This is a genomic window from Halosimplex marinum, from assembly GCF_051414075.1.
Classification (GTDB): Archaea; Halobacteriota; Halobacteria; order Halobacteriales; family Haloarculaceae; genus Halosimplex; species Halosimplex marinum.
In genome coordinates, this window is record NZ_JBLKNY010000001.1 from 1 (window position 1) to 53,902 (window position 53,902).

At 67.7% G+C, this 53,902-nt stretch carries 50 protein-coding genes and 2 rRNA genes; 25 read left to right on the forward strand and 27 right to left on the reverse strand.

The features are described 5' to 3' along the window. Together ACMGFI_RS00005 and ACMGFI_RS00010 are read right to left on the reverse strand one after the other, a co-directional pair. Window positions 1-131, reverse strand: a 23S ribosomal RNA gene (locus tag ACMGFI_RS00005); the annotation flags it as partial. Window positions 132-478: 347 nt separating this feature from the next. Further along, a 16S ribosomal RNA gene (locus ACMGFI_RS00010) occupies window positions 479-1,950 on the reverse strand. A gap of 935 nt (window positions 1,951-2,885) precedes the next feature. Between ACMGFI_RS00010 and ACMGFI_RS00015 the strand changes: the two genes are divergently transcribed. Beyond that, window positions 2,886-3,674 carry a M14 family metallopeptidase gene (locus tag ACMGFI_RS00015; RefSeq protein ID WP_436906505.1) on the forward strand — a complete coding sequence of 263 codons (789 nt, stop codon included), beginning with the start codon at window positions 2,886-2,888 and terminating at the stop codon, window positions 3,672-3,674. A 23-nt stretch (window positions 3,675-3,697) separates the two neighbouring features. On the opposite strand, the gene ACMGFI_RS00020 is transcribed toward ACMGFI_RS00015, so the two are convergent. Together ACMGFI_RS00020 and ACMGFI_RS00025 are read right to left on the reverse strand one after the other, a co-directional pair. Next, entirely contained in the window at window positions 3,698-4,147 is a 450-nt protein-coding gene (locus ACMGFI_RS00020) for a UPF0179 family protein (RefSeq protein ID WP_436906506.1), read from the reverse strand. Window positions 4,148-4,262: 115 nt separating this feature from the next. Further along, a complete protein-coding gene (locus tag ACMGFI_RS00025; RefSeq protein ID WP_436906507.1) occupies window positions 4,263-4,646 on the reverse strand; it encodes a DUF5820 family protein in 384 nt (127 codons plus the stop codon). A gap of 572 nt (window positions 4,647-5,218) precedes the next feature. Here ACMGFI_RS00025 and ACMGFI_RS00030 point away from each other — a divergent pair. From ACMGFI_RS00030 to ACMGFI_RS00045, 4 genes are read left to right on the forward strand one after another with little or no spacing between them, the layout of a single operon-like run. After that, the gene (locus ACMGFI_RS00030) at window positions 5,219-7,285 is read left to right on the forward strand and encodes a PrkA family serine protein kinase (protein WP_436906508.1); all 2,067 of its coding nucleotides are present in this window, start codon (window positions 5,219-5,221) and stop codon (window positions 7,283-7,285) included. A 1-nt stretch (window position 7,286) separates the two neighbouring features. Continuing rightward, on the forward strand, window positions 7,287-9,569 hold the full coding sequence (locus ACMGFI_RS00035; protein WP_436906509.1) for a PrkA family serine protein kinase: 2,283 nt from the start codon (window positions 7,287-7,289) through the stop codon (window positions 9,567-9,569). A 16-nt stretch (window positions 9,570-9,585) separates the two neighbouring features. Beyond that, complete coding sequence (locus ACMGFI_RS00040; RefSeq protein ID WP_436906510.1) at window positions 9,586-10,896, forward strand: YeaH/YhbH family protein; 1,311 nt, start codon at window positions 9,586-9,588, stop codon at window positions 10,894-10,896. Window positions 10,897-10,904: 8 nt separating this feature from the next. After that, a complete protein-coding gene (locus tag ACMGFI_RS00045; protein ID WP_436906554.1) occupies window positions 10,905-14,078 on the forward strand; it encodes a SpoVR family protein in 3,174 nt (1,057 codons plus the stop codon). A 76-nt stretch (window positions 14,079-14,154) separates the two neighbouring features. On the opposite strand, the gene ACMGFI_RS00050 is transcribed toward ACMGFI_RS00045, so the two are convergent. Next, a complete protein-coding gene (locus tag ACMGFI_RS00050) occupies window positions 14,155-14,625 on the reverse strand; it encodes a PIN domain-containing protein (RefSeq protein WP_436906511.1) in 471 nt (156 codons plus the stop codon). Beyond that, window positions 14,622-14,873 (reverse strand): hypothetical protein, encoded by a 252-nt coding sequence (locus tag ACMGFI_RS00055; RefSeq protein WP_436906512.1) that lies wholly within the window; start codon window positions 14,871-14,873, stop codon window positions 14,622-14,624. Before ACMGFI_RS00055 ends, ACMGFI_RS00050 begins: the two co-directional genes overlap by 4 nt. 349 nt (window positions 14,874-15,222) lie before the next feature. Here ACMGFI_RS00055 and ACMGFI_RS00060 point away from each other — a divergent pair, with 349 nt between their 5' ends. The 4 genes from ACMGFI_RS00060 to ACMGFI_RS00075 all read left to right on the forward strand — a co-directional run bounded on the left by ACMGFI_RS00060 (window position 15,223) and on the right by ACMGFI_RS00075 (window position 19,169). After that, window positions 15,223-15,873 (forward strand): hypothetical protein, encoded by a 651-nt coding sequence (locus ACMGFI_RS00060; RefSeq protein ID WP_436906513.1) that lies wholly within the window; start codon window positions 15,223-15,225, stop codon window positions 15,871-15,873. Beyond that, window positions 15,818-16,486, forward strand: a complete 669-nt coding sequence (locus ACMGFI_RS00065; RefSeq protein WP_436906514.1) for a signal peptidase I — start codon at window positions 15,818-15,820, stop codon at window positions 16,484-16,486. Before ACMGFI_RS00060 ends, ACMGFI_RS00065 begins: the two co-directional genes overlap by 56 nt. Before the next feature lie 14 nt (window positions 16,487-16,500). Next, a complete protein-coding gene (locus ACMGFI_RS00070; protein ID WP_436906515.1) occupies window positions 16,501-18,564 on the forward strand; it encodes a beta strand repeat-containing protein in 2,064 nt (687 codons plus the stop codon). A gap of 239 nt (window positions 18,565-18,803) precedes the next feature. Beyond that, window positions 18,804-19,169 (forward strand): DUF5658 family protein, encoded by a 366-nt coding sequence (locus ACMGFI_RS00075; RefSeq protein ID WP_436906516.1) that lies wholly within the window; start codon window positions 18,804-18,806, stop codon window positions 19,167-19,169. On the opposite strand, the gene ACMGFI_RS00080 is transcribed toward ACMGFI_RS00075, so the two are convergent. The 3 genes from ACMGFI_RS00080 to ACMGFI_RS00090 all read right to left on the reverse strand — a co-directional run bounded on the left by ACMGFI_RS00080 (window position 19,163) and on the right by ACMGFI_RS00090 (window position 23,366). Further along, window positions 19,163-19,885 carry a hypothetical protein gene (locus tag ACMGFI_RS00080; protein ID WP_436906517.1) on the reverse strand — a complete coding sequence of 241 codons (723 nt, stop codon included), beginning with the start codon at window positions 19,883-19,885 and terminating at the stop codon, window positions 19,163-19,165. The two genes, ACMGFI_RS00075 and ACMGFI_RS00080, sit on opposite strands and share 7 nt — an antisense overlap. Before the next feature lie 226 nt (window positions 19,886-20,111). Next, entirely contained in the window at window positions 20,112-21,269 is a 1,158-nt protein-coding gene (solA, locus tag ACMGFI_RS00085; RefSeq protein WP_436906518.1) for an N-methyl-L-tryptophan oxidase, read from the reverse strand. A gap of 105 nt (window positions 21,270-21,374) precedes the next feature. Further along, entirely contained in the window at window positions 21,375-23,366 is a 1,992-nt protein-coding gene (locus ACMGFI_RS00090) for an AMP-dependent synthetase/ligase (RefSeq protein WP_436906519.1), read from the reverse strand. A gap of 191 nt (window positions 23,367-23,557) precedes the next feature. Between ACMGFI_RS00090 and ACMGFI_RS00095 the strand changes: the two genes are divergently transcribed. From ACMGFI_RS00095 to ACMGFI_RS00115, 5 genes are all read left to right on the forward strand, one after another. Then, the gene (locus tag ACMGFI_RS00095; RefSeq protein WP_436906520.1) at window positions 23,558-24,469 is read left to right on the forward strand and encodes an NOP5/NOP56 family protein; all 912 of its coding nucleotides are present in this window, start codon (window positions 23,558-23,560) and stop codon (window positions 24,467-24,469) included. After that, window positions 24,466-25,095 carry a fibrillarin-like rRNA/tRNA 2'-O-methyltransferase gene (locus tag ACMGFI_RS00100; protein WP_436906521.1) on the forward strand — a complete coding sequence of 210 codons (630 nt, stop codon included), beginning with the start codon at window positions 24,466-24,468 and terminating at the stop codon, window positions 25,093-25,095. The genes ACMGFI_RS00095 and ACMGFI_RS00100 overlap by 4 nt, the downstream gene beginning before the upstream one ends. A gap of 254 nt (window positions 25,096-25,349) precedes the next feature. Further along, window positions 25,350-26,432 (forward strand): glutamate--cysteine ligase, encoded by a 1,083-nt coding sequence (locus tag ACMGFI_RS00105; protein WP_436906522.1) that lies wholly within the window; start codon window positions 25,350-25,352, stop codon window positions 26,430-26,432. A 182-nt stretch (window positions 26,433-26,614) separates the two neighbouring features. Beyond that, window positions 26,615-27,283, forward strand: a complete 669-nt coding sequence (locus tag ACMGFI_RS00110) for a winged helix-turn-helix transcriptional regulator (RefSeq protein WP_436906523.1) — start codon at window positions 26,615-26,617, stop codon at window positions 27,281-27,283. An 83-nt stretch (window positions 27,284-27,366) separates the two neighbouring features. Next, window positions 27,367-27,951 (forward strand): phosphopantetheine adenylyltransferase, encoded by a 585-nt coding sequence (locus ACMGFI_RS00115; RefSeq protein ID WP_436906524.1) that lies wholly within the window; start codon window positions 27,367-27,369, stop codon window positions 27,949-27,951. 68 nt (window positions 27,952-28,019) lie between these two features. Here the strand turns inward: ACMGFI_RS00115 and ACMGFI_RS00120 are convergent, their stop codons facing one another. Continuing rightward, complete coding sequence (locus ACMGFI_RS00120) at window positions 28,020-28,328, reverse strand: transcription initiation factor IIB family protein (RefSeq protein ID WP_436906525.1); 309 nt, start codon at window positions 28,326-28,328, stop codon at window positions 28,020-28,022. A 351-nt stretch (window positions 28,329-28,679) separates the two neighbouring features. Here ACMGFI_RS00120 and ACMGFI_RS00125 point away from each other — a divergent pair, with 351 nt between their 5' ends. The 3 genes from ACMGFI_RS00125 (at window position 28,680) to ACMGFI_RS00135 (ending at window position 32,269) form a co-directional block, all read left to right on the forward strand. Next, window positions 28,680-29,345, forward strand: coding sequence for a hypothetical protein (locus ACMGFI_RS00125; protein WP_436906526.1), 666 nt, complete (start codon window positions 28,680-28,682; stop codon window positions 29,343-29,345). A gap of 367 nt (window positions 29,346-29,712) precedes the next feature. Then, window positions 29,713-31,908: a ribosome rescue protein RqcH gene (gene rqcH / locus ACMGFI_RS00130; RefSeq protein WP_436906527.1), complete on the forward strand. Its 2,196-nt coding sequence runs from the start codon at window positions 29,713-29,715 to the stop codon at window positions 31,906-31,908. Window positions 31,909-31,969: 61 nt separating this feature from the next. Next, window positions 31,970-32,269: a DUF7577 domain-containing protein gene (locus ACMGFI_RS00135; protein ID WP_436906528.1), complete on the forward strand. Its 300-nt coding sequence runs from the start codon at window positions 31,970-31,972 to the stop codon at window positions 32,267-32,269. A gap of 16 nt (window positions 32,270-32,285) precedes the next feature. On the opposite strand, the gene ACMGFI_RS00140 is transcribed toward ACMGFI_RS00135, so the two are convergent. The 6 genes from ACMGFI_RS00140 to ACMGFI_RS00165 form a co-directional block, all read right to left on the reverse strand. Further along, a complete protein-coding gene (locus ACMGFI_RS00140; protein WP_436906529.1) occupies window positions 32,286-32,699 on the reverse strand; it encodes a DUF5778 family protein in 414 nt (137 codons plus the stop codon). A gap of 186 nt (window positions 32,700-32,885) precedes the next feature. After that, window positions 32,886-33,080, reverse strand: coding sequence for a cold-shock protein (locus tag ACMGFI_RS00145; protein WP_123537499.1), 195 nt, complete (start codon window positions 33,078-33,080; stop codon window positions 32,886-32,888). 2 nt (window positions 33,081-33,082) lie between these two features. Next, on the reverse strand, window positions 33,083-33,277 hold the full coding sequence (locus ACMGFI_RS00150) for a cold-shock protein (protein WP_135362705.1): 195 nt from the start codon (window positions 33,275-33,277) through the stop codon (window positions 33,083-33,085). A 92-nt stretch (window positions 33,278-33,369) separates the two neighbouring features. Further along, window positions 33,370-36,549 (reverse strand): FAD-binding and (Fe-S)-binding domain-containing protein, encoded by a 3,180-nt coding sequence (locus tag ACMGFI_RS00155; protein WP_436906530.1) that lies wholly within the window; start codon window positions 36,547-36,549, stop codon window positions 33,370-33,372. Window positions 36,550-37,071: 522 nt separating this feature from the next. After that, window positions 37,072-37,731: an RAD55 family ATPase gene (locus tag ACMGFI_RS00160; RefSeq protein ID WP_436906555.1), complete on the reverse strand. Its 660-nt coding sequence runs from the start codon at window positions 37,729-37,731 to the stop codon at window positions 37,072-37,074. Window positions 37,732-37,744: 13 nt separating this feature from the next. Further along, window positions 37,745-38,326: a HalX domain-containing protein gene (locus tag ACMGFI_RS00165; RefSeq protein WP_436906531.1), complete on the reverse strand. Its 582-nt coding sequence runs from the start codon at window positions 38,324-38,326 to the stop codon at window positions 37,745-37,747. 185 nt (window positions 38,327-38,511) lie between these two features. Here ACMGFI_RS00165 and ACMGFI_RS00170 point away from each other — a divergent pair, with 185 nt between their 5' ends. Beyond that, entirely contained in the window at window positions 38,512-39,087 is a 576-nt protein-coding gene (locus tag ACMGFI_RS00170) for an MBL fold metallo-hydrolase (protein ID WP_436906532.1), read from the forward strand. Between the two features lie 541 nt (window positions 39,088-39,628). Here the strand turns inward: ACMGFI_RS00170 and ACMGFI_RS00175 are convergent. Further along, window positions 39,629-40,318 (reverse strand): MBL fold metallo-hydrolase, encoded by a 690-nt coding sequence (locus ACMGFI_RS00175; RefSeq protein WP_436906533.1) that lies wholly within the window; start codon window positions 40,316-40,318, stop codon window positions 39,629-39,631. A 142-nt stretch (window positions 40,319-40,460) separates the two neighbouring features. Between ACMGFI_RS00175 and ACMGFI_RS00180 the strand changes: the two genes are divergently transcribed. Next, window positions 40,461-41,399, forward strand: coding sequence for a hypothetical protein (locus ACMGFI_RS00180; RefSeq protein ID WP_436906534.1), 939 nt, complete (start codon window positions 40,461-40,463; stop codon window positions 41,397-41,399). Between the two features lie 69 nt (window positions 41,400-41,468). Here the strand turns inward: ACMGFI_RS00180 and ACMGFI_RS00185 are convergent, their stop codons facing one another. Next, complete coding sequence (locus ACMGFI_RS00185) at window positions 41,469-43,151, reverse strand: tRNA uridine(34) 5-carboxymethylaminomethyl modification radical SAM/GNAT enzyme Elp3 (protein ID WP_436906535.1); 1,683 nt, start codon at window positions 43,149-43,151, stop codon at window positions 41,469-41,471. 127 nt (window positions 43,152-43,278) lie between these two features. On the opposite strand from ACMGFI_RS00185, the gene ACMGFI_RS00190 reads away from it, so the two are divergent. The 4 genes from ACMGFI_RS00190 (at window position 43,279) to ACMGFI_RS00205 (ending at window position 44,672) form a co-directional block, all read left to right on the forward strand. After that, window positions 43,279-43,413, forward strand: coding sequence for a hypothetical protein (locus ACMGFI_RS00190; RefSeq protein WP_436906536.1), 135 nt, complete (start codon window positions 43,279-43,281; stop codon window positions 43,411-43,413). Window positions 43,414-43,515: 102 nt separating this feature from the next. Further along, window positions 43,516-43,887: a winged helix-turn-helix domain-containing protein gene (locus ACMGFI_RS00195; RefSeq protein WP_436906537.1), complete on the forward strand. Its 372-nt coding sequence runs from the start codon at window positions 43,516-43,518 to the stop codon at window positions 43,885-43,887. Next, the gene (locus ACMGFI_RS00200) at window positions 43,888-44,217 is read left to right on the forward strand and encodes a type II toxin-antitoxin system PemK/MazF family toxin (RefSeq protein WP_436906538.1); all 330 of its coding nucleotides are present in this window, start codon (window positions 43,888-43,890) and stop codon (window positions 44,215-44,217) included. Between the two features lie 77 nt (window positions 44,218-44,294). Then, on the forward strand, window positions 44,295-44,672 hold the full coding sequence (locus ACMGFI_RS00205) for a cupin domain-containing protein (protein WP_436906539.1): 378 nt from the start codon (window positions 44,295-44,297) through the stop codon (window positions 44,670-44,672). Window positions 44,673-44,730: 58 nt separating this feature from the next. Here ACMGFI_RS00205 and ACMGFI_RS00210 read toward each other — a convergent pair whose 3' ends face one another. The 5 genes from ACMGFI_RS00210 to ACMGFI_RS00230 form a co-directional block, all read right to left on the reverse strand. After that, window positions 44,731-45,300, reverse strand: coding sequence for a hypothetical protein (locus ACMGFI_RS00210; protein ID WP_436906540.1), 570 nt, complete (start codon window positions 45,298-45,300; stop codon window positions 44,731-44,733). A 68-nt stretch (window positions 45,301-45,368) separates the two neighbouring features. Further along, window positions 45,369-45,923 (reverse strand): cupin domain-containing protein, encoded by a 555-nt coding sequence (locus ACMGFI_RS00215; protein ID WP_436906542.1) that lies wholly within the window; start codon window positions 45,921-45,923, stop codon window positions 45,369-45,371. Between the two features lie 39 nt (window positions 45,924-45,962). Then, on the reverse strand, window positions 45,963-48,188 hold the full coding sequence (locus ACMGFI_RS00220; protein ID WP_436906544.1) for a DHH family phosphoesterase: 2,226 nt from the start codon (window positions 48,186-48,188) through the stop codon (window positions 45,963-45,965). A gap of 132 nt (window positions 48,189-48,320) precedes the next feature. Beyond that, window positions 48,321-48,584, reverse strand: coding sequence for a hypothetical protein (locus tag ACMGFI_RS00225; protein ID WP_436906545.1), 264 nt, complete (start codon window positions 48,582-48,584; stop codon window positions 48,321-48,323). Between the two features lie 82 nt (window positions 48,585-48,666). Beyond that, complete coding sequence (locus ACMGFI_RS00230; RefSeq protein WP_436906547.1) at window positions 48,667-49,287, reverse strand: YIP1 family protein; 621 nt, start codon at window positions 49,285-49,287, stop codon at window positions 48,667-48,669. 528 nt (window positions 49,288-49,815) lie between these two features. On the opposite strand from ACMGFI_RS00230, the gene panB reads away from it, so the two are divergent. Both panB and ACMGFI_RS00240 read left to right on the forward strand, forming a co-directional pair. Beyond that, the gene (gene panB, locus ACMGFI_RS00235) at window positions 49,816-50,646 is read left to right on the forward strand and encodes a 3-methyl-2-oxobutanoate hydroxymethyltransferase (protein ID WP_436906548.1); all 831 of its coding nucleotides are present in this window, start codon (window positions 49,816-49,818) and stop codon (window positions 50,644-50,646) included. Between the two features lie 75 nt (window positions 50,647-50,721). Beyond that, the gene (locus ACMGFI_RS00240) at window positions 50,722-51,114 is read left to right on the forward strand and encodes a TFIIB-type zinc ribbon-containing protein (RefSeq protein ID WP_436906549.1); all 393 of its coding nucleotides are present in this window, start codon (window positions 50,722-50,724) and stop codon (window positions 51,112-51,114) included. A gap of 43 nt (window positions 51,115-51,157) precedes the next feature. On the opposite strand, the gene ACMGFI_RS00245 is transcribed toward ACMGFI_RS00240, so the two are convergent. The 4 genes from ACMGFI_RS00245 to ACMGFI_RS00260 form a co-directional block, all read right to left on the reverse strand. Then, entirely contained in the window at window positions 51,158-52,243 is a 1,086-nt protein-coding gene (locus ACMGFI_RS00245) for a S66 peptidase family protein (RefSeq protein WP_436906550.1), read from the reverse strand. A gap of 62 nt (window positions 52,244-52,305) precedes the next feature. Beyond that, window positions 52,306-52,608 carry a hypothetical protein gene (locus tag ACMGFI_RS00250; RefSeq protein ID WP_436906551.1) on the reverse strand — a complete coding sequence of 101 codons (303 nt, stop codon included), beginning with the start codon at window positions 52,606-52,608 and terminating at the stop codon, window positions 52,306-52,308. Window positions 52,609-52,629: 21 nt separating this feature from the next. After that, window positions 52,630-52,971 carry a 2Fe-2S iron-sulfur cluster-binding protein gene (locus ACMGFI_RS00255; protein WP_436906552.1) on the reverse strand — a complete coding sequence of 114 codons (342 nt, stop codon included), beginning with the start codon at window positions 52,969-52,971 and terminating at the stop codon, window positions 52,630-52,632. 132 nt (window positions 52,972-53,103) lie between these two features. Beyond that, window positions 53,104-53,658, reverse strand: a complete 555-nt coding sequence (locus ACMGFI_RS00260) for a DoxX family protein (RefSeq protein WP_436906553.1) — start codon at window positions 53,656-53,658, stop codon at window positions 53,104-53,106. Window positions 53,659-53,902 lie beyond the last annotated feature (244 nt).

The window sequence follows — 53,902 nt, forward strand, 5'->3', positions numbered from 1 at the left end:
GTGGGGATTCCCATTCGGAGATCCTGCGTTCTTCGCTTCCATGCAGCTCCCGCAGGCTTATCGCAGCTTGGCACGTCCTTCGTCGGCACTCGAGCCGAGCTATTCACCAGGTGGCATAGTAGCCACTTGTCGGATACACGTATCCCGATGATACGGATCCAGTTGACGTCTGGATTGCACGTACACACGGTCGTCATCGCTCGCCCCCGTCGGTTGCGGGGACGACATCGAACCCTTCCCAACCGCGCTTTCGCGGGATGGTGCATCAGTTCGACGGGCACGAGGCCCGTGTATGGACCGACTCGGAGTCGAACCGAGCCACCGTAGTGGTGGGCTGCCAGTGAGCGTCGGTCTCCCTCGTGAGAGGGAAGCGTGAGCCCTGACAGTTCGGTGCCCGACCGGCGCGGTCGGGTGTCACCGGGTGCCTGCCGACATGGCAGGCGAGGTGGGCCGGGGCAACGCCCCGGTCCCGGTCAGTAGGAGGTGATCCAGCCGCAGATTCCTCTACGGCTACCTTGTTACGACTTAATCCCCCTTGCGGAGCCCAGATTCGACCTGGGTATCCAGGCCTCATCCGGACCCCACTCGGGTGATTTGACGGGCGGTGTGTGCAAGGAGCAGGGACGTATTCACCGCGCGCTTCTGACACGCGATTACTACCGAATCCAGCTTCATGAGGGCGAGTTTCAGCCCTCAATCCGAACTACGACCCGGTTTAGGGGATTACCGCCACCTCTCGGTGTGGGAACCCACTGTCCAGGCCATTGTAGCCCGCGTGTTGCCCAGCACATTCGGGGCATGCTGACCTACCGTTGCCCGTTCCTTCCTCCACGTTAGCCGTGGCAGTCTCCGTAATGTACCCGGCCACCACATGGGTGCCGCTGGCAATTACGGACGCGGGTCTCGCTCGTTGCCTGACTTAACAGGATGCCTCACGGTACGAGCTGACGGCGGCCATGCACCTCCTCTCAACGGCGTCGGGTAAGGTCATCAACCTGACCATCATTACCGTTGTCGGTGCTGGTGAGATGTCCGGCGTTGAGTCCAATTAAACCGCAGGCTCCTCCGGTTGTAGTGCTCCCCCGCCAATTCCTTTAAGTTTCATCCTTGCGGACGTACTTCCCAGGCGGCCCGCTTACGTCTTCACTGAGGCGCGGCACAGGCTCGTAGCCTGCGCCGAACCGAGCGGGCATCGTTAACAGCTAGGACTACCCGGGTATCTAATCCGGTTCGAGACCCTAGCTTTCGTCCCTCACTGTCGGATCCGTGCTCTCGAGGTGCTTTCGCCATCGGTGGTCCGTTCAGGATTACGGGATTTCACTCCTACCCCGAACGTACCCCTCGAGTCTTCCGGTCCCAAGCCGAGCAGTTTCCGCCGGAAGCCCAGAGGTTGAGCCACTGGATTTCCCGACGGACTTGCACGGCCAGCTACGGACGCTTTAGGCCCAATAAGATCGGCCATCACTCGTGCTGCCGGTATTACCGCGGCGGCTGGCACCGGTCTTGCCCAGCACTTGTTCGTAGACCGCCTTAGGGTCTACAAAAGCGAGGGCTCTATGCCCTCGCACTCGGAGTTCCCCTATCGCACTGTCGTGCAGTGTAAAGGTTTCGCGCCTGCTGCGCCCCGTAGGGCCCGGAATCTTGTCTCAGATTCCGTCTCCAGGCTCTTGCTCTCACAACCTGTACCGATTATCGGCACGGTGGGCCGTTACCCCACCGTCTACCTAATCGGCCGCAGCCACATCCTACAGCGCCGCAACGTTTCGAACTCCCGGCACTCCAGCGCGGAAGTCCTATTCGGGATTAGCCTCAGTTTCCCGAGGTTATTCCGATCTGTAGGGCAGTTTGGCCACGTGTTACTGAGCTATTTGCCACGGGTCTGAACCCGTGCGACTAGCATGGCTAAGTCGAACTCCGATAGCAATGGCCTCCGGCAGGATCAACCGGAATGTTCCCGGCGAAGCCGGGATCTGGCGGAGACACGCTATCAACGTGTAGCACACGAGTCAACGTGTGCGTGTATGTCTGGTCCGTCAGTCGGTGACACCGTCGTCGCACCGCGTCGGGTATCACCGAACTGTCAGGGCTCACATCAGATCCCATCTGTACGGCGGACCGCAGGGGTGGAATCCTCATGGGTCGGGAAGCCGGTGCGGCCGTCGGCCGCGTCCCGCCTTCCCTCGTGCGGATATCATCGTAGTGGGTTACCCCACTTAATGGTTCCGAAAGACGCGCCCACCTTCGTCCGAAATCACACGACGGCACCGGAGCGGCCGTCGCGGCCGCGCCGGATTTAAGTGTGATCCCGGGCGTCGGGGGCTGTCTCCCGCACCGCACGTGTCGGGCACGGCGGACCACGGGTGACCCCGCTTCCACCGCGCGTCGAACGTATTCCAACGGATGGGTGTCCACTGTAAAACCCTTACGAAGCGAGGGCCCCCATGTGAGGGAAAAACACGCGTTAGAAGTGCTCTCCGACGGGATCGAATGGACGGATTTATGTAGGAGTTCCGGCCGGACCAGCGCCGCCAGTGACAGGTTCGCGCCGGAGGCGCAGTTCCGGCTGTACTGTTGACAGGAATCGCCTCCAGAGCGCCCCTGCGCCGGCCGGAGCGCGCGCGGCCGCGGTGATCGTCCGACGCGAACCCCCGCACCGAGCGAACCTCCGCGAGTCGCGCGCGCTTCGGGCGCGCGATCTCGACCGCGCGCCGTCCTCGACTGTGTCGCGTGCGCGAGGCGGGCCGGTCCCGCGTGCGCGAGGTGCATGGAGCGGCCGTCCGGCGAGTGTGAGCGGTTCGTCGGGTGTCGCCCCGGGTCGAACCGCCGGTAGGGCGCCCGGCACGAAACACACCACCTAAACGGGCGAGGCCGTAATATCGGGGCGAATGCGAGTCGAGACGCTTGGCGACGGTCGGCCGGAGATCGCGGTCGTCGGCGGGATCCACGGGGACGAACCCGCCGGCGTCAGGGCGGTCGAGCGCCTCATGGCGGACCGCCCCGAGGTGTCGCGGCCGGTGAAACTCGTGGTCGCCAACGAGGAGGCTATCGAACGGGGCGAACGCTACGTCGAGGCGGACCTGAACCGGTCGTTCCCCGGCCGCGCCGACGGGCGGAGCCACGAGATCCGGCTGGCCCACGAACTCGGCGAGGAGCTCCGCGGCTGCGTGACGCTGGCGCTGCACAGCACGCAGTCCTACGGCGGGATGTTCGCGCTCGTCGACGAGGTCCGCGAGCTCGCCCGGGAGGTCTGTCCCCGCCTGTCGATCGACGCGGTCGTCGAGACCGGCCACGCGGAGGGGCGGATCTTCGAGGTGGCCCCCGAGACGGTCGAGGTCGAGTGCGGCTACCAGGGCTCCGACCGGGCGACCGAGAACGCACACCGGGTCGTCCGCGAGTTCCTGGCCGCCACCGGCGCGCTCCCCGACGAGGGAACCCCCCACCAGGCTGACCTGCCCGTCTTCCGGCTGGGCGACCCCGTCCCGAAGGCCGCCGCCGAGGAGTACGAGGTGTTCGTCGAGAACTTCGAGGAGGTCGTGGCGGGCGAGACGATCGCGACGGCCGACGGCGAGGCCGTGATCGCCGAGGAGGACTTCCACCCCGTCCTGCTGTCGGCGTACGGCTACGAGGACGTGTTCGGCTACACCGCCGAGCGCGTCGGCACGCTGTCGGACTGATCGCGCGCGCTACGGCGACGTAGTTACTCCTCGTGGGCCTCGAACTCGACGGTCGTCAGCTCCCGGTCCAGCGCGCAGAAGTCGTGGGGCGGGTCGCCGACGACCGTCTCGATCCGTCGCTGTTCGTCGAGCTCCACGCCCTCGGGCTCGCACAGTTCGTGGCTCGGGCAGTCGGTGTGCGGACACGGACCCTCCAGCGACACCTTGCTCCCGGCGTAGGCGCTGGCGCTGGCGACGTTCGCGCGCACGCTCGCGGGGACGACGTCGACGGCGACGACTCCCGAGTCGTGGACGCCGCAGTCGAGCGTGCTCCCGTCCTCGCGGACGGAGTCCACGCGGTACCGGCGGCCCTCGGTGAGGGTGAGACACTGGTCGCGGTACGGGCATCCGTCGCAGGCGCTCGCCTCGCCCCGGTAGACGAACTCCTGTCCGGGTTCGGCCAGGCGGGACCCGACGAGCGTGAGCGTCGACATACCCGACGGTTGACGGCGACGCGGATTAAGTTCCCCGGCCGCGACCCGCCGAACGAACTCCGCCGTGGCGGCGCTGCGAGGGCGAGCGCGCCAGCCCCCGCGACCGCCGCGTGCGTCACGCCTCGCGGCCGGTCAGCTCGTCGAGCTTCCCGAAGTACTCCTCCCGAGGTACCTGGTAGAGGTCGCGGTAGTCGACATCGCCGTCGGCGAACCGCCCGGCCAGCTCGACGGCGCCGTCTTCGGCGGCCTCGCGGGTGTCGTACTCGTCGGGCGAGCGGTTCACCTCGGGTTCGAGATAGAGCGTGACGACCCAGGGGTCGCTCGGGCGGGTCCGGGTCCCGGGGTGGCGACTGCGCCGACCCTTCGTGAGGTAGATGGTGGGCAGACACGGCGCGGGGAACTCCGCGCCGTCGAACACGTCCGGCCGGTAGGCCAGCACGGCCTTCTCCGGCTCGTCCGACCAGACCGCCCAGTCGTCGGTCAGCCCTTCGAATGCCATGTTCCCCGATGAGCCCCGCGGCCAAAGAGTCCCGCGGTCGGAACCGAACGGCTCCCTCCACGGCCTCCGTCCCGGCGGACTCCCCGGCCCTCCCGAGTCGGCCTGGCGCGGCCTCGGATACCCACCGCCAGCGGGGCTCGAACCGCCGCGTCTCGGCGACATCTACGTACTCGTCCGACCTACCGTGGTCATGAGACACACGAATCGTTCGCCCTCGTGCTATTTTCGTTCGGGTCGATCCGGAATTAACGGAGGGGAGCGCCGGTCTCGCGGAAAGGCTTATGCGTCGGCGGGACTCATATATTATTAGTATCGGTGGTTGCTCCACGGTACGCTGCCGCAGACGCCGCAGGGTCGCCCGCGCGATTCGCGGCTGGTAGGTGTTCACACGTGACAACGGACTCGCCCCGGCGGTTTCGACGGCACCCGATCGTCGAGCGACGCCGCCCTGGGGGGCGGGCGGGCAGTCCCGGGAGCGATGCGCCGGACCACGAGCGGCCTTCGCCGGTCGCGAACCGTCAGCACGAGCGCGCTGGCGCAAGTACAGTTCGACGCGAACTGTCCGTGATAGCATGACACAGGAAACCCTCGAAGAGCTGAGTCGAGAGTACAGAGACACGATCCCCGCGGACCTCCGGGAGCACCGGTCGTTCGACGCGTACTTAGACCAGCTCTACGACGAGCCCACGATCGCCCGCAACGCCCACCAGCGCGTTGCCGACATGTTCGACTACTACGGCACCGAGTACGACGAGGACGCCGGCGTCGTCGAGTACAAGCTCGCCTCGGAGGACCCCTTGAACGACGGCGAGAACACCTTCTACGGGCGGATCGTCCACGAGTCGATCCACGAGTTCGTCAACAAGGTAAAGTCCGGCGCGCGCGGGCTCGGCCCGCAGAAACGCATCAAGCTCCTGCTCGGTCCGGTCGGCTCCGGCAAGTCCGACTTCGACCGCCAGGTCCGTCGCTACTACGAGGACTACACCCGCTCCGAGGCCGGGCGGATGTACACCTTCCGGTGGACCAACCTCTGCGACGTGATCCCCGACCAGGACCCCGCCGACGACACCGTCCGCTCCCCGATGAACCAGGACCCGCTCGTCCTGCTCCCCCAGGAGCAGCGCGACCGGGTCATCGAGGACATCAACGAGGAACTGGACGCCCCCTACACCATCCGCAACGAGCAGGCCCTCGATCCGGCCAGCGAGTTCTACATGGACCGACTGCTGGCCCACTACGACGACGACCTCCAGCAGGTGCTGGAGAACCACATCGAGATCATCCGCCTGGTCGCCGACGAGAACATGCGCCAGGCCATCGAGACGTTCGAGCCCAAGGACAAGAAGAACCAGGACGAGACCGAACTGACGGGCGACGTCAACTACTCGAAGATCGCCGTCTACGGCGAGTCGGACCCCCGTGCGTTCGACTACTCGGGGGCGTTCTGTAACGCCAACCGGGGGATCTTCTCCGGCGAAGAGTTGCTCAAACTCCAGCGGGAGTTCCTCTACGACTTCCTGCACGCCACGCAGGAGCAGACGATCAAGCCGAAGAACAACCCCCGGATCGACATCGACCAGGTGATCGTCGGGCGGACGAACATGCCCGAGTACAAGGACAAGAAGGGCGACGAGAAGATGGAGGCGTTCAACGACCGCACCAAGCGGATCGACTTCCCGTACGTCCTCCAGTACGAGGAGGAGGCGCGCATCTACGAGAAGATGCTCGACAACGCCGACCTGCCCGACATCATCGTCGAGCCCCACACCCTGGAGATGGCCGGCCTGTTCGGCGTGCTCACCCGCATCGAGGAGCCCGACACGGGCAACGTCACGCTCGTCCAGAAGGCCAAGGCCTACAACGGGGAGATCGACGAGGCCGAGGACATCGACGTGAAGAAGCTCCGCGACGAGGCCGCCGAGAAGGCCGAGATCGGGGAAGGGATGGAGGGGGTCTCCCCGCGGTTCATCGGCGACGAGATCGCCGAGGCGATCATGGACTCGATGCACCGCTCACGGGACTTCCTCTCGCCGCTGACGACGTTCAACCACCTCGAAGCCAACATCGAGAACCACGGCTCCATCCCCGAGGACCGCTTCGATACCTACCACCGCTACCTCGAACTCGTCCGCGAGGAGTACAAGGAGCGGGCCATCGAGGACGTTCGCCACGCCTTAGCCTACGACGTCGACGAGATCCAGCGCCAGGGCGAGAAGTACATGGACCACGTGATGGCCTACATCGACGACGACACCGTCGAGGACGAAATTACGGGCCGCGAGCAGGAACCCGACGAGCAGTTCCTCCGGGGCGTCGAGGAGAAGCTCGACCTGCCCGAGGACCGCAAGGACGACTTCCGCCAGGAAGTGTCCAACTGGGTCAGCCGTCGCGCGCGCGAAGGGGACACGTTCAACCCGCAGGACAACGACCGCCTGCGCCGCGCCCTCGAACGCAAACTCTGGGAGGACAAGAAGCACAACATCAACTTCAGCGCGCTGGTCTCCAGCGGCGAGATGGACGACGACGAGCGCAACGAGTGGATCGACGCGCTCATCGAGCAGGGCTACTCCGAGGAGGGCGCGCGGGAGGTGCTAGAGTTCGCCGGTGCGGAGGTCGCCAAGAGCGAGATGGAAGAGTGACATGAGCGGACACGACTTCATCGGCGAGGCCGACCGCTCGCTCGACCGCACCTACGAGGAGCCCCGGAGCCTCGCCGAGTACGTCGACCTCGTGCTCGAACGGCCGGGGCTGGCCGCCCACGCCTCGAAGTACCTGCTCAGCGCCATCGAGGCCGCCGGCACTCGCACCGTCATTGAGGAGGGCGACCAGAAGGAGCGCTACCGCTTCTTCGACGACCCGCACAACGACGGCGAACACGCCATCCTCGGCAACACCGAGGTGCTCAACGCCTTCGTCGACGACCTCCGATCCATCGCGGCGGGCCGCGGCAAAGACGAGAAGATCGTCTGGCTCGACGGTCCGACGGCGACGGGCAAGTCCGAGCTGAAGCGCTGTCTCATCAACGGACTGCGCGAGTACTCGAAGACCGACGAGGGCCGACGCTACACCGTCGAGTGGAACGTGGCGGGCGCGAGCGGCGACAGCGCGGGGCTGACCTACGCGGACGAACCGGTCGCCGACGAGGACGACTGGTACGAGAGCCCCGTCCAGTCACACCCGCTCTCGGTGTTCCCCGAGGACGTGCGCGAGGACCTGGTCGCCCGCCTCAACGACGAACTCGACGACCACATCCCGGTCCGCGCCGAGGGGGAACTCGACCCGTTCTGCCGGGAGGCCTACGACTACCTGGAGGAGCACTACCGCCGCCAGGGCGTCGAGGAGCTGTTCTCGGCCATCACCGACCCACAGCACCTCCGCGTGAAGAACTACGTCGTCGACGTGGGACAGGGGATCGGCGTCCTCCACTCCGAGGACGAGGGCCCGCCCAAGGAACGCCTCGTCGGCTCGTGGATGCGCGGGATGCTCCAGGAACTCGACTCACGAGGCCGGAAGAACCCCCAGGCGTTCTCCTACGACGGCGTGCTCTCGCAGGGCAACGGCCTGCTGACGGTCGTCGAGGACGCCGCCCAGCACGCCGACCTGCTCCAGAAGCTACTCAACGTCCCCGACGAGAAGTCGGTGAAGCTGGACAAGGGCATCGGGATGGACATCGACACCCAGATGATCATCATCTCGAACCCCGACCTCGAAGCGCAACTCAACCAGCACGCCGACCGCGAGGGCCAGGACCCGCTGAAGGCGCTGAAGCGGCGGCTCGACAAACACGAGTTCACCTACCTCACCAACCTCTCGCTGGAGACCGAACTGCTCCGGCGGGAGCTGACCGACGAGACCGAGGTGTGGGACGCCGATTCGTGGAGCGAGCTGGAGGAGTGGATCCAGGAGCCGCTGACCGTCCGCGTCCGCGACGAGAACGACGAGGTCAACGCGAAGGAACTCGCCCCGCACGCCCTGGAGGCCGCGGCGCTGTACGCCGTCGTCACCAGACTCGACGTGAGCGACGTGCCCAACGGTCACGACCTGGTCGACAAGGCGCTCCTGTTCGACCGCGGCTACCTTCAGGAGGGCGACGAGCGGGTCGAGGCCGACGAGTTCGACTTCGCCGACGGGGGCACCGACGGCGACCACGGCATCCCCGTCACGTACACGCGCGACGAGATCGCCGACCTGTTCCACCGCGAGCAGGACCGCCACCACGCCGACCTGCCGGTCGAGCACGTCGTCATGCCCCGCGACATCCTCAACGCGATGGCCGAGGACCTCTCGTCGGCGCCGGTCTTCTCGAACGCCGAGGCGGCCGACTTCGAGGAGCGCGTGGTTCCCGTGAAGAACCACGTCTTCGGCGAGCAGGAGGCGGACGTGCTCGACGCGATGATGCGGGACAAGCGCGTCGACGAGGCCACCGTCGAGGAGTACATCGAGCACGTCTACGCGTGGTCGACCGACGAGCGCATCGAGAACGAGCGCGGCGAGTTCGTCGACCCGGACCCGCTGAAGATGAAGGTCTTCGAGGTCGAACACCTCGGCCGCTTCGACGAGGACAACTACGCGGGCGACCGCCCCGACGACGCCGTCGAGGCGTTCCGCGAGGAGAAGATCATCACCGCCTTGAACCGCCACGCGTGGCAGCGCCGGGACGAGGAGTTCCACGTCGAGGACGTCTCGCCCAAGGAGATCCCGGTCATCCAGACCGTGCTGGGCAGCCACTCGTGGGACGACGTGAAACGCGCCTACGAGGACTTCGACCCCCGGCAGTGGGACGAGCCCCCGAGCGGTACCGAGACGGCCGACCTGAAGGCGAAGACCGTGGAGAACATGCAGGACATGTTCGACTACAGCGAGGCCTCCGCGGAGCTGACCAGCCGCCACGTCATGAGCCAGGTGAGTTACAAATGGGACTGAGAACCGGAGGTGAACGATGGGGCTGAGAGAGGACCTCGAACGCTACCGCGAGGTCGGCGAGGAGCGCCGGCAGGATCTGTCGGAGTTCATCCAGTACGGCGACCTCGGGCAGAGCCGCCCCGACTCCGTTCGGGTACCCATCAAGATCGTCGACCTGCCGGAGTTCGCCTACGACCAGCGCGACCAGGGCGGGGTCGGGCAGGGCGACGCCGAGGAGGGCGACCCGGTCGACGCCGAGCCCCAGCCGGGCGACGACGGCGACGAGGACGGCGACCCCGGCGAGGAGGGCGGCGAGCACGAGTACTACGAGATGGACCCCGAGGAGTTCGCCCAGGAGCTCGACGAGCAGCTCGGCCTCGACCTCGACCCGAAGGGCAAGAAGGTCGTCGAGGAGACGGAGGGCGACTTCACGGACATCACCCGCTCGGGGCCCACGTCGACGCTGGACTTCGAGCGGCTGTTCAAGCAGGGGCTGAAGCGCAAGCTCGCGATGGACTTCGACCGCGACTACGTGCGGGAAGCCCTGAAGATCGACGGCTGGGGGCCGGCGCGGGTCTTCGAGTGGGCCCGCGGCGAGAACATGCCCGTCTCCCGCGCCTGGATCGACGAGGCCTACGCCGAGATCCCCGACGACGAGCGGACGACGTGGGGGAGCCTGGCGGAGATGGAGACCGAGACCGAGCGGGTCGACACGGCCCAGCGCATCCGCCGGGAGGGCATCGAGGAGGTGCCCTTCCGCCGGGAGGACGAGCGCTACCGCTACCCCGAGATCGTCGAGGAACGGGAGAAGAACGTCGTCGTCGTCAACATCCGCGACGTGTCGGGGTCGATGCGCCAGAAGAAGCGGGAACTGGTCGAGCGGACCTTCACCCCGCTGGACTGGTACCTCCAGGGCAAGTACGACAACGCCGAGTTCGTCTACATCGCCCACGACGCCGACGCCTGGGAGGTCGAGCGCGACGAGTTCTTCGGCATCCGCAGCGGCGGCGGGACGCGCATCTCCAGCGCCTACGAACTCGCCGCCGAACTGCTGGAGGAGTACCCCTGGAGCGAGTGGAACAGGTACGTGTTCGCCGCGGGCGACTCCGAGAACTCCTCGAATGACACCGAGGAGCGGGTCGTCCCGCTGATGGAGCAGATCCCGGCGAACCTCCACGCGTACGTGGAGACCCAGCCGAGCGGGAACGCGATCAACGCGACCCACGCCGAGGAGGTCGAGCGGAACTTCCGCGACGCCGACGACGTGGCCGTCGCCTACGTCTCCGGCCCGGACGACGTGGTCGACGCCATCTACGACATCCTCAGCACCGAGGAGGACTCACAATGAGCAGACCGATGGACGACCGGATCGAGGCCCAGCGGGTCGCCGCCGACCTCGAGGAGCCGGTCGACGAGGCGAGCAACCTCGCCCGCAAGTTCGGGCTCGACCCCTACGAGGTGAACTACTGGATCGTCGACTACGACGAGATGAACGAGCTCATCGCCTACGGCGGGTTCCAGCAGCGGTACCCCCACTGGCGGTGGGGCATGAAGTACGACCGCCAGCAGAAACAGGGGCAGTTCCTCGGCGGTAAGGCCTTCGAGATCGTCAACAACGACGACCCCAGCCACGCCTTCCTCCAGGAGTCGAACACCCTGGCCGACCAGAAGGCCGTGATCACCCACGTCGAGGCCCACGCGGACTTCTTCGCGAACAACGAGTGGTTCGGGATGTTCGCAGACGACCCCAACGCCGCGGCGATGCTGGCGCGCCACGCCGACGCCATCGAGGAGTTCATGACCGACCCCGAGATCGACCGCGGGGAGGTCGAGAAGTGGATCGACCACGTGCTCACGCTGGAGGACAACATCGACCAGCACGTCCCCTACGAGCCCATCGACACGCGGATCGACCTCATCGACGAGCACGACACCGCCGACGTGTCCGAACAGCTGGAGGAGCTGGACCTCTCGGACGAGGTCAAGGGACAGGTCTTCAGCGAGGAGTGGCTGGAGGCCCAGGCCGACGACGAGGACGGCCCCACGTTCCCCGCCGAACCCGAGAAGGACGTGCTCGGGTTCCTCCGCAAGCACGGGATGCAGTACGACGGCGACGCCGCGAAGGCCACCGAGATGGCCGACTGGCAGAAGGAGGTCCTGGAGATGCTCCGCCGGGAGGCCTACTACTTCGCCCCCCAGAAGATGACGAAGGTGATGAACGAGGGGTGGGCTTGTGTCGCCCCGGACACGGACGTGTTCACGGCGGAGGGTCTCGTTCCGATGCGCGAAGTGGTCGAGAACCACACCACGGTCTCCGACGGTGAAACGGAACGTTCAGTGTACGACTCGAACATCATCGAGGATCACGACATCGTGACCGTCGAGACCCGTCGCGGCTTCGAACTTACCGGGTCGAACAACCATCGCGTCCGACGGCCCGATGGGTCCTGGATCCGGATGGACGAGCTGTCTCTCGGCGACGAGATCGAGATCTCTGGCGGGAACGGCGTATGGCCCGACGAATATGTGCCCGTCGGCTGGGAGAACCCGACTCACGTTACTCTGGAGGATGTGGCTGAAGAAGTGGGTGTCTCCGTATGGACGGTGCTGCGGTACCGAGAGACGGGACGAGCGGAAGAGGCCGACGCGATAGCGGACGCGCTCGACCGCTACGAGGGTCACGACAGGTCTACCGCCCAACTCGACCCGATCCGTGTTCCGGACCGCGTTACCGAACAGTTCGGACGGTTCCTCGGACTTCTGGTCGGAGACGGCCATATCGCTACCGACTCCCGGCATGTCGGGTTCACAACGGCTGAGGAGGCGCACGCAGAGGAGTTCGCTGGCCTCGCGAGTGAACTGTTCGGTGTCGACCCGACGGTCGAAAAACAAGGCTCGCGGTGGCGCGTTTACGGGTACTCGGAGGCACTCAAGTCGCTTCTCGTTGACGAGTTCGACCTTCCCGTCGGGAAGGCAGCCGCCGAGAAGGTCGTCCCGGAACCCGTCCGCCGCTCGCCCCGGTCGGTCGTTGCCGAGTTCGTCCGCGGCCTGATGGACGCCGACGGATACGCGGGTGACCAGGGTGTTATCCTCAGTACGAAGAGCGAATCGATGAGCCGGACCGTACAACTTCTGCTGGCGAACTTCGGAATTCTGAGCCGCCGCCGGGAGCAGACCGACGGTTGCTATCACGTGCATCTGACCGGCCGGTCAGCGGAGATGTTCGCCGAGGAGATCGGATTCGGATACGCGGAGAAGTCCGAGTCGCTTCAGGCATATCTTGACGACCTCTCGTGGTTCGAAGACGAATCCTGGACCGACGAGGTCGTCTCGATCTCCGAAGACGAGGGCACTGTGTACGACATCTCCGTGGAGGAAACGCACCGCTACGCCGGTGCCGGGTTCGTCAACCACAACTCCTACTGGGAGTCTGCGATGATGACCGGCGAGAACTTCGCGGGGGACGACGAGTTCGTCCTCTACGCCGACCACATGGCGAAGGTGCTTGGCTCGTCGGGGCTCAATCCCTACAAGCTCGGCCTGGAGATCTGGCAGTACGTCGAGAACACCACGAACCGCCGCGAGGTCGTCGAGCACCTGCTCCGGGTCGACGGGATCACCTGGCGCAACTTCCACGACACCGTCGACTTCGAGCGGGTTCTGGACCTGATCGAACCCGACCCCGAGGTCGCCTCGGTGGTCGAACACTTCGACGATCTGGAGCCGGAGGACCCCCGCGTCGATGGGGAGGCGCTGGAGGCGGCGCGTGACGGCGAGGTCGACGTCGAGACCTACCCGTGGAAGGTGCTGACCTACGAGGGGCTGGCCGAACGGCACTACTCGCTGACCAAGCCCCAGAACCGCGGGTTCGTCTCACGGGTCAGCCAGGAGGAACTGGAGCGGGTGTCCCGGTACATGTTCGACGACTCGCGGTACGGCTCCGTCGAGGAGGCGCTCGCGAACGTCGACTACGCCCGCGGCTGGGACCGGATGCGGGAGATCCGCGAGAGCCACAACGACGTGACCTTCCTCGACGAGTTCCTCACCCAGGAGTTCGTCGACGAGAACGACTACTTCACCTACGAGTACACCCAGTCGACCGGCGACTACCGGGTCACGTCGACCGACTACACCGACGTGAAGAAGAAGCTGATGTTGCAGTTCACCAACTTCGGCAAGCCCACTGTCGTCGTCGAGGACGGCAACTACAACAACCGCAACGAGCTCCTGCTGGCCCACCAGTACAACGGCGTCATGCTGGACATCGGCCAGGCCAAGGACACGCTGAAGCGCGTGTTCGAGCTGTGGGGCCGGCCCGTCAACCTCAAGACCATCGTCAAGGAGTTCGACGAGCACGACGTGGAGGTCGCCAAGCGCCGCGACCGCGAACCCGAACCCGAGGAGGTGGGACGGCTGATCCGCTACGACGGCGACGAGGTCACCGTCGAGGAACTGCCGTGGGACGCCGTCGACCACCTCGCGGCCGACGACATCGACTACGACACCAAGCCCGACGAGTGGCTGGCCTGAGTGTCTGCCCCCTGGGGTCACCCGGTCGATTCTCTCGGGCCACCCAGTTGATTCGGACGATCCTTTCCTGTCGCTCTCATGCGTCGTCGAGCATCTGAATCCCGCGTTCGACGACGGCATCCGTGACGAAGAGGCTCGTTTCGCGCTGGAGCGCCCGCATCAGCGCTGCCGCCTCGTCCCTGTCGACCAGTCCGCGCGAGTAGCCGACCGCGATCACACCGAATGAGCCGTGTACGTCGATACCACTCTCCGAAGCCGCCGCCCTGGCTGCAAGGTCGTCCGTCAACAGGACGGCGTCTCGGTCGCTCGCCACTGCTAATGCTGCCCGCTCTCCAGGGTCGAGATCCTCGCCTGCCGGACCCTCGTCAGGTGCCGCGACCAGTTCGAATGATCGGTCGGCCAATCCCTCTGGGAGTCCACCGCGGTTTAGTTCCTCGTAGACCGTCTCGGGTACGAACAGCCGGTCGAACGCGTCGACGAGTTCCAGTGAGTCGATACCGGCGAGATGGATGAGCGGCCCCGCATCCGAGACAGCCGCGATAGTCACGCATCGAGGCCCCAGGAGATGTCGTCTTCGACGACCTCGCGCTCCCGCTCGGCGCGTTCGACCGTCGACCGGCCGACGAGTTCGACCGCCTCCTCGCGGTCGATATCGCCGTCGAGATACCGGGCAAGTATCAGATCCTCCCAGAGGTCTTCGATCCCGCGTTCGAGCGCGCGCTCGAATACCTCCGATTCGGGGAGATCGCGGGCGTTCGCTATCTCGCGGACGCGCTCGGAGAGTTCGGCGGCCATACGTGCGAATCGGTCGTGATCGTCTATAAACCTACGCTCGGAGCGACGAATCGCCCATCGTTTCGTCGGTCCGGGAGAAGACCCCACGTTCGGAACCCGTCGACCATCTCGCGGCCGACGACATCGACTACGACACCAAGCCCGACGAGTGGCTAGCCCGATCGTCGGGTCGCTGTCCCCCGTTCTCGGAATCTGAAACGGAGTATCAACACCGATAGCGAGCCGTTTTCACGCCGAGAGAAAGCCACTAAGCTTTTATTTCCATAGGTTTAGTAGTGGATTACAGACCGGAAGTGCCAGGGGTGGGTCGGACGCCGGTACGCGTCTGGGTCCCTGGCGGGTGATTCAGATGACAGACGAAGACAACAGCAAGACGATCGAACTCAATCGGCGGCGCGTTCTGGGTGGTATAGTGACAATCGGCGGTGCCGCGGCGGCCGCGGGTGCGGGGACGACCGCGCTCTTCTTCGACGAGGCGGAAACGAACGGTAATTCGATCGAAGCGGGCACCCTCAAGCTGGGGGACATCTCCGGTGAGACGTTCAACATCACCGGCCTGATTCCGGAAGGCAGTGGGGACTCCACTACAATCGGGTCGACGCAGTACACCGGAGATGTCAGCAGTCCCGTGTTGGACTGGGGACTCGTCGTGGGCGGCCAAAACGCCCCGGGCGGAAGTGGTCCGGACCTCACGAGCGAACTGACCCTCGACACCGCTGTCCTGAGCGCGGGACCGTCGGAGGATCCGAGCGAGGTCGTGGATTACACGGGCGGTGAGAATACCCATCTGAGTGACCTGGCGGGCAGCACGTACACCGACGAGTACACCCTGTCGCCGGACGACTACGTCGAGTTCGAGCTGGGTGTTTCCCTGGGAGACGTCGGCAACGAGTACCAGGGCGCGAGCATCGACTTCGGCTTCGCGTTCCTCGCGAGACAGTCCGGTGCAACTCCGCTCTCGACGACCGACATCTCGGCTGGTTCCTCGGGCGGGAACTAAGAGAGAAGCTTCGAGGAACGGTCGGCCGACCGGTCTCGGGCGGATTGGCGATCAGATAAACAGAGGCGAGTCGCTAACCAGGATGAACTATTCGATCCCCGACCGTACGGCAGTATTCAAATTCCTGCTGGTAGCCGCGTTCCTCGTCGTCGTCGTGCCGATCGCGATCGCCGCCTTTCCCCAGGTAGTCGGTGCCGAGGAGGGGTACGTCGTCGAGAGTTCCAGTATGTCGCCGGCTATCGGCGCGGGGGACCTCGTCATCGTGAACGATATCGCACCGGCGCAGATCGAAAACGGAGACATCATCACGTTTCGACGGGGGACGGAGGGGACGATAGTCACTCATCGAGTCGTCGAGATCGAGCGAACGAACGGACAGTACCGCTTCACTACGAAGGGCGACGCGAACGATGCACCGGACAGCCAACCCGTACGCGGGGAGAACGTCATCGGGAAGGTGTGGTTCTCCGTCCCGCTCGCGGGCTACATCGTGGCGTTCGGAAACACCCAGTTCGGTCTCGCGGCGCTCGTGGTCGTCCCGTCGGTGCTGTTGCTGGTGAGTGAGCTACGGGACATCTACCGATCTAGCGACATACAGATACGAGCGAAATAGCCGGTGTGAGTGGAATGAACCGTCGAATAGCGACAGTCCTGTTGTGTGTCCTCACGGTTGCGTTGATAACCGGCACCGGGGGCTCTGTCACGTACGCGTACTTCCTCGATACCGAGTCGGCCACCGGCGGGATCTCGGCGGCTCAGGAGTTCGGCTACCTCGGGGAGGGGGCTTGCATCGACACCGACAACAACTGGGAGTGTAACCGGGCGGACATTCCGGTCCCGCGGGACGAGATCAACACGTTCTCCAACAGTTCCGCGGACCTCGTCATTCCGGAACACGTCGGGCCGGTCGTCAACGATACCATCGATATCACCGCCGACGGGTTCAAGACGAACGTCAGGGTCGGCTCGCGGAGCGACGGGGTGACGATCGCGACCGGGTCGGACCGGCTCCAGATCGACGGTGCGACGGTCAACACGTCGGGGAGTTCGCTCGCGCTGACGACGGGGAGTGGGGACCTGCTGGCGGACGACGGCACCGCGACCGCCGGCGGGGGCAACGTCGAACTTGACGCCGGTGGGGCAGTAGTCGGAGAGAACACGTCGATAGACACCACCGGGTCCATCACGGTCTCGGGGAGCGAGGTGACGCTCACGGACGGGGCGATCAGCGGTGGGGGGAGCGCCGTCTCGGTGAGCGCGACCGAGACTGTCACGTTCGACGGGTCGGCGGTGACGGCCGAGGGCGGGTCGGTGTCGCTGACCGGGAGATCCGTTTCGCTGGCACCCACTGCCGGCGGACACGCTCAGATCGATACCGCCGGAACGGTCACCGTCGAGGCGACGAGCAACGGTGGCGGCGACATCGCGGCCGGATCCGCGGACATCCGCGGCGGTGGCCAGGTCAAGCTGACCGCGGCGGGCTCGGTCGGCGTAAGCGACGGGAGAGTGACCACGTCCGACAGCCTGGTACAGCTCAAAGGCGAGTCCGTCGAAGCGGCGGGCTCGGAACTGTTCACCGATTCGAACGTCAAGCTCCTGGCGACCAACGGTAACGGCGGACCGGTCGCGGCGACGGGAGTCAACCTCACCAGCGACTACGGGTCGATCACGGTGAAAGGCGAGCAGGTGGCGCTCCCCGACGGGCGAGTGGATACCGATGACTCGGTCACGGTCACCGCGACCGGCGAGACGGGCGGCGATATCGATGTCGGTGCCGCAGACGTTGATGCCGGGTCCCAGATCAAGATGACGGCCACGGACTCACTGACTCTGGTCGACGGGTCGGTGACCACCTCGTATAGCCTGATCGAACTGAAGGCCGAGTCCGTGGATGCGTCGAACGCGAACGTCTACACCGACAACGACGTGAAACTGCTGGCGACGAACGGCAACGGCGGGACGGTCACCGCACGGGATGGCAACCTCACCAGCGACTACGGGTCGATCACGGTGAAAGGCAACGACGTGACGGCACCCGACGCGAGGATCGACACCGACAGCTCCGTGACGATCTCCGCGACCAACGACGGCGACGGTAGCATCGCACTCGGCGGGACGAAGCTGACCGCACAGAGCCAGGTCGGCGTCACCGCCGCGAGATCGCTCGGCGCCGACGGCGCCGACCTGACGGTTACCAACAGCGGCTCCATATCGTTGAAGGGCCAGTCGATCAGCGCGAGTGACGCCGTGGCGGTGGCGCCCGGCGGGGTCGAGCTCCTGGGGACGAAGAACGACCAGGGACCGGTCGCGGCGACTGGAGCACGACTCGAGAGCGACTACGGGTCGATCAAGATAAAGGGCGTTCAACTCACGGTCGACCAGTCGACAGTTGAAACCGATGCCGGCGTCACCATCAGCGCACAGGCGGGCCGGGGCGGGCCGATCTCAGCCATCGGTGCCGATATCAGCACCGATTACGGCGGCGTGAACCTCAAGTCGATCGGAGATATCAACATCGAGCGCGCGACGATACGGAGCAACTCCGGTGCGGCTAAGGCTTCACTGAGCAGAAGTGAGTTCACCCTGTACTTCGACGGGATCGTCGTCGCAGATTCGGACGACACCCTCGTCTACTCACCGCAGGGGGTCGAAGAAAACGGGGAGGCCGCACAGGGGGAAGTAAGCGGATGAACAGACGATCGAAGCCGAGGCGACGGGGATAGCGCATCCGCGACAGCCAGTAGAGCTTTCGAGCGAGTCCGGGACGCACGGAGCGACGGCCGACCCGGTACGACGACATCGAAGCTGTCTCCTCGGACGAATGGTCGTTCGGAACCGGATCGCCACATCGCGGCCGGGTACCCATTCCAGAATCAGTATTGAAAATGAGGCCGGTACGATTATGCACGGTCCCGCTATTCGATCAGATAATGGCAACAGCGGAGGCGAACTGGCTCACGTTCGACCACACGCCGTTCGACGAGATATCGTTCTCGCGAATTTGGCTCCTCGCGGTCGCGACCTACGGCGTGGGAGACGTGGTGACGACCATCGCCCTGGTCTACTTCAGCCCGCTACACACCGAGGCGAACCCGGTCGTCCGGCAGGCCATCATGGCCTTCGGCGGCGGCGGCTTCCTGGGGCTCAAACTGCTGGTCATCTACGCGTGTATCGGTATCAGCCTGTGGGCTGGCGTCGGCGACGACGACCGACTCATGTTCTACGCGCCGCCGTTACTGCTGGCGGTCGTCGGGCTCTACACCACCGTTCACAACCTCGGCCTTCTCCTTCACTGATCCGGGGTTTCGGCGGCAGTGGGCGCCCTGATCCCGAACGCGAGTTCGAAGCTCGCGGTGTCGCTCTGCACGACGTTGCCCGTCTCCTCGGGCAGTCGCCACTCGAAGACGACGGTCACCGCCTCGCCCGGGCCGAGCCGGCCGACCGTTCGGTTCGTGCCCTCGGTGTCCGCCAGCGGAACGAAGCCGCCGTCGCCGAAGACGGGAACCGCCTCGCCGTCCGGGTACCTGACGGCGAGGCGGACCAGCAGTCGCTCGGGGAGTTCGCTCTCGGAGGGGTCGTCGTCAACCGCCGCCTCGGCCTGGACGACCCCGTTCTCCGACCCGTCGACGACCACCCCGGAGACGCCGATCTCGCCGGCCGCTGACCCGGTGTTCCGGAGCGTGAGGCGGGAACGCCCCGAATCGCCCGGAGCGACGTCCCGAGCCCGGAGCAGCGTCCTGTTCTCAGAGGTTTCGAGCGAGACGGTCGCGGGCTCCGGCGTCCCCGACGGTGTCCGAACGCCGGGCGTCACGTCCTCCGGGAGATCCAGGACGAGCGTCCCCAGACCGCCGCCGACGAAGGCGAGCACCAACAGCAGAACCAGCAACAGCGCCCGCCGGCGCCACGTCCGGTCGTCGGACGCGGTCTCGCTCTCGGGTTCGTCGCCCTCGGGGTCGTCGGCCCCGTCGTTCCCCGTCGACGGGTCGGGCGGAACGTCATCGGGATCGGACACGGTCACCTCCCGGCCGGCGAACGGCGTCCGGAACCGGCTCGCTCGCCCGCGACGCCCGGCCGAAGCGACGGCTGTCCGAACCCGTCCGTCCGTCGGCTCTCGGTACGCCGTACATCGGTTGCCACCTCACCCTGTCGCCCGCGCCGCCGGTCACGGTACCCACCCGACCGGCGACCGCTCCGATTGTCAACTATCGATCGGTCGGATACGAGTTAAAGGTACTGAGTCACTCGAACCGATCGAGCGCGTACCCCGACACGTCGAAGTCGGTCCCGCCGTCGAGCGCGAGGTCTGCGAGGGTCTCGCCGAGGGCGGGCGCGAACTTGTACCCGCGGCCGGACAGCCCGGCGGCGACCGCGACGCGGCCGTCCGCGAGCGTGTCGAGGATGAACCGCCCGTCCGGCGAGTTCGTCACGAGGCCGGTCGAGAGCCGCAGCGTCGCCCCGGCGGCGCCGGGGACGTGCTCCTCCGCGAACGCGCGCAACGGCCGCTCGTCGGCCTGAGTCGGGTCGGAGAGGGCGTCCGGGGCCGTCGGGCGGAAGTCCGCCCGGCCGTACTTCATCCCGGGGAGCGAGCGGCCGGGCAGCCCGTAGTAGTTCTCGCCGTCGACGGTCGCGACGAACGGCGGCAGGGGGTCGCTGGCAGCCTCTCCCGCTCGCCCGTCCGCGAGCGAGGCCGACCGTTCGCCGCTCGGCGCGAACCACGCCGTCGCGTGGCGGCAGGGTTCGACGAGCCCGTCGAGGGCGTCGACCGCCTGCGCCGCCCACGGCCCCGCGGTGACGACCAGCCGGTCCGCGCGGTAGGTGTCGCGGTCGGTGTCGACGCGGACGCCGTCGTCGACGGTCGCCCAGTCGACCACTCGCTCGCGCGCCCGGACCGTCGCCCCCGCGTCGAGCGCCGCGGCGACGTGGGCGACGACGCCCCGTTCCGAGGCGACGACCGCGCCGTCGGGCTGGTAGAGCGCCTGAGCGTCGTCCGGGAAGTCGTAGCCGGGGAACCGCTCGGACAGCTCGGCGCCGGACAGCGACTCGTAGTCGAGGCCGTGGCGTTCGCAGGCCCGTCGTGCGCTCGCGACGGGGTCGTCGCCGCCGACGGCGACCGCCAGCGACCCCGTCTCGGTCAGCAGGTCCCGGCCCGTCGCCGCTTCGAGGGCGCGCCAGGCCTCGTGAGCCCGGTCGGCCATCGCCACCGTCGCCGGGTCGCCGTCGAGCAACCGCTGTAGCAGTCGTGTCCGCCCGTGCGAGGAGCCCCGGCCGTGGGGCACGTCGAAGCGTTCGAGCCCCAGGACCGCGGCGCCGCGGCGAGCGAGGTGGTACGTCGCCGCACTCCCAACGCCCCCGACTCCGAGAACAATCGCGTCGTATCGCCCGCCGCTCGGTGTCATGTCGACCCCTGCGGCGTCGTCCGGCAAAGCGATTACGTCATCCGGCCACCGCACTCGGCCACGCGACGGTCGCGGGACGGGCGTGAACCCCCCTGTCAGGTCCGGTCACTCCGCGGGCGCGGCGGCGCGCTCCTCGTAGATCCGCTCGATGGCGTCGTCGTGGACCGACCGGATGTTCCGGCGTTTCTTCTTCATCGAGGGGGTCAGCAGGTCGTTGTCGGCGGTCCACTCGCGGGAGACGAGCTCGAAGGCCTTGATCCGCTCGACGCGTTCGAGGTCGGCGTTGACCGCCTCGACGGCCTCGCCGACCCACTCGCGGACGCGCTCGTCGCGACAGATCGCCTCGTCGTCGTCGGGCAGGTCGACCCCCTCGCGGTCGGCCCACCGCCGGACCGCCTCGAAGTTCGGGACGACGACGGCGCCGACGAACTTGCGCCCGTCGCCGACCACCATCACCTGGTCGACGCGGTCGCTGGTGGCGAACCGGTCCTCGATGGGTTCGGGCGCGACGTTCTTCCCCGTCGAGAGGACGATCAGCTGTTTCAACCGGTCCTTGTAGCGGAGGTACCCCTCGGGCGTGATCTCGACGATGTCGCCGGTCAGGAAGTAGCCGTCCTCGGCGAACGCCGCGTCGGTCTCCGTCTCGGCGTTCCAGTAGCCGTCGGTGACGTTCGGGCCGGTCACTTCGAGTTCGCCCACCGGGCCCTCGGCTTCGGGGAACTGGTCGGGGCCGACCGCCGACTCGTCGACGCGGGCATCCACATCGGTCACCGGCGGCCCCATCGTCCCGGGCCGGATCGCCTCCGGCGGGTTCACCGAGAGGACCGGCGCCGTCTCGGTCAGCCCGTACCCCTCGACGACGGGGATTCCCATGCCGAGGAACATCTCCGCGAGTTCCCGGCTGAGACTGCCCCCGCCGCTGACGAGGAACTCGACGTTGCCGCCCAACCGCTCTTTGACCGTCGAGTAGACCAGCCGGTCCGCCAGCGCGTGTTTCGCCCGGAGGGCCGCTCCCGGACTGTCAGCGCGGGCGTAGTCGCGGGCGACGCCGACCGCCCACTCGAAGATCCGCTCCTTTGCGGCGGAGTCGCTGGCCTGCTCGCGCATGTTGTCGAAGATGCGCTCGTAGACGCGCGGGACGCTCGCGCCGGTCGTGGGGCGCAGCAGCTCCAGGTCCTCGGGCAGCGTGTCCGGGCTCTCGGCGTAGCCGACCGTCGCGCCGGAGGCGAACATGAGGAAGTGACCGGCCAGCCGCTCGAAGACGTGCGCGAGCGGCAGGAAGGAGATCGTCCGCGAGTGCTCGTCGAGGACGGGCGTCTCGCCCTTGTCGGGGCGGGGGCCCATGCGCTTGCGGCACTGGTTGACGTTCGCCCGGAAGTTGCGGTGGGTGAGCCTGACGCCCTTCGGCTGGCCCGTCGTCCCCGAGGTGTAGATGACGCTCGCCAGGTCCTCGGGGTCGCGCTCGTCGATCCACCCCTCGTACGCCTCGCGGTCGAACGCCCCGTCGCCGCGCTCGTACAGGTCCGCCATCGTCAGCGCGTCCTCGCGGTCTGCCGCCGGGCCGTCCGGGGTCGTCTCGTCCATCACGACCGAAAACGAGAGGTCGAGGTCGCCCTCGACTTCCTGAACGCGCTCCAGCAGCGATTCGTCGCCGGCGACGACCCCCGTCGCGTCGGGGTCCGAGAGCAGGTACCGCACCTGCTTCGGCGAGGAGTCCGTGTAGACCGTCGTCACCACGCCGCCGGCCGCGAGGACGGCGAAGTCGGCCAGCGCCCACTCCATGCGGGTGTCGGCGAAGACAGCCACCCGATCGCCCGGCTCCAGCCCCAGCTCGCGGAACCCGGCGGCCAGCCGGCGGACGACCCCGCGCATCTCCGCGTAGGAGATGTCGGTGTACTCGCCGTCGGGCGCCGCCGGGATCACGTCGGGCGCGAGCGAGCGGTCGTAGATGCCGCCCTTGTACCGCTGGGCCGGCGCCGACCCGTAGCGGTCGGCCGCCGACTCGAACATCGCCGCGAGCGTGCCCGTCCCGACGACCTTGTCGGTGTAGGACTGTTCCGCGGCCCACCACTGGCCCGTGGGCTCCGGGGAATCCATGGCCCCCCGTACGCCCCGGCGTGTGATATATGTTATCGAACGTACGGTCGACTATCGGGCGTTGAACGTGCCGAAAACGGAATCGGAGTTGTCGGCGGCGCGTCGGGATGCCGAGACAGTGTCGCAACCGACGTTCGCCCCGCGGCGGTCACACCGGCGTGCTTTTTTGGCCGGCCCGGCGAAGGGCGGCTATGACCGAACACGACGGGTGGTTCGCGGGGCTGGACCCGGGCGACGCCGAGGCGGCCGCCGAGCGGGTCCGCACCGGCTCGGCCGACGAGCCCGCCGACTGGCCGGCACTGGCCGTCGACGAGGGGTTCGCCGCCGACGACTCGGAGTACTACGACCGCCTGCACGACGCGACGACGGCCGCCGCCCGCGCGGCCGTCCGCGAGCGCGAGCGCGCCGACGACCAGCAGCTCATCCACGCCGTCCGCGCCATGGACGACTGCGAGCGGACCGCGAACGAACTCGCAGAGCGGGTCGCAGAGTGGGCGGGCACCCGCTTCGACGACGCCGGGACCGGCGTCGACTACGCCCGCGAGCTGGCCGAGCGCGGCGCGGAACCGGCGGGACCGGACGAGGCGGCGGAGCCGTCGGACCCGAGCGAGGCGCGGCTCGTCGCGCTGGCCGAGCGGACGGCCGCGCTGGCCGACGAGGCCGACGAGCTCCGGGCGTACGTCGAGGAGACGACCCCCTCCGTCGCGCCGAACCTCTCGGCGATGGCCGGTCCCGTGCTGGCGGCGCGGCTGATATCGCTGTCCGGCGGGCTCGGCGAACTGGCGAAAGAGCCCAGCAGCACGGTACAGGTGTTGGGCGCCGAGGACGCGCTGTTCGCCCACCTCCGCGGGTCGGCGCCCTCCCCCAAGCACGGCGTGATCTTCACCCACGAGTACGTCCGCGGGACGCGTCCCGACAAGCGCGGGTCGGCCGCGCGGGCGCTCGCCGGGAAGCTCACCATCGCCGCCCGCGTCGACCACTACAGCGGCGAGCGCAAGCCGGAGCTCGACGCCGAACTCGACGAGCGGATCGCCACTATCCGCGGGAACGGCGAAGGGAGCGACGACCCCGAAGTCAACGACGACGGAGGTGACGGCTCGTGAGCGACCTCCCCGATGGTGTGGAACGGCGCGCGTTCGACGGCGTCGAGCGGCTGGCGACCCGGGGCGAGCCCCACTACGGCGAGCCGACCGACGGCGAGTGGCGGGCCTGGAACCCCGACCGCTCGAAGCTCGGCGCGATGCTCGAACTCGGGATGGACACCGGGCTGGTCGGCGGCGAGACGGTCCTGTATCTGGGCGCCGCGTCGGGGACGACGGCCAGCCACGTCGCCGACTTCGCCGGCCCGACCTACGGCGTCGAGTTCGCCGCCCGTCCGGTGCGGGACCTGCTCGACGCGGCCGAGCCCCGCGGGAACCTCTTCCCGCTGCTGAAGGACGCGCGCAAGCCCGAAACCTACGCCCACGTCGTCGAACCCGTGGACGTGATCGTTCAGGACGTGGCCACCCGCGGCCAGGCGAAGGTGGCGACGGCCAACGCGGAGTTCCTCCGAGAGGACGGCCGGCTCCTGCTGGCGGTCAAGGCCCGGAGCGAGGACGTGACCCGCGACCCCGCCGACGTGTTCGACGACGCGCTCGACGAACTCGGATCGGCCTACGAGGTGCTGGAGACCCGTCGGCTGGCGCCCCACCACGACGACCACCTCGGCGTCGTCGCGACGCCGCGCTGAGCGGTCGAGCGGCCCGGCGTCGGTCCGGGCGTGTCGGAGGTGTTATCCGTCGGCGGCGCGTCGGTTGCCATAGACGGCACGGTCAGCGGCACCTTTCAGCTCGCGTGGTTTCCACGCGGGCCGACGCCGACTGACCTACCCCGTCTCTCTACAATCGTCGAGCGACCGCGCCGTCGCTCGGGGAGACGGATCCGCCGACGCGTCCCGTGCCGCGAAGGGAAATTTTTAGCGCCGTCGGCCCGTCGTACGGAGCGATGGACCGGGGCTCGCGCGAGGCGTTCAGTCGGATGGGGACCATCGGGATCGAGGAGGAGTACTACGTCGTCGACGACGAGGGCCGGCCCACCTCGGGCACGGACGAACTCGTCTACGAGTCCGACCCGCCCGAGGTCCTGGAGGGGCGGCTCGACCACGAACTGTTCAAGTGCGTCATCGAGTCCCAGACGCCGGTCATCGAGCGCCCGTCCGACGCCCGCGAGCAACTGCTCGCGGTCCGCGAGGCGCTGGTCGACCACGCCACCGCCCACGGCTTCGACATCGCCGCCGCCGGGCTCCACCCGCTCGCGAAGTGGCGCGAGCTCGAACACGCGGAAAAACCCCGGTACAAGGCACAGCTCGACCGCATCCAGTATCCCCAGCACCGCAACACGACGGCGGGGCTGCACGTCCACGTCGGCGTCGACGACGCCGACAAGGCGGTGTGGATCGCGAACGAACTGCGCTGGCACCTCCCGGTGATGCTCGCGCTGTCGGCGAACTCACCGTACTGGAACGGCTTCGACACCGGCCTCCAGTCGGCCCGCGCGAAGATCTTCGAGGCGCTCCCGAATACGGGAATGCCCACCGCGTTCGACGACTACGACGCTTTCGACGACTACGAGCGGCGGATGCTGGAGACCGAGAGCATCGACGACCGCGGGGAGCTGTGGTTCGACGTGCGCCCCCACTCGGGCCACGGGACCGTCGAGGTCCGGACGCCGGACGGCCAGGCCGACCCCGACGTGGTGCTGGCGTTCGTCGAGTACACCCACGCCCTCGTCGAGGACCTGGCCGCTCGCTACGAGGACGGCGAGTCCGGCACCGACGCCCGCCGGGAACTGTACGACGAGCACAAGTGGCGCGCGATGCGCCACGGCCACGACGCCGCCCTGCTGGACCGGGCGTTCGAGTCGACCGTCGACCTCGGCGAGCTCGTCGACCGCGAGGCCGAGCGCCTCGGAATCTCGGGTATCCGCGAGGTCTACGGCGCCGAGAGCGGCGCCGAGCGCCAACGGCGCCTCCGCGAGGGGCAGGGCGTCGACGCGCTCTGTGACGCGTTGCGCCTGCAGTACGAGTAGGCGGGCGGACGGGATGGTCGGGTAACCGGCGCGTCCCGGCGGCGGTTCGTCGCGGGGTCGCGTCGTCGCGCGACGGCGAGGCGGTGACTCGGAAAGAGCGCGCTATCCCGCGATTTCGGGCGCGTGGGAACGTCGGCAAGATTTTTACCCGGCTGGGGCTTTCGTCCTCGTAGAGGCGACGTATGTCTACAGACGATCCGACGGACGACAGCGAGGGGACCGACGAGTCCGACGCGGACCCGCAGGACGGCGGGAACGTCCGCGAACGGCTGGAACAGGAGGCCGACAGGGCGGTGACGGGCTTCGACGAGGGGATCGTCGACATGCTCTCGTGGGTGCTTGAGACCGAGACGCGGGCCCGGATCTACGTCTTTCTCCGACAGAACCCCGACAGCACCAGCGACGAGATCGCCGAGGGGACGGGGCTGTACCCCAGCACGGTGCGGGAGGCGCTCGCGGAGCTCCACGAGGAGGGCAAGGTCTCCCGGGGGAAACGCGAGAACGACGGCGCCGGCAACAACCCCTACGAGTACGCGGCGATGGCGCCGAGCGAACTCGTCGGCAACGTCGTCGACGACGTGCAGGAGGAGCTCAACACGGTCTTCAACTTAGACGAGATCCTCGGCAGCGACGACGACCACCCGACCGTCGACTCCGAGCCCGTCACGATCACCGTCGAGGACGACCCCGAGGCCGACGACGGGAGCGGCGACGGGGCCGCCGGAGACAGCGACGACGGTGCCGACGAGTGGGGCACCGCCGGCGAATCCGACGAGGCTGGTGAGGGACCGACCGACGACGCTGACGGCGGCGGAGCGGACGAGGACGGCGACGACGCGACCGACAGCTGACGTTCCGGAGACCGGTCCGTTCGGCGGTGAACCGGGCATCGGAAGCCGAAGGCACTTTAGTGGGCTGGCCCGACTGAGCGTGTATGGAGGTCGCGCTGGGTGGCACCTTCGACCCGGTCCACGACGGGCACCGCGCGCTGTTCAGGCGCGCGTTCGAGCTGGGCGACGCGACGGTCGGCCTGACGAGCGACGACCTCGCCCCGAAGACCCGCCGCGAGGACCGCTACGTCCGCCCGTACGACCGGCGGTACCGCGACCTCGACGCCGAACTCGCCGAACTCGCCGAGGAGCACGGCCGCGAGTACGAGATCCGGAAGATCGACGACCCGACCGGCTTCGCCCCCGAACCGCAGTTCGACGCCATCGTCGTCTCCCCCGAGACGGAGACGGGCGCCAAGCGCATCAACGAGATCCGCCGCGACGAGGGGATCGAACCGCTCGACATCGAGGTCGTCGACCACGTCCACGCCGAGGACGGCGAGATCATCTCCAGCACCCGCATCGTCCGCGGCGAGATCGACGAACACGGCAACCTCACACCGGACCGCGAGGGCCGCGACGCGCCCGGAGAGACCGACGCCGACACTGCCAGCGACGCCGCCGACGCGACCGACACCGCGGGTGCGACCGCCGACGGCGGCCACGGCGCCGAGACCGACGACGCCTGAGTTCCCTCCGCCCGCACGGTCCCCCTCACTGGAGCGGCGACCGTACGCGCTCCGGCGGGCGACTGATTCTACCAGCCCGGCGCGTCCAGTCCCTGACTCTCCAGCAGGTCCTCGTAGCGCTGGGAGATGGTGAGCCGGGACACGTCCGCCGCATCTGCGACGCGCTGCTGGCTGCGGCTGTCGCCCTCGACCAGCCCGGCGACGTAGACGCTCGTCGCGAGGACGGCCCGCTTCGACCGGTCGGTCTCCGGGACGTTCGAGAGAAACAGGTCCGCCGCGCGCGACCGGGCGGCCTCGTCCATGTCGAGTCGCTCCGCGACCGCCTCGATCTCGTCGAGCCACTCGCTGTTCTCGACCTGGTCGCGGGCGCTGTACATCACGACCGCCTACGCGTTCGGGGTACATAAATGCACGACGCGGCTCGGATCGATCAGTTCGTGTTGCGAACGTATTGTTTCGAATTTCAAATAACGATGGCATGAAAGCTCCGTGCTGAATACAGAGTGCATATTCAGCGGGTGTAACGAGCGAGCGCAAATAGCGGGCTGGTGAGTCCCTTCCCAGTGATTTGGTTGAAAGGACTGGATGGATTAGTCAATTCACACCAACTATGAAGATATAGAAGAACTCTATCAGAGAGTGTCTGTCAACTTAGAATCTGAGAAATTGCCACGACCTCATATGCTCACCGACAACTCTCATAAGACCGGGATGAGATTCCTCACTTGATGGCAGAGGTAGACGCTTTTGGAACCCTACACGTAGACCGTCTCAGTAAGGTGACGGACGAACTTAATGAATTTGCAGATGATGCTGATGTTCTCTTTGTAGAGGGTCCGCGTGAGGAACCAGATGATTCCGATGAACTCGGTATGCTTCTTCGGAACCCTGCACTCTATTTCACGGGTATAATTTTGGACTGGTTCTGGGGGATACTCGGTTTTCTTCTCACTCGCCAGTTCAAACCTGTTGATGGAGTCGCTACAGAAACAGTAGCTCTGAGGAAGGACCTTGATATTAAGCCAGTAGATTTGAATCTACCGCGCCGGGCGAGTGAGGTAAGTCTCATAATTACGGCGCTCAGCTGGCTCTGGTTTGTTATAGCCGCAGTCATCTTCGTGCTTGGAGTATTGGCATCCTCAATCGGGGTTCTTATATTTGCGATTGCAGTCGGATTTCTGCCAGTTGTACCGTTTGCCTACTGGACCCTCTCAGAAAGGGACGAAGTAATGGCCGAGAATATTGAAGAAATTCTATCGTCTAATGACGAACTCAATAGCGGGTGCTTGGTCGCTGGTAGGGGGCATATTGACGGGGTCGTTGAGGAATTGGAAGAGAGCGATGTAGAGGTTTCTCAGGTTCATAAATCGAAGTGGCTCAGGAGGACCCTCTAATGGCATGTCTTGAATTTCACACTCTCAGTAGGATAGATAGCATATATTCTGATTTCTGACGATCTTCATTTTTTCCAAGTGGGACCCGTGCCGATTGCATCCTCTCTATTCAGCACGCCATACCTGGCAGATAGTAGTTAGATGGGCGAACCGAGCGGTATTTTATTTTCGATAGTTGCATTCGCGCGAACGCAGTGAGCGCGATTCACCGGACGCGAGGGAGCGAAGCGACCGAGTCGTCCGGCCTTTTTCACCCATGTTTTTGGCCGGGGGGTTCCCGCAGCGAGGCCGAAGGCCGAGCGAGGAAACCCCCCGGCGAAAAAGATGGTGTCGCAAGCCCTTTGCTTTCGAGGGCGGACTCCACAGTATGGACAGAAAGCGGGAGCTGACGAGCGTCGACCTCGCGGCGCTCGCCGGCGAGCTGTCGGCCTACGAGGGCGCGGGCGTCGGGAAGGTCTACCTCTACCCCGACCGCGACCTGTTGCGGTTCCGGATGCGCCACTACGACCGCGGCCGGACGGAACTGCTCGTCGAAGTCGGCGAGGACAAGCGGGTCAACGTGACCGACCCGGACCACGTGCCGGAGGCGCCCGAGCGGCCGCCCAACTTCGCGATGATGCTCAGGAATCGGATGCAGGGCGCGGAGTTGGTCGACGTGTCGCAGTTCCAGTTCGACCGCATCCTGGAGTTGACCTTCGAGCGCGACGAGGAGACGACGACAGTCGTCGCGGAGCTGTTCGGGGACGGCAACGTCGCCATCCTCGACGGCACCGGCGAGGTGATCGACTGTCTCGAAACTGTGCGCCTGAAGTCCCGGACCGTCGCCCCGGGGAGCCAGTACGAGTTCCCGAGCGCGCGGTTCAATCCGCTCGGCGTCGACTACGACGCCTTCGAGGCGCGGATGCGCGACTCGGACTCGGACCTCGTGCGGACGCTCGCCACCCAGCTCAACTTCGGCGGCCTCTACGGCGAGGAACTCTGCACGCTGGCAGGCGTCGACTACAACGTCCCGATCGAGGAGGCGACCGACGAGCAGCTACGGGCGCTGTACGACGCCGTCCGGCGGCTGGCCGACCGGCTGGCCGACAGCGACCTCGACCCGAGAGTCTACTACGAACTCGACGATCCCGACGCGGAGGACCCGACCGACGATGCCGGGGAGATCGAGGGTCGGCGGGTCGACGTGACCCCGATCCCGCTGGCGGAGTACGAGGACTACTACGGCGAGCCGTTCGACTCGTTCAACGAGGCGCTGGACGACTACTTCACGTTCGCCAGCGACGAGGACGAGGAGGGCGGCGAGGACGCGGGCGGCGGCCGCCAGCGGCCGGACTTCGAGTCGGAGATCGCCAAACACGAGCGGATCATCGAGCAACAGCAGGGAGCCATCGAGGATTTCGAGGCCCAGGCCGAGCGCGAGCGGGAGAACGCCGAGGCCCTGTACGCCAACTACGACCTCGTCGACGAGATCCTCTCGACGATCCAGGGAGCCCGCGCCGAGGACCGCTCGTGGGACGACATCGAGGAGCGCTTCGCCGAGGGGGCCGAGCGGGGCATCCCCGCGGCGGAGGCGGTCGTCTCGCTGGACGGCAGCGAGGGCACCGTCACGGTCGAGATCGACGGCGAGCGGGTCACGCTAACGGCGAGCGAGGGGGTCGAGAAGAACGCCGACCGGCTCTACCGCGAGGCAAAGCGCATCGAGGGCAAGAAGGAGGGCGCCGAGGAGGCCATCGAGCAGACCCGGAAGGAACTGGAGGAAGTGAGGCGACGCAAGGAGGAGTGGGAGGCCGCCGACGCCGGCGAGTCCGGCGCGGGCGGCGACGGGGACGGTGACGGCGGTGAGGACGGGGACGACGAAGACGAGGACGTGGACTGGCTCGCCGAGCCGTCGATCCCCGTCCGCCAGTCTGACCACTGGTACGAGGATTACCGGTGGTTCCACACCAGCGACGGCTTCCTCGTCATCGGCGGGCGCGACGCCGACGACAACGAGGACCTCGTCGCCAAGTACCTCGACCGCGGTGACCGCTTCTTCCACGCCCAGGCCCACGGCGGCCCCGCGACGATCCTCAAGGCCACCGGCCCCTCCGAGTCCTACGACGGGGACGTGGAGATCCCGGAGTCGAGCAAGCGCGAGGCCGCGCAGTTCGCGGTCTCCTATTCGTCGGTCTGGAAGGACGGGAAGTTCGCCGGCGACGTGTACGAAGTCGGTTCCGACCAGGTGTCGAAGACGCCCGAGAGCGGCGAGTTCCTGGAGAAGGGCGGGTTCGCCATCCGCGGCGACCGCACCTACTACGAGAGCACGGAGGTCGGCGTCGCCGTCGGGATCACCTGCGAACCGGAGACGCGCGTCATCGGCGGCCCGCCCGCGGCCATCGAGCCGAAGGCCGAGACGACCGTCGAGGTCGAGCCGGGCCAGTTCGCCCAGAACGACATCGCGATGCGGCTCTACCGCGAGTTCAAGGGCCGGTTCGCCGACGACGCGTTCGTCCGGAAGGTCGCCAGCGCCGACCGCATCCAGGAGTTCCTCCCGCCGGGCGGCAGCCGGATGGTCGACGAGTGACGCGCTGACGGCCGGCAGTTCCCGGCGAAACCGTCTTGCTCGTCGGACGGTAACACTCATCATGGACTCGGCGCTCGCCCGACTGCTCGCGGTCGCCGTCCTCGCCGTCCTGCCGGCGCTGTGTTTCGTCGGGCTCTTTCGGCTCATCGACCGGATGGCCCACGACGAACTCGTCGCCCGCGTCGAGCGCGGGGAGTTCGAGACGGAGTCACCACCGGGCGGGCCCGCATCGACGACGCTCGACCCCGCGAACGCCGTCGCGGCCGCCCGCGACCGCGAGACGGCGACCTGTCCGTCCTGCGGCGCCGAGAACCGCGACGGCGTCGACTACTGCCGCCAGTGCCTGTCCGAGCTTCAGTGAGAAGCGTTCCGAACCGCTACTCGTCGGGTTCGACGCCGACGGCGTCGTAGCCGGCCTCGCGGAGCGCCGCGACGAGTCCCGCCTGGTCCACGTCGGCCTCGTAGTAGAACACCACGTCGAAGGTGCCCTCGCGGAGCAACTGCTGGCACTCCCAGACGAACTCGTCGCCGTCCAGCGTCAGGCCCTGGTGCTGGTTGACGCCGAACTCGGCGTCGTCGTTGCCGGAGTAGACGTAGGTGTCGGTCGGCTCGATCCCGGAGTACTCGGCGATGTAGTTGCCGATCTCCAGGGTGGCCTCGTGGAGCGTCGGCTCCTGGTCGCCCGACAGGTCGGTGTGGACGATGACGCCGACGAGTTCGATCTCGCCGGGTTCGAGCAGTGCCTGGGCGCGCTGGTAGAGGTCGGAATCGACGGCGTCTGCGTCGCTCATTGTTCGCACCTGCGGGGCGCTGGCTCTTGTGTCCCACGGTATCGCCCCGGAGAATTCCGGCGAGCGCCGCCGCTCGCCGAAGATATTCGGACGGCGGCGGCGTCCCCGGCCGGACGTCACTCGTCGCGGACGGCGGCGCCGCTCGCCGGTGAGACGGACGTGCCGCGAATGCGGCAGGATCCGCAGTTACAGGCGTTCGAGGTTCGTCGCGCGCGGGCCTTTGTCGGCCTGCTCGATGTCGAACTCCACTTCCTGTCCCTCTTCGAGGTCGGGGCCGCCGACGTCCTCCATGTGGAAGAAGACGTCTTCGTCGGCGTCATCGGTGTCGATGAAGCCGTAGCCGCCCGTGTCGTTGAAGAAGTCGACCTTACCTTTCGCCATGATTACAGGCGCTCCAGGTTCTCGGCGCGCGGGCCTTTGTCTGCCTGAACGATGTCGAACTCGACTTCCTGCCCCTCCTCGAGGTCAGGACCGCCGACGTCCTCCATGTGGAAGAAGACGTCCTCTTCCGCATCGTCAGTGTCGATGAAACCGTAACCGCCAGTGTCGTTGAAGAAGTCAACCGTACCGGTCGCCATTGCAACTAGCCAGAGGTGATGCCCCTATTAAAACCTGGCGGGTCGGAGAGTGGTGTGTTACCACACGACACAGTAGACTACGACGACTGCGGTCACTCCGGAGCGGAGTCGAGCGCGTCGGCGACCCGCTCGACGGGGTGAGGGGGCGATTCGCCGCCCTCGCGGTCGCTCAGTTGCGACCGGCAGGATGCGCCGGGCGCGACGACTTCCTCCCCCTCGCTGTCCGCGACCTGGTCGTAGAGGATCGACCCGATCGCCTTGCTCATCGAGTAGTGTTCGGCCTCGTAGCCGAACGAACCGGCCATGCCGCAACAGCCCGAGTCGAGCGCGTCGACCTCGTAGCCCGCACGGCGGAGGACGCCGACCGCGTGGTGGTCCTTCTTGGTGGCCTTCTGGTGGCAGTGGCCGTGGTAGGTCAGCGACTCGGCCGGCGCGTCGAAGTCGATGTCCTCGTCGAGGCGGAAGCGGTCGAGGTACTCGCAGACGCCGTAGGCGTTGGCGGCGACCGTCTCGGCGGCCGCGCCGGCGAGCAGGTCCAGGTAGTCGTGCTGGAACATCACCGCGTCCGAGGGCTCGACGACGACGAGGTCCCAGTCGTCGGCGACCCGCGGGGCGAGTTCCTCGACGTTGCGCTCGGCGCGCTCGCGTGCGGTGTCGAGAAAGCCCTTCGAGTGGGCCGCGCGGCCGCTGGCGGCCACGTCGTCGGGCACGTCCACGTGGACGCCCGCCGCTTCGAGGACGCGCACGGCCGCCTTGCCGGCCTCGGGGTGGCTGTAGTTGGTGTAGGTGTCGGGGAAGACGAGCGCCTTCCGCTCGGCCTCGCGCTCGGGGACGCCCGCCTCGCGGCCGGCGAACCAGTCGACGAACGACTCCCGCTCGAAGGTCGGGAGGGTCCGCTCGCGCGCGATGCCGAGCAGGCGCTCGGTGACGACGCCGCTCCCGGGCAGTTTCTGGAGCCAGTTCGAGACGGGCGCCGTCGCGCTCCCCAGCGCGCTCAGCCGGTCGACGTTGGCGAAGACGCGTTCGCGCAGGCTCGTCCCGTGTTCCTCGTGGTGGGCGTGTTCGACCTCGGCTTTCAGCTTCGCCATGTCGACCTCGCTCGGGCAGTCCCGGGCACAGCCCTTGCAGCCGATACACAGGTCCATCACCTCGCTCACGAACTCGTCGTCCGTGGGGTCGTCGGGGAGGTCGCCGCTCATCGCCTGGCGGAGCATGTTCGCCCGGCCGCGGGTGGCGGTGACCTCCTCGTCGGCCGCGCGGTAGGTCGGGCACATCACGCCGCCGGTGGTGTCCTGGCCGCCGCGACAGCCGCCACAGCCGTGACAGAGTTCGACCATTCCGGCCATTCCGTTGTCGTTGTCCCAGTTCAGTTCCGGTTCGAACCCCGCGTCGAAGGCGTAGTCGGGGTCGAACCGGAGGTTCTCCGTCATGTCGACCGTGCGGGCGCGGTCGGGCGCCTCGCCAGCCTCCACGTCGGCCGCGTCGACCCCGACGACCTGGCCCGGGTTGAGCAGCCAGTCGGGGTCGAAGGTCGCCTTCAGGTCGCGGAACAGGTCCCACACGTCTTCGCCGTACAGTTTCCGGTTCCACTGCGTGCGGGCGCGGCCGTCGCCGTGTTCGCCGGAGACCGACCCGCCGTACTCGACGACGAGGTCGGTCACCTCGTCGGCGATAGACTCCATCGCCGCGACGCCGTCGACGGTCTTCGTGTTTATCAGCGGGCGGATGTGGAGACAGCCCGGCCCCGCGTGGGCGTAGAAACTCGCGTAGGTGTCGTGCTCGTCGAGGACGGCCTGGAAGTCCGCGACGAACCCCGGCAGGTTCTCCGGTGGGACGGCGGTGTCCTCGATGAAGCTCCCGTGTTTCGCGTCGGTCGTCCGCGAGAGCAGGATGGGGAGGCCGCTCTTGCGGAGCTTCCAGAACCGGGCGCGTTCGGCCTCCTCGTGGGCCTCGCGGGCCGCGAACGCCCGTATCGGCGCGTCGGTCACGTCGGCGGCGCCCTCGGCGGGATCGGCTTCCGTCGTCGCCGCGTCGACGACGTTCGCGCCCTGGGCGGTGCCCACCCGGTCGGCGATCAGGTCCGCGACCCGCTGGCGCCCCTCGTTGTCGCCGTCGGCGTAGAACTCGACGAGCAGGACCGAGCCGGTCCCCTCGGGGAGCACCGAGTCGACCAGGTCGCCGAACTCCTCGGTCTCGGCGGCCAGGTCCAGCAACACGTCGTCGAGCACCTCGACGGCGGCGGGGTCGTGTTCGAGGATCGGGTCCACGTCCTCCAGCGCGTCGAGCAGGGATTCGTAGGTGAGCAGCGCCAGCCCCTTCGTCTCGGGGACCGGCTCCAGCGAGACGGTCGCCTCCGTGACGATAGCGAGCGTCCCCTCGCTGCCCGCGAGCAGGCGGGCGACGTTGACGGTCGCCGGTTCGCCGTCTCCCGTCTCGCCCGCCGCAACGCCGTCGGTGTCGCTGCCGGCTTCGGCGTCAAGCGCCGCGCGGGCCTCGGCGACGAACGCGTCGAGGTTGTAGCCCGAGACATTGCGCTTGAGTTCGGGGAACGCCGCCTCGACGGCCTCGATCTCCTCGTCGACGACCCGGGCGAGTTCGGCGTAGATCCGGGCTTCGAGGTCCCCGTCGGGGTCCGCCCGCTCGCGGAGTTCGTCCAGGGTCACCTCGCCGAAGCGGGTGACCGTGCCGTCCGCGAGGACGACCTCGCAGGCCTCGACGTAGGCGTCGGTCTTGCCGTACTGCAGCGAGTGGGCGCCCGTGGAGTTGTTGCCGATGGCGCCGCCCAGCGCCGACTTGTCACCCCACGCGGGGTCGGGCGCGAACTTCAGGTCGTGGGCGGCGAGTTCGGCGTTCAGTTCACCGAGGATGGCGCCCGGTTCGGCGCGGGCCAGCCGCTCGTCGGGGTCGACCGAGAGGACGGCGTCCATGTGCCTGGTGAAGTCGAGGACGACCGCCTCGTTGACGGTCTGTCCGGCGAGGGAGGTGCCGCCCCCGCGGGGGAGCACCGGGATCGACCGCTCGGCGCAGTAGGAGACGACGGCGGCCACGTCGGCGGTCGACTCCGGGTAGACGACGCCGACGGGCGTCATCTCGTAGATGCTCGCGTCGGTCGCGTACAGCTCCCGCGAGTAGTCGTCGAACCGCACCTCCCCCGAGACCCGCTCGTCGAGATCCGCGACCAGTCCCGGCCGCGCCACCGCGTCGGCCGCGTAGTCGTAGTCCGCCCGCGGGTCGCCGGTGGGGTCGCCCTCCGGCCGGTCGCTCGTTCCCATGCCCGACGGCTACGCGGGTCGTCGGATTAAAGCCCGGCCATCGCTGGCGGAACGTATCTCGCCTGACAGGGATCACTCGACGGGCGCGGGCGGCTGAGCCGCCGCCCCGTCGCGATGTCGAAAAACGCTACTCGGGGGTCGAGTAGCCTATCCGATGACAGCACCACGGTGGTGGGCCAGTGGTGATGGTGGCTTGCAGTGGCTGGCAGTGGCTGGTTTGCGCGCGATGCTCGTCGGTTCGGTCCGGGCGTCACCCCGGTGGCTCGAACGTGCCCGGTCGGACGCTCTCGCGTTCGACCGTTGCACTTCCATATCTGCCATTCCCGTGCATAAACCTTGCCCACAAGGTGGGTTGTAGGACCTAATATCGATTATTCGTCCGGAAATTATCGTTACGATTGATCGAGCCTGATCTATCGACGGTTGGGCGACCGATGTGTCGGAGAACCGGCGATGTCACGCCGCGAGCGGCCGGCTGCGGCCGAGACTCGGGAAAACAGGGGCACCGGACCGCGACGGCGGTCAGAACTCCTGCCAGTCGGTGGGCTGGCCGGCGAGGCCGAGGACGCGGGCCTCGCGGCGACCCTCCTCCTCGCGGATCTCGATCATGCCGTCGAAGGCCTGCTTGATGACCTGGAGCGTCTGGTCGTCGTGGGCCGAGGAGTCGATGGTAAAGAGGCCGAGGTAGCCGGCGGAGTCGAACCGCGAGGAGAGGACGTGGCAGAACTTGAAGACGGTCTTGCGGTCGGTGTAGGTGAGCATCGTCGACAGCGACGTGAGCGCGAAGCGGCCGCTCTCGGCGCCGTTGTTGTGGAGGTACTCCAGGCACTCGGTGATCCCGATGCCGATGCCGGTCAGGTCGCCGGGCGAGGAGACGTGGTAGACGTAGCTGCCGGCGGCGGTGGCCTCGCCGCGGCGGCTGCCGTCGCCGCGGCAGTCGACGACGCTGACGGTCGACTCGTCGGCCTCGGGCGCCCGTTCGAGGAAGTCCTCGAGGACGTTCTCGGCGCGGTCACCGGTCGTGACGACCAGCGAGCCCTGGCCCCGCTCGGCGCCGTCGGCCAGCACCGACATCGCCAGGTCCTCCTTGCCGCTCATGGCGGGGCCGGAGACGAGGATGTTCGACCCCGGGCGGACCGACTCCAGCGCCTCGAAGTCGAGCACGTCGGTCAGGTCGTACATCGTCCCGGAATCACTACTCCTCGACATCGCTGAGTCCCCGCAGCGTCGCGATGAAGTCCTCGTCGTCGTCGATACCACCGAGGGTGTCCGACAGATCCGCCTCCAGCTCGTCGACCCGCTCCCGCAGTTCGAGGTACTCCTCGTTGTCGGCGAGCTCGGCGCTGCTCTTGGTCGCTTCCAGCGTCGCCTGCTTCTCCACCAGCGAGTAGTACTCCTGCAGCAGGTCGTCGTAGGTCGACCGTTCCAGCAGGTTCTCGACGGTCTCGTGGAGCTGCTGGCTCCGGATCGGCTTGCAGAGATACGCGTCGAAGCCCATCTCGAGGATGTCGAAGTCCGGTTCGACCGCCGTCACCATGGCCACCCGACAGTCCAGCCCGCGCTCGCGGATCCGCTCTAACACCTCGTCGCCGGAGAGTCCGGGCATCATCCGGTCGAGGAGGACCACGTCGACCTCGTCGTCGAGTTCGGCCAGCCCCTCGTCGCCGCTCCCGGCCATCCTGACGTCGTAGTCGTCGGCGAGCCAGAGATTGTACGTCTCGGCGACGTCGGGCTCGTCTTCGACGATGAGTACGACTGGCGTTTCCGATCCTGTCATTCTGCTCTCTACGCCGTCGTTGTCGTTCATCACACATAGCCCTGTGGGTCCGAGTCTCGCGCCCGATAGCAACAGGCGACGGGATTTTCGCCGTCTCGTGGACCGCTGTGAGTGGTCCCGGACTCGACCGCTCGCGGCGGCCGTGAACCGACACGCTCACCGCCCCCGCACGACTACCGGCGCCCGTGATCGAAAACGTCGCCCGGGGTCAACAGGTCTTCACCAGCAACGCCTTCCTCGTCACCGGGGAACGCACCGTCCTCGTCGACGCCGGTAGCGAGTTCGACGCCGTCGGCGAGGTGCGGGATCGCGACGCCGCCCTCGACGCGGTCGTCCTCACCCATACCCACCCCGACCACGTCGGCAACACCGCCGCCCTCACCGAGGCGTTCGACTGCGACGTGTGGGGGTTCGACCCCGACCATGAGCTCGTCGACCACGCCCTCGCGGACGGCGATACCGTCCGGCTGGGCGACCACAGCTACGAGGCGCTGCACACCCCTGGCCACAAGGACGACCACCTCTGTCTCTACGCCGCCGGCCCGGAGGTCCTGTTCGCCGGCGATCTGGTGTTCGCAAACGGGAGCTTCGGTCGGACGGACCTCCCCGAGGGGGACCGCGAGGTCCTGATCGACAGCATCGAGTATCTCCGCGACACCGTCTCGTCGGAACTCTCCGAGATGCACACCGGCCACGGCCCCAGCGTCACCGACGACCCCTACGACCACATCGAGACCGCGCTCCGCGCCGCGAAGTTCTGAGACGGGAAGTCCTCGACACGTTCGCGGTCAGCGGCCGCCAGTCCAGATACGTGTGGTTGCGGTGCGGTCGGCGTGCGCTGGCGCGGCCTCCGTGCCGCGCCGGCACCGCGCGAGGGATGAGTAACGCAGGAGCTTGCGACGAGTAACGCAATCGGTTGGGGAGGTATGTGGCCGTCTGCGGTGCTGTGCGGGGCGGTCGCGGTCCCTGGTGTCCGCGCGAACGTGTGAGTGCGGGCTCGGGAGAGCTTGCTCTCCCGGCGGACTGAACGGGCGAGGCGGGCTCGCGCTTGCTTGGTCGCCTGAGCGGGCCACTATCCGCGCGGGCGGTGCGGAGAGCGCGGATATCCCGCTCAGCGACCGCGAGCGCGGCGAGGGCTTTCACCGCTACTGTTTCCCGCGGTCGATCCTCCAGATAGCGAGCGGGCCGAGGGCTTTCAGCGCTCACCGTCGACTGCGGTCGCGTTCACTCGACATCCTTCCACGACTCCGTCAACAGAACCGCTCGGTCCACACCGAGAACGATCCGTAGCCACTCACGTTCTCACAACCGGGCGGCACACTCCAGCAGCGCCCGGCGGCCGTCCGAGACCAGGGGCGTACCGTGGCCCATCGCGGCGACCTCGAACGGCGGGACCCGCTCGCTGAGGTCGCGGATGCTCTCGGTCAGCGCCCGCATATCGTAGGAGTCGAGCCAGAACGGCGGGGTGAGCCGACCGTCGTCCTCCCAGAGGAGGTCCCCCAGGAAGGCGACCCCGGAGTCGTGGACGAAGACGGTGTGGCCGGGGTTGTGACCGGGCGTGTGGTAGGCGGTGAACCGGCCGATCTGCTCGCCGTCCTCGACGCCGCGGATGTCCATGTGGGCGGGTAGCGGGTAGATCCGGCGGGCGATGCGGTGAAAGAGGCCCTTGTGGTGGAGCAGTTTCGGGTCGCTCTCGCCGCTGCCGAGCGCGAGGTCGTCGGCGCCGATGTACACCGGCCCGTCGAACGCGCCGTCGAGCGCCCGCAGTCCGCCGGTGTGGTCGATGTCGTAGTGGGTGAGGAACACGCGGTCGACGTCGCCGACCTCGTAGCCGATCTCGCCCAGCTCCGACCCGAGCGAGGGGCGGTTCCAGGGGAGGCCGGGGTCGATGAGGGTGACCGTCCCGTCGTCGACGAGGTAGCCGTTGGTCGCGAACGGCGGCACCAGCCCGATGTCGAGCAACCAGACCCCGTCCGCGAGTTCCGTTGGCATCTGTGTCCGTGGTTGGCGATCGAGCGGGAAAACGGTACTGGCCGCGCCCGGTTTCGGGACCTGTCGGGCGGTCGCGGACCGAGAGTCAAATCCCGGTTTGGGTTTGCACAAGACATTCATATCGCATCCGCGACTCTCCGATATGAGACGCCGGACTGTCCTCGCTCTCGCGCTCGTCGCCCTCCTCGCGGGACTGAGCGGGTGCTCGGCGGCGGGGTCACTCTCGCTTTCCCCCGTCGACGACCGCGCGCTCGCCGAGGAGGCGAGCCGTCCTGTCCCCGCCGACGCGCCGCCGGACGCCGACGAGAGCGTGGTGCGACGAGCGATCGAGAACGGGACCGCCACGGCGGTCGGCGACCACCCGCCGGTCGACGAGCAACTGCCCTTCCGCCACGACGGGCGGTTCTACGCGCTCGACTACGCCGAGAACGGGACCGCGCCGGGCTACGACGTCGGGATCCGGATCGACTTCAACGCCTCGTCGGTCGACGGGGTGGTCGTCGACTACGACGAGTTGCCGGCCGTCGACAGGGAGACCCTGGAGTTCGTGCTCTCCCAGAGGCCGCCGGACGAAGACGCCCTCGAACCGGGCTACGACTTCGGCGTCGGCGCCATCTACACCGAGGGCGACGCCGAATCGTCGGTACTGGCCCCGACACAGGAGTACGACGCGGTCAGATACGAGGGCGAGGTCTATCCCCTCGACGTGCAGGCCGAACGAGAGGAGCTGACCGTCTACCGCTACGAGGCGAGGCTGGTCGCGGAGAGCCACGAGGCCTACGCCGACTCGCTCCGCGAACGCCACGAGTTCGAACTCTCCGACCTCTCCGACGCCGAGCGGACGGTCGTCGAGGACGCGCTGAACGGCACCAACTACATCGAGGACAGCGACAACGAGGCGTTCGATTCGCTGGTCGACCGGTTCCGCGCACACGAACCCGTCGAGGAGACCGACTACGGCGGGTCCTACGTCGTCCGCTACGACGGGGGGCTCTACTGGGCCGAGATCGACTACGGGAGCTACGTCACCGACGACGACGGCCCCACGCGACCTGAGGAGACGCCCCCGCCGGAACCGTGACCGGCGACGCGGTCGCGCGATCCTCTGGGGAAAACGGCTGAGCGCTCGCCGTGCGCTCGTTCCGGCCGTTCACAGCCGCTTCGAGACGTACGGGCCGTCCTGGCGGTATCCGAGCTTCTCGCGGTAGTACTGTCGGACGCCGATCCCCGAGAGGACGGCCAGTTTGCCGTAGCCCGCGTCGGCGGCCAGCCGCTCGGCCTCGCGGAGGAGTCGCCTGCCGTACCCCTGATGCTGGTGGCTCCCGTCGCCGTCGCCCGCCGACTTGCCGACGCCGACTTCGCTCCCGTAGACGTGGAGTTCGCGGACCACGGCGGCGCCCTGCAACTCGCGCCGGACGGGGTCGTTCGGGAACCGCAGCCGGCAGAACCCGACCAGGATCCCCTTCTCGCGGTCCTCGAAGCTGATGAAGTGCTCGCGGCCGCCCGCGACCTCGTAGACATCGGTGTCGAGCGTGACCTCCTCGGGGTCCTCGTCGTGGTGGCCGACTTCCCGACAGCGGATGCAGTCGCAGGACCAGCCGTGTTCGTCCATGCGCTGGCGGGCGAGCTGGCGGAGGTTGGACTTCCAGACGCCGCCCTCGATGAAGTCGGCGGGGATGTCCCGCTGGACGCGCTGGAGGCGCGTGTACTCGGGGATCATCGACTTGATCTCCGCGACGAGTTCGGCAGCTTCCTCGTTGTCCAGCGGCTCGAACTCGTCCCGCTGGTACCAGTCGTAGGTGACCGTCCCCTCGACGACGAGGGTCGGGTAGATCTTCAGGAAGTCCGGCCGCCAGTCGGTGTTCTCGAAGATCCGCCGGAAGTCCTCCAGGCACATCTCCTTGCTCATCCCGGGCTGGCCGGGCATCATGTGGAAGCCGACCTTGAACCCCGAGTCCCGCAGCCGGCGGTTGGCGTCGATGGAGGCCTGGACGCCGTGGCCGCGGTGCATCTCGCGGTTGATCCGCTCGAAGGTGGTCTGGACGCCGACCTCGACCTTCGTCGCGCCCAGGTCGAGCATCCGGTCGATCTGCTCGGGGTCGCACCAGTCGGGCTTGGTTTCGAACGTCGTCGCGACGTTGCGCACGTCCGCCGTCTCGTTCTCGGCGATCACGTCTTCGAGGTAGCTGAACTCGTACTCCTCGGGGTCCTGCGCGAAACTCTCCTCTTCTGAGGGGTTCGGGTCGCTCTCGGGGTCGTACTCGTTCATCGCCTCCAGAGCGCGCTTGACGAACCACTCCTGGTAGTCGTGGCTCCGGGCGGTCATCGTCCCGCCCATCAGGATCAGCTCGACCTTGTCGACGGGGTGGCCGATCTGCCGGAGCTGTTCGAGCCGCAGGCGCACCTGCCCGTAGGGATCGTAGTCGTTCTGCACCCCGCGGGCCGCCGCGGGCTCGTGGCCCGTGTAGCTCTGCGCGCTGGAGAACTCGGAGTCCGGGCCCCCGGGACAGTAGAGGCACTTCCCGTGGGGACACCGATGGGGTGAGGTCATGATCGCCACCGGGGAGACGCCCGAGGCGGTCCGGACGGGCTTGCGCTGGAGGACCTCCTCCAGTTCCTCGCGGCGGTCGTCGGGGCCGAAGTCGATCAGGTCGGAGTTGCGCGGCACCTTCGGCGAGGAGTATTTCCCGCAGACCTCCTTTTTCGCCTGCTCCACCTCGTCCTTCTCGATCTCGCCCGCGAGGATCCGGTCGACGAGTTCCCGACAGGCCTGCAGGAAGGCCTCGGGCTCGTCGGGATCGGAGTCGGTCGCGTCCGGCGTCTCGGTGCTCATCGCGTTGTCAGGGATCGTCGCCTGGCGCGAATAAGCGTGTCGCTCGCCCTCGCGACCCGTCTCGGTCCGTGCGCTGGGCGTGCACACCGCCGGTACCTTCTTGCCTGGCGAGTCCTCGCGTCCGACCATGACCGCCACAGCCGACGCTGGCGAGTCCGACGACGGGCCGACCAGGCCGAAGTTCCGCGGCTGCGTCTTCTGTTACTCGGCCGAGTGGACCTACTACGGGGCTAAGAAAGCGGTTCGTGCGGTCCGCGACTGACTCGCGACCACTCCCCGAGCGCGGACGGGGTCCCACCGACCCCCACTGGTCGGACGTGTGACGCCCCGAATATCTAATACAGTTCGAGTACAATTCTCGTACATGCCCGTCGACTTCGAGACGCACGACCCGGGGGACCCGCGCGTCGACCTGTCCGAGGGCACCAACGCGAGGCAGTTGCTGGAGTTCCTGCTGGAGACGCCGACCGTGGGGTACACGCCGGCGGAACTGGCGGAGGAGACCGGTGTCCCCCGCGGGAGTGTCGGCCCGACGCTGAACCGGCTCGAAGCCGCCGGCCTCGTCCGTCACAAGGAACCCTACTGGGCGATCGCGGAGGACGACCGGATCGCATCGGCCGCCGCCTCCTTCCTCGGGATCGAAGCGGCCGCCGACGCGTACGGCGACGACTGGTACGCGCAGAACGACGGGTGGGACGAGGAGTTACCCGACCTGAGCGACGAGGAGCGGGACTGAATGGCGTACTCGCAGGGGGCAGTCGTCGTCGCCGCGGACCCGTTCGGTGACAGCCCGAAACGCCCGTACCTGGTCCTCTCGAACGATACCGTTCCCTTCCACGGCCAGGAGTACGTCGCGGCGGTCGTCACGACGACGGCCCGGGACGAGGCCGTCGAACTCACCGACGACAGGTTCGAGCGGGGACGGCTGCCACGCACCTCCTACGTCTCCCCGTGGTCGGTCGTGACGCTGAAGGACTGGATGGTCGACAAACAACCCGCGGAAGCGACCGACGCGGCAGTCGACGAGGTTCGCCGAGAGCTGAACGCGTACCTCCGGACCGGATAGGTCGAAGGTCGCCGTCGACGCGGCCGAACCTGTTCGGGCCAGCGGCCTTTCCCCGCGGCGCCGTCGATCCAGACGATATGCCAGCGACGGACTTCGACGCCGAACGGGAGTACGACGACGACCAGTTCTCCGCGCAGGGGCTCTTCAAGAGCGACCACCTGAAGGCGGTCTGTGGCTACTTCGAGCCCGGCCAGTTCATTCCGGTCCACGCCCCCGACAGCGACGTGGTCGTCCACGTCCGCGAGGGCACGGGCGTCGTCCGCGAGGGCGACACCGACCACGAGGTCGCCCCCGGCGACGTGGTGGCCGTCCCCGCGGGCGTCGACCGCGGCGTGAAGGCCGACGAGGGCGGTCGGCTAGAGGCGTTGCTCGTGACCGCGCCGCCGCCGACCGACGCCGAACACGAGCCCGTCCGCGAGGGGCTACGCCGCGGGGTGTTCGACCCGCGCGAGTGAGCGCGGGCGGCTAGAAGGCTGTGGACCACCGCCGGCGGGTCGGCCGAGTCTGTGGCCGTCAGTCGCCACCGTCTGCCGTCGGCTCCGACGCCGTCCCGACCGAACAGGCCATCGACGTGGTGAACGTCCCGTACCCGACCGGTTCCGAGTCGGGGACCCGGACGGTCGTCCGCGAGTCGTTGCAGTCGACGTAGCTCGCCGCGATGTCGAACCCGTACCACGTCCCGCCCTTCACGTGGACGGCCACCTCGTAGTCGACCCGCTCGGTCAGCTCGAACAGCAGGTACGCACCGGGTTCCAGCTGGGGCGTCGGCGAAATGTCGATGTCGGCTGCCGGCGCCGACACCTCGACGGTCACCGGGCGCACCGGGCCGTCCCGATAGACGACGAGTTCGTGCGCCTCCGCGCCGCTCGGCGGCCCGTCACCGAGGCGGTACGTCTCGTCCGGTGATTCCGCCTCGGGGTCCGACTGGGGAGCCTCCTGTTCCGCCGGTTCGACGGTCCGTGTCGGGGACGTTCGCTCGGCGTCCGTTCCGTCGTCCGTCGGTCCGCCGGTTCCAGGCCCGGGCCGACCGAGACAGCCCACCGACCCGAGCGCCAGGGCGGCCACGAAGGCGCGTCGTCGCATACCCGTCGAGTCGTTCCCCACCGGAAAACGGCTTCCGTTGGCTCAACTCGACCTTTGACCGAGCCGCGCTACTCGTCCCAGTAGTCGACCTCCGCGTCAAGGTCCACGGTCTTCGAGACGTAGCGGTCGTCGTAGTTGCCGGGCGCGCCGCCGGCGAACAGCATCGCCGCGTCGCGCTCGACGAGTACGGATAGATCGGGCTCGTTCATCGTCGAGACCACGAGGAAGCGTGCGGTCCCGTCGCCCCGGGCTTCGACCTCGTGGGCGTGGTCCGGCCCGCTCGGCAGGGCGGCGTAGTCGCCCGGTTCGAGGCGGTGTTCGGTCTCTTCGGCGTCATCGCCGTCACCGTCTCCGCTCTCGCCGCTTCCGAGAAACAGCGTCAGTTTCCCGGCGAGCACGTAGACCGCTTCCTCGTTGCCGGCGTGGTAGTGGCGCGGCCACGTGCGATTGCCGGGTTCGAGTTCGTAGAGGCTCGTTCCCAGGTCGTCGCCGCCGGCCGCGATTCCGAGTTGTTTCCGTCGAAACTGCCGCTCGCCGTGGTCGTACTCGTCCCAGTCCAGATCCGATTCGGAGACGACGGTCGCGTCGTCACTGTCGTCGCCGGTCGCCTGGCCGTCGCTCATGGGTAAGCGAACGGCGAGGTGGGGCAAAAAGGTCCGTCGTCAGGCCACTTCGTCAGCGACCACGTCGATGACGGTGTCGAGCACCGCGGAGCGCTCGCCGGCGATGTACTCCAGCTTGCCGGCGCGGGCCGAGGTGGCCGTGAGGCCGGCGTTGGGCACCCACTCGCGGGCGCGGTCGGCCACGTCGCGCACGTCGATGGCGCGGTCGCTGCGGATGTGGAGTTCGTCGTCGGAGACGCCGATGACCGCGCTCACGTCGTCGCGGTGGCGACGGTGCAGTTCGTCCAGCAGGAGCGCGGTCGGCGGGAACTCGTAGCGGTGGGTGAACGCGTCGGTGTCGAGCACCGCGATGTCGGTCCCCTCGACGGTCTGGGTGTCGAGGTTGGCCTCCGCGGTCTCGATCTCCGCGTCGAGCTTCTCGCGGAACTGCTCGCTGACGTGCCCCGCGAGTCCGCCGGGCCCGTCGCCCTCGCCGAACAGCAGGTCGGTGATGAGTTCGCGCTTGTCCTCGTAGGACTGGTAGTACGCCTCCAGCGCGACGGCCTCGCGGACCTCGCGGACGGCCGCCTCGTCGTAGCCCGCCTCGTCGGCGGCCTCGGCGTACGCCTCGGGCGTGTCCTCCCAGTAGCTCACCGCCGGGAGGTGCTGCAGGTCCGCGCGCACGTCGTCGTTGACGTGGGCGGCGACGTTGGCGGAAAGCGTCGCGGCGGTCGTCTCCCGCGCCTCGGTCCCGTCGGGCGCGACGGCGGCGTCGACCGCCTCGTCGACCTCGGGGTCGACCGCCACGTCGTCGACCAGCGCGCGGCCGGCGCCGTAGAGGTCGAGCAGCTCGAAGCCGTCCAGCGACTCGCTGGTGGCGCCGGCGGCGACGAAGACGAACAGCGGGAGCTTCTCGTCGTGGCGCTCGCGGGCCTCCAGCATCCGCGTCGCGTCCTTCGTCGCGTCGTCCATGTCGTAGACGCCCTCCTCCAGCGGTCGGCGGTCGAAGTAGTGGTAGACCGCGTCGTGCTGGTCGTGCTGGTCGCGGACCAGCGGGAGCGTCGCCCGCTCCAGCGCGACGCCGGCGACGTAGCCGTCGGCGGTCGCCGCGTGGCGGACGACGACGGGCCGCTCCTCGAGGACCGCCCGGCGGACCGCGGTCGCGACCTCGCGCACGTCCTCGCTCAGCGCCTCGACGGTCTCGTCGGCGACGAGCGGGTCGACCGCGTCGGGCTCGGCCTGCTCGGTCAGCGCGTCGGCGAGCCGGTCCTCGACGGTCTCGCGCTCGTCGCCCTCGAGTTTCACCAGCGCCTCGGTCTCGACCTGGAGCTCGCCGCGCCGCTCGCGGACCTCGCCGTCCAGGCGGACCACGTCGTCGGCCCCGATCTCGGGGTAGGCGCGGACGCCCGCCTCCTTGAACGCGGCGCACTCGACGCTGTCGGTCTCGTCGCGGACCTCGAAGACCGTCGGGCCGCTGGTCTGACGCGCGCTCTCGACGACGCCCTCCAGTCGGACCGTCTCGCCGACCCGGTCGGCGAGCGTCCCGACGGCGACGTGCGTCGGCTCCGCATCCGGTTCCGAATCCGGCTCTTCCTCGGCGACCGCGGCCGCGCCACCGCCGCTGGCGGCCGCAGCACCGCCGTCGCCGGATCCGGCCCCGGCGTCGCTCTCGGTCGCCGTCGCCGGCGTCTCGGTCGCGGCCGCGTCGGCGGTCGTCGGCGCGTCGTCGGTAGCGTCGCTCTCGCCGGTACCGTCGCTCTCGTCGCCGCGGGTCGTCACGTCCGAGTCCCCGGACTCGGCTTCGGTCGCGTCCGAGTCGTCCGAGTCGGATTCCTCGCTCGCGTCGGGTGCGTCGGCAGCCGAACCGTCGTCGGCTGCCGCGTCCTCATTTCCCGACTCGTCCTCTTCGAGATACGGTGCGCCTTGCTCGGGGTCGTCGACGAGGGTGCCGCGGAACTCCTCCTCGGCCTGGCGGATCGACCAGCCGAGGTCCACGTTCCCGTTGTCACGCACCTGCTTGACCTGCACGAAGACGGTGTCGCCGGAGTCCCACTCGAGGCTCTCGAGCCGCTGGTCGAGCTCGCTCCGGTGGAGCAGTCCGGTGACGCTGTCGCCGATGTCGACGAACACGCCGAACTCGGCGTACCCGTCCACGGTTCCGCGGTAGTAGCGGTCGACCGTCAGCTGGTCGGGCTGGTTGCCGCGGAACTCGAAGACGACGTCTTCCTCGTGGAGGTCGCAGATGCGACCGTCGACAGACTTCCCGCAGATGATACACGAACCCATTGGCAGGTAGAAATGCCCCGGGCCTAAAACGGTTGTCGAAACGCGTCCGTCACCGCGCCGGCCCCCTCCCCGCCCGCGTTCGCCACGGAGACCGCCGCTATCGACCGCGACGGGCCGATCCCGTCGCCCCTGTCACTCGAAGACCGGACTGTCGTCTTCGAGCACCTCGATCCCGCGGGCGAGTTCCGCGGCCGCCTCCGGGAACAGCGCCACCTCGACCTCGTTGCCCTCGGCGTCCTCGAAGGCCAGTTTGACGCGCTTGTCCCCGAACTCCCGCACGTCGACGCCCTCCACGTCGTACAGTTTCGCCGTCGCAGACGTGTTCGATGGGCCGACGTGTTTGACCGCGCCGTCCTTGAGTTCGAACGCGAACTCCTCGAAGTCGAGCGTGAGCATACCGGCGATCCGACCGGCGCGCGCATAAACGACCGTGGTCGGCTCGGGACGAGACGGCGACGGCGCGGGTTCCAGTCCCGGCTCAGCCGAGGGTCGCGGCCACGTCGGCCCACGTCAGCCCGGTCAGCTCCGACAGCGCGGCGAACCCGCGGAAGCCGTAGCCGAAGGCCAGCGCCGCCGGGACGGCCGTCAGGACGGCGGCCTTCGGCAGGGACACGTCGTGTACGTCGCTGACGCCGACGGCGAGCAGGACGGCGGCGTACGCGGTCGCGGCCACGCGAACGCCCGGGTAGGGGAACCCGGCGAAGGCACAGGGCGCCGTAGCGTAGGCGATGACCTGCACCGTCTCGCTGACGCCCGCGCGGTCGGGGGCCGTCGAGATGAGGATCAGCGTCTGGAGCGCCGCCGTCAGGTGCAGCGCCGCGGGCGCGACGAGCACGACCGCAAGCGCCAGGAAGAGGACCGTCGAGAGGAACGGCTGTCCGCTCAACACCGGATAGGCGGCCGCGCCGGTCGCGACGCGCGTCAGTTCCTCGACGAGGACGACCGCGCCGGCGAACACCAGTCCCGGCGCCTGGTCGCCCGGGGCCACGCCCGACTGGAAGAGGCGGCGCGGCCTGACCAGCACCTCCGCCCACGCGCGTGCGAGCGCGGCCGGCCCCCTGTCGCGCCCGCCCGTCGGGTTCTCGACCCACTGTGTCACGGCGGGGGGTAGGGCGCGGGCCCCAATCACGCTTTCTCATCCGCTTCGGAAGACAACGCTCCGCGCCGCCGTATCCACGTGTCCAGTACAGGACGGCTATGGAACAATCCACACGGCGCGCGCTGTCGCGGCCTCCGTGCCGCGACGTAGCCGCGCGAGGGATGAGCGAGCGAAGCGAGTGAATCGGCTGGGGAGGGTCGTGGCCGTCTGCGGTGCTGTGCGGGGCGGTCGCGGTCCCTGGCGGACTGAAAGGGCGAGGCGCGCTCGCGTTCATGCAGTCGTCTGAGTCGGCACTATCCGCGCGAGTGCCGTGCGGTGCGGTTGTTCGACGCGCGGATATCCGACTCAGCGACCGCGAGCGTGCCGAGGGCTTTCACCGCCCGCTGTCTCTTCCGGTCACTCTCGTTCGACCTCGTTTCGCGACATTAGAAACAGAAACAACCGCTCAACTCACAACCCGAACTGAACGCCCTCGGTCCGAGTCCGGCAACTGATAAACCGCTGGCCGTCGAAGAGCGACCAATCGCGATGTCTCGCACGACAATTCCGGACCTCTACGAGAAGTACGAGGACGGGACGCCCCTGACGATGCTGACGGCCTACGACGCACCCATCGCCCGGCAGGTCGACGCCGCGGGCGTCGACATGATCCTCGTCGGCGACAGCGCCGGGGACAACCACCTCGGCTACGACGACACGCTTCCGGTCACCCTGGAGGAGGCCCTGTCGAACACCGCCGCGGTCGTCCGGGGCACGGACGAAGCGTTCGTCGTCGCCGACCTGCCCTTCCTCACCTACGGCACGTCCATGGAAGAGTCGGTGGAAAACGCCGGCCGCTTCCTCAAGGAAGCGGGCGCCGACGCCGTCAAGCTGGAGACCGCGCCCCACGGCGAGACGACGATCGAGATCGTCGACCGGCTGACCGAACTCGGGGTCCCGGTCCAGGGCCACGTCGGCCTCACGCCCCAGCGCAAACACCAGATCGGGGGCGCCTACGTCCAGGGTCGGGACACCGACACGTCCTCACCGGGGGAGGCGCTGGTCGAGACCGCCGAGCGACTCGAAGACGCCGGCGCGTTCTCGATCGTCCTCGAAACGGTGAGCGAGGGCGTGGCCCGGGAGGTCACCGAGGCCGTCGACGTGCCGACCATCGGGATCGGCTCGGGCCGCCACGTGGACGGGCAGGTGCTCGTCGTCTCCGACGTGCTCGGGCTGGGCGGCGAACAGTACAGCCTCGCCAAGCAGTACGCCGACCTCGACTCGGAGATCCGCCGCGCCGTCGAACAGTACGTCGACGAGGTCGAGACCGGAGAGTTCCCGACGCGGGACAACGCCTTCGACCCCGTCGACGAGGACTGAGGCCGCGGTTCTCCGGCTTCCGCGGTCGTGTCACGACCGAAAACTGTTTGGTTCTGCGTCATGATGGTCGATGGCATGGTGCTCGACCGCTCGCTGGACTGCCCCCAGTGCGGCGCGGAGTTCGAACAGCGCGAGGAACACGACGTGACGATCGACTACTGTCCGGACTGCGGCGGCGTCTGGCTCGACCCCGGAGAGCTGGAAGAACTCACGGGATCGAAACATCACAAACACCACAAACACGGCCACAGCCACTCCGACCACGACATCGACGTGGACCTGGACGACGAGGAGGAGTACGAGGAAGAGGAGGAGGAGGGGCTGCTCGGTGCGGTGACCTCGGCGCTCGGCGGCGGCGAGGACGAGGAGTGGGAGGACGAAGAGGGATGGGAAGAGGAAGAAGAGGAATGGGGCGGCGAGGAAGAGTTCGGTGGCGAGGAGGAGTTCGGCGGCGAAGAGGAGATCTGACCGGCGACCCGCGACCCGGACGACATCCGGAACTGCGCGGCCGTCAGCGGCCGGTGAACTCGACTGCCCGCTCGGCCGTGTCTATCGCGACGCGCCCGCCCATCGGCATCGGAACCGTCGGGTTCGTGTGGCCGAAGTCGAGGTCGAAGACCAGCGGCGCCGCTGGGTTGTACTCGCGGACCCACTCGCGGACGGTCGCACGCTGGTCCGCGCGGTACTGCTCGCGCTCGTCGTCGGTCCTGTCGTCCTCGCGGCTGCGGGTTTGCGGGCGGCCGACGAGGACGGCGTCGAACCGCTCCAGCAGGCCGCGCTCGCCGAAGCACGTCAGGATCCGCCGCACCTCGTCGGCGCTCGGGAGTTCCTCGGAGGTCTCCAGCGCGAGGACGGCCCCGTCGAGCGCCGCGGGCTCGGGGACCCCACGGTCTGCGGCCAGCAGCCACTGGAGGACGGTGAGACAGCCGCCCCAGAGCCGGCCCGTGACCGCGTCCCCGGCCCGCTCGTCGGGTACGTCCCACCGCCAGCCGTCGCTGTCCTCGTACTCCGGCTCGGTCTCGGGAAACTCCTCGCTGCCCCACTCGACCACGTCGTCGGTCCACTCCTCTGCCGGTTCCAGTTCGCCCGGCGACTCGTCGAACAGCGCGCGGCGGAGGTACCGCTCGGTGTACTCGGGGAAGTGCCCGGGTGTCGCCACCTGGTTGAGCAACTGCCCGCCGTAGTAGGAGACGACCCCCTGGGTCCAGAGGTAGCTGGCGAGGCAGGTGTTGTCGCTCATGCCGAAGAACCGCGTCGGGTTCGCGCGCAGGACCTCGGGGTCGAGGTGTTTCAGCACTCGGACCTGGTCGTCGCCGCCGATGGTGGCGAAGACCGCCGAGATGTCGGGGTCGCGGAACGCCTCGTGTACGTCCGCGGCGCGCATCTCGGGGTGTTCGCGGAGTTCGTCCGGGTCGGCTTCGGCGGTCTCGTAGACCATCGGATCGAGGTCGAAGCGGTCGCGCAGGCGTTCGAGCGCCAGGTCCAGCACGTCCGGGAACACCGTCGCCGCGCCGCCGGAGGGCGCGACCACCGCGACCCGGTCGCCCGCTTGTGCCGGCGGCGGCGTGACGAACTCGTCGGGAGCGTCGCTACTCATACCCGACTTCTCAGGCGCGACGCGAAAACCGTTTGCGCCGCTGTGGGAAACAGTAGCACGGCCTACCGACCGCGACCGCGCCGATCGCGACCGGCGAACCAGGGGCGATGCCACCACTCCCAGAGCCGCTTCGTGAGGCGGGTCACCGGGAACGGGCCGTGGCCGAGCATCGTCGTCGCGAAGCCGACCGCGAGCGTGCCGAGGAAGACGGCGACGCCGGCGCCGGCGGACAGGACCCACGGGTTCGCGGCGTCGACCCACGGGTCCGCCGAGATAAAGAGGACGGTGAGCGCAACGACGACGGAGGGGACGAGCGCGTCGACGACACTGAGGAAGGCAACGCCGACGGCGCGGAGGACCTGCATGGGGACTCGGCTCGGGGACGGTCAGTCGTCGGCGGAGGCGGCGTCGGGGTCGGCGCCCGCGGCGCGAGCCACATCGTCCTCGATGCTGGGCGGGTACTTGCCGCGGTCGAGGACCAGATCCGACTGCGGGCGGGCCATGCAGGTCAGCGCGTAGCTCTCGGCTTCCTCCTCGGTGAGCCCGCGGGCGGCCGGCTGGGTGACTTCGCCCTCCTCGATCTTCGCCGAGCAGGCGAGACACATCCCGACCCGGCAGGAGTACTCCTGGGCGATGCCCTCCTCGATGCACCGGCTCAGGACGGTCTCCTTGTCGGAGACCGTAATCGTCTCGCCGGTCCCCGCGAACTCCACGGTGTACTCGGTCATGGCGTGCGTTTCGACACTCTGCGCCTTTACTCTTTATGCCGGACCTCGGGGCTCCGAGGATGCTCAGTACGGCGTGCGTAATTACCGCCACCACACATCCTGAATTGGACTCGTCGGAGTCTGAAGACGACGTTACCCGAGGATGTACCGCATCCATGGGTACCGCTCAACGAGCGGTTGTCCGGAGATCTCGTACTGTTCGAGATAGGCGTCGAGTCCAAGAATACGGCCGGCCCCGAATGCGGCGACCGAGAGGAATACGAGCATATACGCAAAGTCACCGTTGATGTAGCCGTGGGAGATATCCCAGTTTCCAAGGTAGAACATCAGCATCATAAATGCGCCCCAGAACGCAGCGAGGCGCGTCAATGCACCGAACAGGAGACCCAATCCTATGAGTACCTCTCCCCATGGAACAGCCACGTTCACGAAATCAACGAACCATGGAGTATTGCCCATCGTAACGAACAGATCGGCGACGGGACTCCCGTTGGCTGGCGGCGCATTCTGTAGGTATCCCGATGCGCTGAAGCTTCCGGACAACACTTTGTCGAAGCCACTCTGGAAGAACGCCAGCCCCATCATCAGACGCAACGCCAAAATGAACCAAACACTCAGCGTATGGAGTCGCCCTTCCGCTGTGAATCCCGCGACTGTACTCCTGAGTTGTACCTCTTGTGAAGACATTACACGGGAAAGACACAGACATATCATAAAGGCGCTTGGCAATTTCAGCATGAAATTGGGAGACTGCGCGCTTTGAATGCGTAGCCTGAATAGATCGATCAGTGAATCGTCTGTACTGAGCATCCGCGCGCCGAAGGCGCGCGGTTCATCGCGGCGAGTGAGCGAAGCGAACGAGCCGCGCCTTTTCACCCCTGTTTTGGTTCGGGGGCGGGGGGGGGGGGGGGGGGGGGGGGGGGGGGGCGGG

Coding starts and splice junctions, on each gene's coding strand:
- ACMGFI_RS00015 (WP_436906505.1), top strand. CDS start 2,886: ATGCGAGTCGAGACGCTTGGCGACGGTCGGCCGGAGATCGCGGTCGTC.
- ACMGFI_RS00105 (WP_436906522.1), top strand. CDS start 25,350: ATGGACCGGGGCTCGCGCGAGGCGTTCAGTCGGATGGGGACCATCGGG.
- ACMGFI_RS00155 (WP_436906530.1), bottom strand. CDS start 36,549: ATGGGAACGAGCGACCGGCCGGAGGGCGACCCCACCGGCGACCCGCGG.
- ACMGFI_RS00220 (WP_436906544.1), bottom strand. CDS start 48,188: ATGGGTTCGTGTATCATCTGCGGGAAGTCTGTCGACGGTCGCATCTGC.
- ACMGFI_RS00140 (WP_436906529.1), bottom strand. CDS start 32,699: ATGAGCGACGCAGACGCCGTCGATTCCGACCTCTACCAGCGCGCCCAG.
- ACMGFI_RS00195 (WP_436906537.1), top strand. CDS start 43,516: ATGCCCGTCGACTTCGAGACGCACGACCCGGGGGACCCGCGCGTCGAC.
- ACMGFI_RS00245 (WP_436906550.1), bottom strand. CDS start 52,243: ATGAGTAGCGACGCTCCCGACGAGTTCGTCACGCCGCCGCCGGCACAA.
- ACMGFI_RS00165 (WP_436906531.1), bottom strand. CDS start 38,326: ATGACAGGATCGGAAACGCCAGTCGTACTCATCGTCGAAGACGAGCCC.
- ACMGFI_RS00160 (WP_436906555.1), bottom strand. CDS start 37,731: ATGTACGACCTGACCGACGTGCTCGACTTCGAGGCGCTGGAGTCGGTC.
- ACMGFI_RS00060 (WP_436906513.1), top strand. CDS start 15,223: ATGACAGACGAAGACAACAGCAAGACGATCGAACTCAATCGGCGGCGC.
- ACMGFI_RS00210 (WP_436906540.1), bottom strand. CDS start 45,300: ATGCGACGACGCGCCTTCGTGGCCGCCCTGGCGCTCGGGTCGGTGGGC.
- panB (WP_436906548.1), top strand. CDS start 49,816: ATGTCTCGCACGACAATTCCGGACCTCTACGAGAAGTACGAGGACGGG.
- ACMGFI_RS00120 (WP_436906525.1), bottom strand. CDS start 28,328: ATGTACAGCGCCCGCGACCAGGTCGAGAACAGCGAGTGGCTCGACGAG.
- ACMGFI_RS00040 (WP_436906510.1), top strand. CDS start 9,586: ATGGGGCTGAGAGAGGACCTCGAACGCTACCGCGAGGTCGGCGAGGAG.
- ACMGFI_RS00125 (WP_436906526.1), top strand. CDS start 28,680: ATGGCAGAGGTAGACGCTTTTGGAACCCTACACGTAGACCGTCTCAGT.
- ACMGFI_RS00110 (WP_436906523.1), top strand. CDS start 26,615: ATGTCTACAGACGATCCGACGGACGACAGCGAGGGGACCGACGAGTCC.
- ACMGFI_RS00215 (WP_436906542.1), bottom strand. CDS start 45,923: ATGAGCGACGGCCAGGCGACCGGCGACGACAGTGACGACGCGACCGTC.
- ACMGFI_RS00225 (WP_436906545.1), bottom strand. CDS start 48,584: ATGCTCACGCTCGACTTCGAGGAGTTCGCGTTCGAACTCAAGGACGGC.
- ACMGFI_RS00240 (WP_436906549.1), top strand. CDS start 50,722: ATGGTGCTCGACCGCTCGCTGGACTGCCCCCAGTGCGGCGCGGAGTTC.
- ACMGFI_RS00180 (WP_436906534.1), top strand. CDS start 40,461: ATGAGACGCCGGACTGTCCTCGCTCTCGCGCTCGTCGCCCTCCTCGCG.
- ACMGFI_RS00205 (WP_436906539.1), top strand. CDS start 44,295: ATGCCAGCGACGGACTTCGACGCCGAACGGGAGTACGACGACGACCAG.
- ACMGFI_RS00150 (WP_135362705.1), bottom strand. CDS start 33,277: ATGGCGACCGGTACGGTTGACTTCTTCAACGACACTGGCGGTTACGGT.
- ACMGFI_RS00045 (WP_436906554.1), top strand. CDS start 10,905: ATGGACGACCGGATCGAGGCCCAGCGGGTCGCCGCCGACCTCGAGGAG.
- ACMGFI_RS00185 (WP_436906535.1), bottom strand. CDS start 43,151: ATGAGCACCGAGACGCCGGACGCGACCGACTCCGATCCCGACGAGCCC.
- ACMGFI_RS00070 (WP_436906515.1), top strand. CDS start 16,501: ATGAACCGTCGAATAGCGACAGTCCTGTTGTGTGTCCTCACGGTTGCG.
- ACMGFI_RS00030 (WP_436906508.1), top strand. CDS start 5,219: ATGACACAGGAAACCCTCGAAGAGCTGAGTCGAGAGTACAGAGACACG.
- solA (WP_436906518.1), bottom strand. CDS start 21,269: ATGACACCGAGCGGCGGGCGATACGACGCGATTGTTCTCGGAGTCGGG.
- ACMGFI_RS00035 (WP_436906509.1), top strand. CDS start 7,287: ATGAGCGGACACGACTTCATCGGCGAGGCCGACCGCTCGCTCGACCGC.
- ACMGFI_RS00055 (WP_436906512.1), bottom strand. CDS start 14,873: ATGGCCGCCGAACTCTCCGAGCGCGTCCGCGAGATAGCGAACGCCCGC.
- rqcH (WP_436906527.1), top strand. CDS start 29,713: ATGGACAGAAAGCGGGAGCTGACGAGCGTCGACCTCGCGGCGCTCGCC.
- ACMGFI_RS00090 (WP_436906519.1), bottom strand. CDS start 23,366: ATGGATTCCCCGGAGCCCACGGGCCAGTGGTGGGCCGCGGAACAGTCC.
- ACMGFI_RS00115 (WP_436906524.1), top strand. CDS start 27,367: ATGGAGGTCGCGCTGGGTGGCACCTTCGACCCGGTCCACGACGGGCAC.
- ACMGFI_RS00190 (WP_436906536.1), top strand. CDS start 43,279: ATGACCGCCACAGCCGACGCTGGCGAGTCCGACGACGGGCCGACCAGG.
- ACMGFI_RS00255 (WP_436906552.1), bottom strand. CDS start 52,971: ATGACCGAGTACACCGTGGAGTTCGCGGGGACCGGCGAGACGATTACG.
- ACMGFI_RS00135 (WP_436906528.1), top strand. CDS start 31,970: ATGGACTCGGCGCTCGCCCGACTGCTCGCGGTCGCCGTCCTCGCCGTC.
- ACMGFI_RS00250 (WP_436906551.1), bottom strand. CDS start 52,608: ATGCAGGTCCTCCGCGCCGTCGGCGTTGCCTTCCTCAGTGTCGTCGAC.
- ACMGFI_RS00200 (WP_436906538.1), top strand. CDS start 43,888: ATGGCGTACTCGCAGGGGGCAGTCGTCGTCGCCGCGGACCCGTTCGGT.
- ACMGFI_RS00175 (WP_436906533.1), bottom strand. CDS start 40,318: ATGCCAACGGAACTCGCGGACGGGGTCTGGTTGCTCGACATCGGGCTG.
- ACMGFI_RS00020 (WP_436906506.1), bottom strand. CDS start 4,147: ATGTCGACGCTCACGCTCGTCGGGTCCCGCCTGGCCGAACCCGGACAG.
- ACMGFI_RS00145 (WP_123537499.1), bottom strand. CDS start 33,080: ATGGCGAAAGGTAAGGTCGACTTCTTCAACGACACGGGCGGCTACGGC.
- ACMGFI_RS00095 (WP_436906520.1), top strand. CDS start 23,558: ATGACCGAACACGACGGGTGGTTCGCGGGGCTGGACCCGGGCGACGCC.
- ACMGFI_RS00075 (WP_436906516.1), top strand. CDS start 18,804: ATGGCAACAGCGGAGGCGAACTGGCTCACGTTCGACCACACGCCGTTC.
- ACMGFI_RS00025 (WP_436906507.1), bottom strand. CDS start 4,646: ATGGCATTCGAAGGGCTGACCGACGACTGGGCGGTCTGGTCGGACGAG.
- ACMGFI_RS00260 (WP_436906553.1), bottom strand. CDS start 53,658: ATGTCTTCACAAGAGGTACAACTCAGGAGTACAGTCGCGGGATTCACA.